This window comes from Rhodococcus sp. 05-339-2 (genome assembly GCF_002258965.1).
Classification (GTDB): Bacteria; Actinomycetota; Actinomycetes; order Mycobacteriales; family Mycobacteriaceae; genus Rhodococcoides.
The window spans coordinates 173,015-230,685 of sequence record NZ_NOYW01000014.1 but is presented as its reverse complement, the minus strand read 5'-3'; the positions used below and the strand labels follow the sequence as shown (position 1 = coordinate 230,685).

General features: G+C 63.9%; 51 protein-coding genes and 2 tRNA genes (1 of these 53 cut by a window edge). 26 read left to right on the top strand and 27 right to left on the bottom strand.

Annotated elements, in window-relative coordinates; all coding sequences use genetic code 11:
• From CH273_RS11905 to CH273_RS11890, 4 genes are all read left to right on the top strand, one after another.
• A protein-coding gene (locus CH273_RS11905; protein ID WP_032396229.1) for a 4-(cytidine 5'-diphospho)-2-C-methyl-D-erythritol kinase crosses the window boundary here: on the top strand, window positions 1-588 show its 3' portion. Its footprint begins 348 nt before the window's first position; 588 of the gene's 936 nt are visible here — the last part of the coding sequence; the start codon falls outside the window, past its left edge; the stop codon is at window positions 586-588.
• Window positions 588-2,384 (top strand): ABC-F family ATP-binding cassette domain-containing protein, encoded by a 1,797-nt coding sequence (locus CH273_RS11900; protein WP_032395716.1) that lies wholly within the window; start codon window positions 588-590, stop codon window positions 2,382-2,384. Before CH273_RS11905 ends, CH273_RS11900 begins: the two co-directional genes overlap by 1 nt.
• Window positions 2,385-2,460: 76 nt before the next feature.
• Window positions 2,461-3,144: a DUF4166 domain-containing protein gene (locus CH273_RS11895; RefSeq protein ID WP_032395715.1), complete on the top strand. Its 684-nt coding sequence runs from the start codon at window positions 2,461-2,463 to the stop codon at window positions 3,142-3,144.
• 45 nt (window positions 3,145-3,189) lie between these two features.
• A complete protein-coding gene (locus CH273_RS11890; protein ID WP_032395714.1) occupies window positions 3,190-4,188 on the top strand; it encodes an enoyl-CoA hydratase/isomerase family protein in 999 nt (332 codons plus the stop codon).
• Between the two features lie 10 nt (window positions 4,189-4,198).
• On the opposite strand, the gene CH273_RS28170 is transcribed toward CH273_RS11890, so the two are convergent.
• Window positions 4,199-4,546 carry a hypothetical protein gene (locus tag CH273_RS28170; protein ID WP_230596808.1) on the bottom strand — a complete coding sequence of 116 codons (348 nt, stop codon included), beginning with the start codon at window positions 4,544-4,546 and terminating at the stop codon, window positions 4,199-4,201.
• Window positions 4,547-4,616: 70 nt separating this feature from the next.
• Here CH273_RS28170 and CH273_RS28165 point away from each other — a divergent pair, with 70 nt between their 5' ends.
• Window positions 4,617-4,841 (top strand): hypothetical protein, encoded by a 225-nt coding sequence (locus tag CH273_RS28165; protein WP_230596806.1) that lies wholly within the window; start codon window positions 4,617-4,619, stop codon window positions 4,839-4,841.
• Window positions 4,842-5,004: 163 nt separating this feature from the next.
• Here CH273_RS28165 and pnuC read toward each other — a convergent pair whose 3' ends face one another.
• Entirely contained in the window at window positions 5,005-5,658 is a 654-nt protein-coding gene (pnuC, locus tag CH273_RS11880) for a nicotinamide riboside transporter PnuC (protein ID WP_032396227.1), read from the bottom strand.
• 7 nt (window positions 5,659-5,665) lie between these two features.
• Window positions 5,666-7,321, bottom strand: coding sequence for a peptide chain release factor 3 (locus CH273_RS11875; protein ID WP_032396226.1), 1,656 nt, complete (start codon window positions 7,319-7,321; stop codon window positions 5,666-5,668).
• Between the two features lie 184 nt (window positions 7,322-7,505).
• Here CH273_RS11875 and CH273_RS11870 point away from each other — a divergent pair, with 184 nt between their 5' ends.
• Window positions 7,506-9,140, top strand: a complete 1,635-nt coding sequence (locus CH273_RS11870) for a fatty acyl-AMP ligase (RefSeq protein WP_032395713.1) — start codon at window positions 7,506-7,508, stop codon at window positions 9,138-9,140.
• A 90-nt stretch (window positions 9,141-9,230) separates the two neighbouring features.
• On the opposite strand, the gene pth is transcribed toward CH273_RS11870, so the two are convergent.
• The 3 genes from pth to CH273_RS11855 all read right to left on the bottom strand — a co-directional run bounded on the left by pth (window position 9,231) and on the right by CH273_RS11855 (window position 11,356).
• A complete protein-coding gene (gene pth / locus CH273_RS11865; RefSeq protein WP_230596804.1) occupies window positions 9,231-9,818 on the bottom strand; it encodes an aminoacyl-tRNA hydrolase in 588 nt (195 codons plus the stop codon).
• An 87-nt stretch (window positions 9,819-9,905) separates the two neighbouring features.
• Window positions 9,906-10,568 carry a 50S ribosomal protein L25/general stress protein Ctc gene (locus CH273_RS11860; RefSeq protein WP_032395711.1) on the bottom strand — a complete coding sequence of 221 codons (663 nt, stop codon included), beginning with the start codon at window positions 10,566-10,568 and terminating at the stop codon, window positions 9,906-9,908.
• 191 nt (window positions 10,569-10,759) lie between these two features.
• A complete protein-coding gene (locus CH273_RS11855; RefSeq protein ID WP_032395710.1) occupies window positions 10,760-11,356 on the bottom strand; it encodes a TetR/AcrR family transcriptional regulator in 597 nt (198 codons plus the stop codon).
• A gap of 73 nt (window positions 11,357-11,429) precedes the next feature.
• Between CH273_RS11855 and CH273_RS11850 the strand changes: the two genes are divergently transcribed.
• The gene (locus tag CH273_RS11850; protein ID WP_052049598.1) at window positions 11,430-12,410 is read left to right on the top strand and encodes a DMT family transporter; all 981 of its coding nucleotides are present in this window, start codon (window positions 11,430-11,432) and stop codon (window positions 12,408-12,410) included.
• On the opposite strand, the gene CH273_RS11845 is transcribed toward CH273_RS11850, so the two are convergent.
• Window positions 12,353-13,522, bottom strand: a complete 1,170-nt coding sequence (locus tag CH273_RS11845; RefSeq protein WP_032395709.1) for an aminotransferase class V-fold PLP-dependent enzyme — start codon at window positions 13,520-13,522, stop codon at window positions 12,353-12,355. The genes CH273_RS11850 and CH273_RS11845 overlap by 58 nt on opposite strands.
• A gap of 147 nt (window positions 13,523-13,669) precedes the next feature.
• Here CH273_RS11845 and egtA point away from each other — a divergent pair, with 147 nt between their 5' ends.
• Genes egtA through egtD form a run of 4 tightly spaced genes read left to right on the top strand, consistent with a single transcriptional unit; the run spans window position 13,670 to window position 17,939 of the window.
• Window positions 13,670-14,926, top strand: coding sequence for an ergothioneine biosynthesis glutamate--cysteine ligase EgtA (gene egtA, locus CH273_RS11840; RefSeq protein ID WP_032395708.1), 1,257 nt, complete (start codon window positions 13,670-13,672; stop codon window positions 14,924-14,926).
• Window positions 14,923-16,227, top strand: coding sequence for an ergothioneine biosynthesis protein EgtB (egtB, locus tag CH273_RS11835; RefSeq protein ID WP_179275460.1), 1,305 nt, complete (start codon window positions 14,923-14,925; stop codon window positions 16,225-16,227). The genes egtA and egtB overlap by 4 nt, the downstream gene beginning before the upstream one ends.
• A complete protein-coding gene (gene egtC / locus CH273_RS11830) occupies window positions 16,228-16,977 on the top strand; it encodes an ergothioneine biosynthesis protein EgtC (protein ID WP_032395706.1) in 750 nt (249 codons plus the stop codon).
• Window positions 16,974-17,939: an L-histidine N(alpha)-methyltransferase gene (gene egtD / locus CH273_RS11825; RefSeq protein WP_032395705.1), complete on the top strand. Its 966-nt coding sequence runs from the start codon at window positions 16,974-16,976 to the stop codon at window positions 17,937-17,939. Before egtC ends, egtD begins: the two co-directional genes overlap by 4 nt.
• Before the next feature lie 12 nt (window positions 17,940-17,951).
• On the opposite strand, the gene CH273_RS11820 is transcribed toward egtD, so the two are convergent.
• Window positions 17,952-18,803, bottom strand: a complete 852-nt coding sequence (locus CH273_RS11820) for a helix-turn-helix transcriptional regulator (protein ID WP_032395704.1) — start codon at window positions 18,801-18,803, stop codon at window positions 17,952-17,954.
• A 102-nt stretch (window positions 18,804-18,905) separates the two neighbouring features.
• On the opposite strand from CH273_RS11820, the gene CH273_RS11815 reads away from it, so the two are divergent.
• A complete protein-coding gene (locus tag CH273_RS11815) occupies window positions 18,906-19,901 on the top strand; it encodes an aldo/keto reductase (protein ID WP_032396224.1) in 996 nt (331 codons plus the stop codon).
• Window positions 19,902-19,974: 73 nt separating this feature from the next.
• Here CH273_RS11815 and CH273_RS11810 read toward each other — a convergent pair whose 3' ends face one another.
• The 8 genes from CH273_RS11810 to CH273_RS11775 form a co-directional block, all read right to left on the bottom strand.
• Window positions 19,975-21,354, bottom strand: coding sequence for an ABC transporter permease (locus tag CH273_RS11810; RefSeq protein WP_032395703.1), 1,380 nt, complete (start codon window positions 21,352-21,354; stop codon window positions 19,975-19,977).
• Entirely contained in the window at window positions 21,351-22,103 is a 753-nt protein-coding gene (locus tag CH273_RS11805; RefSeq protein ID WP_082322503.1) for an ABC transporter ATP-binding protein, read from the bottom strand. The genes CH273_RS11810 and CH273_RS11805 overlap by 4 nt, the downstream gene beginning before the upstream one ends.
• An 81-nt stretch (window positions 22,104-22,184) precedes the next feature.
• Window positions 22,185-22,844, bottom strand: coding sequence for a response regulator (locus tag CH273_RS11800; RefSeq protein WP_032395701.1), 660 nt, complete (start codon window positions 22,842-22,844; stop codon window positions 22,185-22,187).
• Complete coding sequence (locus CH273_RS11795) at window positions 22,844-24,040, bottom strand: sensor histidine kinase (RefSeq protein WP_032395700.1); 1,197 nt, start codon at window positions 24,038-24,040, stop codon at window positions 22,844-22,846. The genes CH273_RS11800 and CH273_RS11795 overlap by 1 nt, the downstream gene beginning before the upstream one ends.
• 18 nt (window positions 24,041-24,058) lie before the next feature.
• Entirely contained in the window at window positions 24,059-24,688 is a 630-nt protein-coding gene (locus CH273_RS11790) for a hypothetical protein (protein WP_230596802.1), read from the bottom strand.
• A gap of 137 nt (window positions 24,689-24,825) precedes the next feature.
• Window positions 24,826-25,809, bottom strand: a complete 984-nt coding sequence (locus tag CH273_RS11785) for a ribose-phosphate diphosphokinase (RefSeq protein WP_032395699.1) — start codon at window positions 25,807-25,809, stop codon at window positions 24,826-24,828.
• On the bottom strand, window positions 25,806-27,278 hold the full coding sequence (gene glmU, locus CH273_RS11780; protein WP_032395698.1) for a bifunctional UDP-N-acetylglucosamine diphosphorylase/glucosamine-1-phosphate N-acetyltransferase GlmU: 1,473 nt from the start codon (window positions 27,276-27,278) through the stop codon (window positions 25,806-25,808). Before glmU ends, CH273_RS11785 begins: the two co-directional genes overlap by 4 nt.
• A 53-nt stretch (window positions 27,279-27,331) precedes the next feature.
• Window positions 27,332-27,402 (bottom strand) — tRNA-Gln (locus CH273_RS11775).
• A 257-nt stretch (window positions 27,403-27,659) separates the two neighbouring features.
• Here CH273_RS11775 and CH273_RS11770 point away from each other — a divergent pair.
• Window positions 27,660-28,298, top strand: a complete 639-nt coding sequence (locus tag CH273_RS11770) for a TetR/AcrR family transcriptional regulator (protein ID WP_082073772.1) — start codon at window positions 27,660-27,662, stop codon at window positions 28,296-28,298.
• Window positions 28,299-28,487: 189 nt separating this feature from the next.
• Window positions 28,488-29,132 carry a ScbR family autoregulator-binding transcription factor gene (locus CH273_RS11765; RefSeq protein WP_032395696.1) on the top strand — a complete coding sequence of 215 codons (645 nt, stop codon included), beginning with the start codon at window positions 28,488-28,490 and terminating at the stop codon, window positions 29,130-29,132.
• Here the strand turns inward: CH273_RS11765 and CH273_RS11760 are convergent, their stop codons facing one another.
• Entirely contained in the window at window positions 29,133-30,113 is a 981-nt protein-coding gene (locus CH273_RS11760) for an alpha/beta fold hydrolase (RefSeq protein WP_032395695.1), read from the bottom strand.
• Between the two features lie 55 nt (window positions 30,114-30,168).
• Between CH273_RS11760 and CH273_RS11755 the strand changes: the two genes are divergently transcribed.
• From CH273_RS11755 to CH273_RS11745, 3 genes are all read left to right on the top strand, one after another.
• Window positions 30,169-30,738: a TetR/AcrR family transcriptional regulator gene (locus CH273_RS11755; protein WP_032395694.1), complete on the top strand. Its 570-nt coding sequence runs from the start codon at window positions 30,169-30,171 to the stop codon at window positions 30,736-30,738.
• A gap of 214 nt (window positions 30,739-30,952) precedes the next feature.
• Window positions 30,953-34,531, top strand: coding sequence for a transcription-repair coupling factor (mfd, locus tag CH273_RS11750; protein ID WP_230596869.1), 3,579 nt, complete (start codon window positions 30,953-30,955; stop codon window positions 34,529-34,531).
• A gap of 2 nt (window positions 34,532-34,533) precedes the next feature.
• Window positions 34,534-35,448, top strand: coding sequence for a nucleoside triphosphate pyrophosphohydrolase (locus tag CH273_RS11745; RefSeq protein ID WP_032395693.1), 915 nt, complete (start codon window positions 34,534-34,536; stop codon window positions 35,446-35,448).
• Window positions 35,449-35,487: 39 nt separating this feature from the next.
• On the opposite strand, the gene CH273_RS11740 is transcribed toward CH273_RS11745, so the two are convergent.
• From CH273_RS11740 to efeU, 4 genes are all read right to left on the bottom strand, one after another.
• Entirely contained in the window at window positions 35,488-36,129 is a 642-nt protein-coding gene (locus CH273_RS11740; protein ID WP_032395692.1) for a dihydrofolate reductase family protein, read from the bottom strand.
• A gap of 205 nt (window positions 36,130-36,334) precedes the next feature.
• The gene (gene efeB, locus CH273_RS11735) at window positions 36,335-37,585 is read right to left on the bottom strand and encodes an iron uptake transporter deferrochelatase/peroxidase subunit (protein WP_032395691.1); all 1,251 of its coding nucleotides are present in this window, start codon (window positions 37,583-37,585) and stop codon (window positions 36,335-36,337) included.
• The gene (gene efeO, locus CH273_RS11730; protein WP_032395690.1) at window positions 37,566-38,705 is read right to left on the bottom strand and encodes an iron uptake system protein EfeO; all 1,140 of its coding nucleotides are present in this window, start codon (window positions 38,703-38,705) and stop codon (window positions 37,566-37,568) included. Before efeO ends, efeB begins: the two co-directional genes overlap by 20 nt.
• A gap of 14 nt (window positions 38,706-38,719) precedes the next feature.
• Window positions 38,720-39,553, bottom strand: a complete 834-nt coding sequence (efeU, locus tag CH273_RS11725; protein WP_052049770.1) for an iron uptake transporter permease EfeU — start codon at window positions 39,551-39,553, stop codon at window positions 38,720-38,722.
• A 228-nt stretch (window positions 39,554-39,781) separates the two neighbouring features.
• Here efeU and CH273_RS11720 point away from each other — a divergent pair, with 228 nt between their 5' ends.
• From CH273_RS11720 to CH273_RS11690, 7 genes are all read left to right on the top strand, one after another.
• Window positions 39,782-40,504 (top strand): lytic transglycosylase domain-containing protein, encoded by a 723-nt coding sequence (locus CH273_RS11720; protein WP_094638007.1) that lies wholly within the window; start codon window positions 39,782-39,784, stop codon window positions 40,502-40,504.
• An 87-nt stretch (window positions 40,505-40,591) separates the two neighbouring features.
• Window positions 40,592-41,878, top strand: a complete 1,287-nt coding sequence (gene eno / locus CH273_RS11715) for a phosphopyruvate hydratase (RefSeq protein ID WP_008718800.1) — start codon at window positions 40,592-40,594, stop codon at window positions 41,876-41,878.
• A 34-nt stretch (window positions 41,879-41,912) separates the two neighbouring features.
• Window positions 41,913-42,626 (top strand): FtsB family cell division protein, encoded by a 714-nt coding sequence (locus CH273_RS11710; RefSeq protein ID WP_230596801.1) that lies wholly within the window; start codon window positions 41,913-41,915, stop codon window positions 42,624-42,626.
• Window positions 42,623-43,153, top strand: a complete 531-nt coding sequence (locus tag CH273_RS11705; protein WP_032395686.1) for a DUF501 domain-containing protein — start codon at window positions 42,623-42,625, stop codon at window positions 43,151-43,153. The genes CH273_RS11710 and CH273_RS11705 overlap by 4 nt, the downstream gene beginning before the upstream one ends.
• Window positions 43,150-44,094 carry a Ppx/GppA phosphatase family protein gene (locus tag CH273_RS11700; protein WP_032395685.1) on the top strand — a complete coding sequence of 315 codons (945 nt, stop codon included), beginning with the start codon at window positions 43,150-43,152 and terminating at the stop codon, window positions 44,092-44,094. The genes CH273_RS11705 and CH273_RS11700 overlap by 4 nt, the downstream gene beginning before the upstream one ends.
• Before the next feature lie 116 nt (window positions 44,095-44,210).
• Window positions 44,211-45,662, top strand: coding sequence for a short-chain fatty acid transporter (locus CH273_RS11695; protein WP_032395684.1), 1,452 nt, complete (start codon window positions 44,211-44,213; stop codon window positions 45,660-45,662).
• A gap of 44 nt (window positions 45,663-45,706) precedes the next feature.
• Window positions 45,707-45,780 (top strand) — tRNA-Leu (locus CH273_RS11690).
• A 1,125-nt stretch (window positions 45,781-46,905) separates the two neighbouring features.
• Here the strand turns inward: CH273_RS11690 and CH273_RS11685 are convergent.
• From CH273_RS11685 to CH273_RS11675, 3 genes are all read right to left on the bottom strand, one after another.
• Window positions 46,906-47,559 (bottom strand): MBL fold metallo-hydrolase, encoded by a 654-nt coding sequence (locus CH273_RS11685; RefSeq protein WP_032395683.1) that lies wholly within the window; start codon window positions 47,557-47,559, stop codon window positions 46,906-46,908.
• Entirely contained in the window at window positions 47,556-48,641 is a 1,086-nt protein-coding gene (locus tag CH273_RS11680; protein ID WP_032395682.1) for an S-(hydroxymethyl)mycothiol dehydrogenase, read from the bottom strand. Before CH273_RS11680 ends, CH273_RS11685 begins: the two co-directional genes overlap by 4 nt.
• 201 nt (window positions 48,642-48,842) lie before the next feature.
• Entirely contained in the window at window positions 48,843-50,294 is a 1,452-nt protein-coding gene (locus CH273_RS11675) for an aldehyde dehydrogenase (protein ID WP_032396221.1), read from the bottom strand.
• A gap of 366 nt (window positions 50,295-50,660) precedes the next feature.
• Between CH273_RS11675 and CH273_RS11670 the strand changes: the two genes are divergently transcribed.
• Window positions 50,661-51,029, top strand: coding sequence for a cupin domain-containing protein (locus tag CH273_RS11670; protein WP_143546212.1), 369 nt, complete (start codon window positions 50,661-50,663; stop codon window positions 51,027-51,029).
• A 235-nt stretch (window positions 51,030-51,264) separates the two neighbouring features.
• Here CH273_RS11670 and CH273_RS11665 read toward each other — a convergent pair whose 3' ends face one another.
• From CH273_RS11665 to CH273_RS11655, 3 genes are all read right to left on the bottom strand, one after another.
• Entirely contained in the window at window positions 51,265-51,630 is a 366-nt protein-coding gene (locus CH273_RS11665) for a cupin domain-containing protein (protein ID WP_052049595.1), read from the bottom strand.
• 63 nt (window positions 51,631-51,693) lie between these two features.
• Complete coding sequence (locus CH273_RS27935; protein WP_032395680.1) at window positions 51,694-52,839, bottom strand: LuxR C-terminal-related transcriptional regulator; 1,146 nt, start codon at window positions 52,837-52,839, stop codon at window positions 51,694-51,696.
• Window positions 52,840-52,894: 55 nt separating this feature from the next.
• On the bottom strand, window positions 52,895-54,169 hold the full coding sequence (locus tag CH273_RS11655) for a flavin monoamine oxidase family protein (RefSeq protein ID WP_032395679.1): 1,275 nt from the start codon (window positions 54,167-54,169) through the stop codon (window positions 52,895-52,897).
• A gap of 608 nt (window positions 54,170-54,777) precedes the next feature.
• On the opposite strand from CH273_RS11655, the gene CH273_RS11650 reads away from it, so the two are divergent.
• Window positions 54,778-56,991 (top strand): ATP-binding protein, encoded by a 2,214-nt coding sequence (locus CH273_RS11650; protein WP_143546211.1) that lies wholly within the window; start codon window positions 54,778-54,780, stop codon window positions 56,989-56,991.
• The last annotated feature ends 680 nt before the right edge of the window (window positions 56,992-57,671 follow it).

Below are 57,671 nucleotides of genomic sequence, written 5' to 3'. Positions count from 1 at the left end.
CTGGTGGCACTGAACGCGATGTGGCATCTCGATCTCTCGCGTGACGAGCTCGACGAGGTGGCGGCTCAACTCGGGAGCGACGTGCCCTTCTCGTTGCACGGCGGGACCGCGGTCGGAACCGGTCGCGGGGAGAAGCTGCTTCCGGTGCTCTCGCGCAACAGTTTTCACTGGGTGCTGGCGTTGGCGAAGGGCGGTCTGCAAACGCCTGCCGTGTACAACGAACTCGACGAGTTGCGGGCCAAGGGCGATCCGCCTCGCCTCGGCGGCACCGAGGATCTGATGCATGCGCTGGCGTCCGGCGATGCGCGTGCACTCGCGCCGTTGCTCGGCAACGACCTGCAGGCCGCTGCGGTCTCGCTGATGCCGCAGTTGCGTCGCACACTGCGTGCGGGAGTCACCGCCGGGGCATTGGCGGGCATCGTGTCCGGCTCGGGCCCCACCTGCGCGTTCCTGTGCGCCGACGCCGACGCGGCGGTGTCGGTGAGCGCTGAATTGTCCGGTGCCGGTGTGTGCCGCACCGTCCGTGTTGCGAGTGGACCGGTTCCCGGTGCTCGTGTTGTCACTAGTGAATCGATTGGTTTTTCCTGATGGTCAATCTCGTCAATCTCGAAAACGTCAGCAAGTCCTTCGGCGTCAAGCCACTGCTCGACGGCGTCTCGCTCGGCGTGCAGGAGGGCGAACGCATCGGCATGGTCGGTCTCAACGGCGGCGGTAAGACCACCACCCTCGAGGTTCTCGCCGGCATCGAACCGCCCGATTCGGGACGTGTCAGCCGGGTCAACGGCCTGCGCATGGCCGTCGTCACCCAGCGCGGCGTGTTGCCTCCGGGGTCGACCGTCGGCCAGGTGGTCCTCGACCCACTCGGAATGGCCGAGCACGAGTGGGCGGGTGACTCTCGGGTGCGAAACATCTTGACCGGCATCGGTATTGCCGACCTCGGGCCTGCGGGGAGTTCGGGACTCGACGCGTCGATCGACAACCTCTCGGGCGGCGAGCGTCGACGAGTTGCGTTGGCAGCGGCCCTGGTTCAGGATCTCGATCTGCTGGTGCTCGACGAGCCGACCAACCACCTCGACGTCGAGGGCGTGCAGTGGTTGGCCGCGCACCTGGTCAGCCGTCGCAGTGCGCTGGTGGTCGTCACCCACGATCGCTGGTTCCTCGACACGGTCGCCAATCGCACGTGGGAAGTGGTCGGCGGCGGCGTCGAGGCCTACGAGGGCGGCTACAACGACTGGGTGTTCGCGCGCGCCGAGCGGTCCCGTCAGGCCGACGCGTCCGAGGAGCGTCGACGCAACCTCGCGCGCAAGGAGTTGGCGTGGCTGCGCCGCGGTGCCCCGGCTCGTACCTCCAAGCCGAAGTACCGCATCGAGGCGGCCGAGGCTCTGATCGCCGACGTTCCGGCTCCGCGTGACTCCGTCGCGTTGTCCTCGTTCGCTCAGCGTCGTCTCGGCAAGGTCGTCATCGAACTCGAGGACGCGCGCCTGGAGACTCCCGACGGCCGAGAACTGGTGAAGGACTTCACCTGGCGTCTGGCTCCCGGTGAGCGCGTCGGCCTGGTCGGCGTCAACGGTTCGGGCAAGACCACGATGCTCCGCACGCTCGCCGGTGAACTGCAGCCTGCTGCGGGTAAGCGCATCCAGGGCCAGACGGTCAAGATCGGTTGGCTCAAGCAGGAATTGGACGACCTACCCAAGAAGCTGCGTGTTCTCGATGCGGTCAAGGAAGTGGCCGAGCGGATCACGTTGGGTGACCGCGAGATCTCGGCCGGGCAGCTCGCGGAGCGGCTCGGCTTCACCCCGGCGCGTCAGCGCACCCCCGTCGGAGATCTCTCCGGCGGTGAGCGTCGTCGGCTCCAGCTGACGCGCGTGTTGATGGCCGAGCCGAACGTGCTGTTGCTCGACGAGCCCACCAACGATCTCGACATCGACACCCTGCAGCAGCTCGAGGACATCCTCGACGGCTGGGCGGGCACCCTCGTCGTCATCAGTCACGATCGGTACCTGATCGAGCGCATCTGTGATTCCACCTGGGCACTGTTCGGCGACGGCAAGCTCACCAATCTGCCCGGCGGGATCGACGAGTACCTGCGTCGCCGGTCGGTTCTCGCGGCCGAGGCCACTCCGGATTCGTTGACCACCGGCGCGGTGCCGAAGAAGGCGACCCGGGATGCGGCGTCCGAGCGCGCGGCCCGTAAGGAACTGAGCAAGCTCGAAAAGCTCGTCCTTCGGCTCTCCAAGCGTGAGGTCGAGTTGCATGCCGAACTCGTCGACGCGTCCACCGAGCAGGGCAAGCTCGTCGCCCTCGACACCGAGCTCAAGCAGGTCCTCGCGGACAAGGATGTCGCCGAGGAACGCTGGATGGAACTGGCTGCCGAGCTGGAGTAGAGCCTGCGGCACGTGAACGGTAATTCGTAATCTGCTACGAAGTTTCGCTCACCTGCGCGCAGCGCATACTGGAGTCATGACATCGGTCGTCGCGGAAGTACTCGGTTCGGACTTCGCCCTTCTGCATCCCAAGGTTCAGTGGCGCTTCGGATTGCAGTCCTCGGACCATCTCGCCCAGTTCGGGGTGGGCGTGATGGAGGAGATGACGCACTCTCGGCTCGTGCCGCCGCCGTTGCTGTGGGCCGGCCGCAAGCGTGGACTCTTTCCCGCGGGTGTGGGCAAGGACGTGCCGTTCACCATCGCCAACTATGCGTATGTCGACGAACTGGGCCGCGAGACAATGTCTTTCGTGCGGCGTTTCGCTTTCGCCGGTCGACCGCAGGGAATGAACTCGGTGATGGTGTCCTCCGCCGAGTCCGACGCGTATGCCTTGGACTACCTGGGCTTCTCGTCGGACATGGTGGTGCACACCAGGTGTGAGGTCGACGCCGATGGTGGACTGGTGCTCGAGAGCGAGGTTCCGCGATTCCTGCTCGGCCCTCTTGCGCCGAAGTTGCCGAAGCCGGCGTCGGCGGTGACGATCGGTCGCGAGTGGTGGGATGCGGCCGAGGAACGGCATCGCATCGAGATCGAGGTGAAGAGCCCGGTGCTCGGGCAGCTGTTTCTCTATCGTGGATGGTTCACTGCCGAGGAGCGGCCGTGTCCTCCCGCCGACATTCCCGCTGACGCGCGTCCACGGTCGGTCGAGTCTCGCGAATAGCGCTACTGTTACGCGTCGAACGAGGTGCGTGTGAAGGAGTCAACAGTGGCCGTTGTCGAAGCCGAGACCGTGGGCGGAGTGGGGCATATCGTCCTGAACCGGCCGGAGGCTCTGAACTCGTTGAACGGTGCGATGATCGACGGGATCCGCGCCGCACTCGATGCGTGGCGAGACGACGATGAGGTCACTTCTGTTCTGGTGACGAGCAGTTCACCTCGGGCGTTCTGCGCCGGCGGTGACATCAAGGCGATTCGGCAGGCCGTCGTCGACGGTGACCACGAGGCGGGCCCGGCGTACTTCGCGGCGGAGTACGACCTCGACGAGGTGATTGCCGGCTACCCCAAGCCGTACGTCGCCGTCATCGAAGCGGCGGCTTTCGGTGGTGGCCTGGGAATTTCGATTCACGGCAGCGTCCGCATCGTCACCGAGAACGCCGTGTTGGCGATGCCGGAGACGGCGATCGGTTTCGTGCCGGATGTGGGGTCGAGCTACTTTCTCTCGCGCCTGCCGGGCCATGCCGGACGGTACCTGGCGCTGACGGGAACCCGTATCACCGGAACCGATGCGCTCGCACTGGGATTGGCGACGCATTTCTGCCCGAGCGAGGTCGTGTCCGATCTGAAGGCGGACATCCTCGCAGGCATGGATCTGGACGAGGTGTTGGACCGATACACCACTGCGCCGTCGACCACCGAACTGTCGTTCGACGCGGAGGCGGTGGCTGCAGTGTTCGAGAGGAGCTCGCTCGTCGACATCATCGATGCGCTGGTGTGCGACACGCCCTGGTCGCGGACGACGAAGACTCAGTTGGCGACGCTGTCGCCCACGTCCCTGATGGCAACCGACGCGCTGATCACACGCGGGGCCGACAGCACGTTGCGTGAATGCCTCGATCGGGAGTTGCGGATGGCGACGTGGATCATCACCGAACCGGACTTCGCCGAGGGTGTTCGTGCAGTGCTGGTCGACAAGGACCGAGCGCCGCAATGGAAGCCTCTGGTACTCGAGATGGTGCGACCAGAGGCATTCCAGCAGCTGTTGTGACCGGTAGGGGTCAGCGGTAGCCCTTGGCGGGGTTCTGCAGGTCCAGCACGATGGTCTGGCCGTTGGAGCGAACGTGGATCTCGGGGTTCTGCAGGCCACCCGAGACGAGGTATTCGCCGAGGAGCTGGAGCAGCTCGTCGGGACCGACGGAGGTGTCGGGGGTGCGGATGTCGCCGGTGCGGCTGCCGAGCTCGTTCTGGGTCAGGCGGCCTGCGATGCGTACCGAGGCGACGCCCATGGCGGTACGACGGTCCGGTCCCTGGCCGCGACCGAGCGACGGCGAGGAGCTGGAGCCGTGAGACGTGGAGCGGCCGTTGGTGGGCAGGCCGTGTTCTGAGATCTGATCGCTTGTAGTCACTTCAACCTCGTTCGATTCCGTGGCGGGCTTCTCTGGACGACGTCGATCCGCGCGGGGGGTCGTTGAATCCGTGACGGACGACGTTGCTGGTGCAGGCGTTGTTGCGGACGCCTTATCGGTGGACGTGGCCACTGCCTCCGAATTCTCGGTGGTAGAGGTCTCGGCCGCCTTCTCGGCGGGCGCTGCCGCCGAAGAATCGGTGCGGCCACCGGCGGGTGAAGTGGAGTCGGACTTCGGCGGCGTCGCCAAACGATGCGCAGGAACGCCACCGACCTTGATCCCGGCCAATGGGTAGTTCGATCCCTTAGTCATGTCGTTTTCCACTTCATCGTGATCCCAGGTGGTTCCGCGCCGAGATGTCACGATCGGGCATCGATCAGGACGGGCTACTCGGCGTCGAGCACGCAGAAACGTACTCGAAGTTTGTTCGGACACGCTGAGAGTATCATCACGATTGTTTACGACGCCATTTTTTGACCGAAGTTCTTGTTCTGAACTCTGAACCACACGGCAAAACCCCAGGCCACGAACGCGGCATACACCAGGTAGAGAACCGCGGAGGGATAGAACCCGGCGACGATCAGCAGCGGAACGCCTACGATGTCCACCGCGATCCAGATCAGCCAGAACTCGGTGAGTCCACGCGCCATTCCGAAGGTCGCCAGCATGGATCCGGTGAAGATCCACGCGTCGGCCCACTTGCCGAACGAGCCGAGGTAGCCGAACAGTTGCGCGAACAGCACCGTGCCGACGATCGCGACGACGATCATCGCGGTCCGCTCCCGCGCCGTGCCCCACCGCGGTAGAACCGCTGCCCCCGACCGTTTGGAGTCCCGCAGCCAACGCATCAACCCGTAGACGCTCACCGCGATGAACATCAGTTGTCGCCCGGCCTGGCCGTACAGATCGAGAGCCTGCGGAGTGTGGAACACGCCGCCGAGGAAGACAGTGAACAGCAGCGCATTGCCGATGATCCCCACCGGCCACGCCCATACGACGCGCCGCATCCCGCCGATCGCCGAGAGCAAGCCGAAACCGTTGCCGACCACCTCACGCCACAGAATCGGGTGCCCCAGTACGGAGAACTCTGCGTCGAGCAGATCGATCAGCACGCCGGTGCTACTGATCACCCGCGGCGACGAGTGGTTCGAGAGTCAGCTCGGGCATCTCCTTCTGGATGTACTGCAGACGCCACTTGTCGCTCACCAGTGCCAGCAGCGCACCGTCGGTGCGGGTGAAGACCTCGACTCCGCGCTGGCGACCCAACTCGACTGCCGAGGCCGCGTCGGTGCGTCGGGCAAGGGAGTATCCGAGCGGTTCCATTCGGGCGTCGACGCCGAACTCGGTCTTCATTCGTGCGGTGACCACCTCGAACTGCATGGGTCCGACGGCGGCGAGCACGGGGGAGGCGTCGCCGCGAATGTCGTTGCGCAGCACCTGAACCACGCCTTCGGAGTCGAGTTGCTCGACGGCCCGGCGGAACTTCTTGTACTTGTCGGCGCTGTCGACCCGCAGTGCCGAGAAGTGCTCGGGCGCGAACGACGGAATGGGCGGGAACTCGACCTTCTTGTCGGTGTAGAGCGTGTGCCCGGGGGCGAGTGCGGTCGCGTTGACGAGGCCGACGATGTCTCCCGGATAGGCGTTCTCGACGGTCGTACGATCGCGACCGAACACCGTCAACGCGTACTTGGTGGTGAACGGCTTCTTGGTTTGCGAGTGGGTGACGACCATGCCGCGCTCGAACACTCCGGAGACCACGCGCATGAACGCCAGGCGGTCGCGGTGCGCGGTGTCCATGCCTGCCTGCACCTTGAACACGACGGCGCTGAACGGGTCGGTGACCTCGCGTACCCCGCCCGAGACGTCGTCGCGCGCGCCGGGGGCGGGTGCCAGAGCGACGAGGGTGTCGAGAATCTGCCGGACGCCGAAGTTGAGCATCGCGGAGCCGAAGATCACCGGCGACGTCTGACCGGCCAGGAACATCTCCTGATCGTGCTGCTGACCGCTCGAGATCAGCAGATCACTTTCCTCGACGGCGGTGTCCCAGTCGACGCCCTCACGTTCGGCGGCGGCCTCGGCCGTCATGAATTCCTCGGGCGCGATGGTGGCACCGCCGGCGGTACGGGTGAACCGGATGTAGCTGCCGTCCTGTACGTCGAGCAGGCCGCGGAAGTCGCCGGCGATTCCGACGGGCCAGTAGAGAGGCGTCGGAGTCAGGCCGATCCGCGACTCGATCTCGTCGAGCAGCTCGAGCGGCGACTGGCCCGGGCGGTCCCACTTGTTGATGACGGTGATGACCGGGATGCCGAACTGGCGGCACACCTGGAACAGCTTGAGGGTCTGCGGCTCCAGACCCTTGGCGGCGTCGATCAGCATCACGGCCGCGTCGACGGCGGTGAGCACGCGGTAGGTGTCCTCGGAGAAGTCGGCGTGGCCGGGGGTGTCGACGAGGTTGATGACGTTGGTGATCTCCGCGTCGGGGGAGGTCTGGTAATTGAACTGCAGCGCAGTCGAACTCACCGAGATGCCACGGGCCTTCTCCATCTCCATCCAGTCGGAGACGGTGGAGCGGCGGCCGGCTTTGCCGTGGATGGCTCCGGCCTCGGAGATGACGCGCGCATGCAGGGCGAGGGCCTCGGTGAGCGTCGACTTGCCGGCGTCGGGGTGCGAGATCACCGCGAATGTTCGACGCCTCGCGACCTCGGTCTCGAGCTCTTTGGCTCGGCTGCGGGTGGTTCCGGACTCGTCGAGCGCTGCCGGTCCGGACCCGTCGATCGTGGCGTCGACGTCGGGGGTACTGGACGGGGTGCTCACGAAAACCTCATTCTTCTAGCAAGGGCGGCACCGAATCGGGCGCCGGGGCAGAAATCAAGGATACGCGGCCTGTTGCACCCTTCGGTCGGGGCGGGACTGCCTACTGTGGACGGTGGGCCGGGATTCCCTCACGAGGAGACGCGCGTTGAGCAAGTTCACCGAAGAGATGTTCGAGACCGCGAGCACCAGCAAGCACGGTCTGATCACCGGCGAGCCCGACGAGGCATTGCGACAGTCCTGGGGTGAAATCCACGAGCAGGCGCGTCGGATGGCCGGTGCGTTGGCCGACGCAGGCGTCGAACACGGAGACGCGATCGGCATCCTGGCCGGTCAGCCGGTCGACATCGCTCCGGCGTGCCAGGCGACCTGGATGCGCGGGGGATCGGTGACGATGCTGCATCAGCCGACACCGCGGACCGACCTCGCCGTCTGGGGTGAGGACACCGAGACCGTCGTGCGGATGATCGAGGCCAAGGCCGTGATCCTCGGGGCTCCGTTCGACATCGCCGCACCCGTGCTCGAGGAGCGCGGCATCACCGTGCTGAAGATCGAGGACATGAAGACCGGTCGCGACATCGATCCGGTGCCCACGTCCGAGTCCGATATCGCGTTGCAGCAGCTCACCTCCGGATCGACCGGTTCGCCGAAGGCCGTACGGATCACGCACGAGAACTTCTACGTCAATGCCTACGCGATGATCGACCGCATCGAATTCGATGTCGAAACCGATGTGATGGTCAGTTGGCTGCCGCTGTTCCACGACATGGGCATGGTGGGCTTCCTGTCGGTGCCCATGCAGGTCGGTGCCGAGGTCGTCAGTATCACTCCGCTGGACTTCCTGCGCTCGCCGCTGTTGTGGGCCAAGCTGATTCACAAGTACCGCGGAACCGTCACGGCAGCACCCAATTTCGCCTACTCGCTGCTGGCGCGGCGGCTCGGTCAGGCGGAGGACGACCCGGACCTCGACCTGTCGACTCTGCGCTACGCCTGGAACGGAGCCGAGCCGGTCGATCCGGACACCATGATCGCGCTCGCCGAGGCCGGAGCCCCGTACAAGCTGAACCCGCTCGCTCTGGCTCCGGTCTACGGAATGGCGGAAACGACTCTGGCAGTGTCGATTCCGAACCCCGATCAGGGGCAGGTGATCGACGTGGTCGACGCGGATCTGCTCGAGACCCTCGGTCGTGCCGTCCCGTCCACTCGCGGTAACACCCGCTCGCTGGCAACGCTCGGCAAATTCGTTCCCGGGTTGGAGGGCCGTGTCGTGGACAAGGAAGGGCAGGTGCTCACCGCACGGGGCGTCGGCATCATCGAGGTGCGAGGCAAGGCCGTCACGCCCGGATACATCACCGTCGACGGCCCGGTGTCGACGCTCGACGCGGACGGCTGGCTCGACACCGGCGACGTCGGCTACATCACCGAGGACGAACTGGTGGTCGTCTGCGGGCGAATCAAGGACGTCATCATCATGGGTGGCCGCAACATCTATCCCACCGACATCGAACGGGCCGCGGGCACCGTCGCCGGTGTGCGGCCGGGCAACGCCGTCGCCATTCGGCTCGATGCCGGTGACAAACGCGAAAGTTTCGCGGTGGCTGTGGAAACCAACGACATCGACAAGCCGGACGAGGTCAGGCGCATCGAACGTGAAGTGATCCATGCCGTGCATTCGGAGGTCGGAGTGCGGCCGCGAACCGTCGCGGTGTTGGGGCCGGGCAGCATCCCGAAGACGTCGAGCGGCAAACTGCGGCGGGCGAATTCGGCGTCGCTGCTGAACTGAACCTGCAGAGACCTCACGCCGTTCTTGCGGGGTGCGCGCGTGCGTCAGGAAGCGAGAACAGGCGCGCACCTCAGAACAGGGGTGTGAGGATCAGCGCGGGTGCACCGTGTTCTGTGCGGCCTCTAGTCCGGCCGAGAGCAGGAGCTCGGCGGCGTCGGCTGCTTCCTCGACCACGACGCCGAGGTCCTTGCGCTCGGCAGCGGAGAACGGCTTGAGCACGAACGACGCCGGATCCATCCGTCCCGGTGGTCGCCCGACGCCGACGCGCACCCGCAGATAGTCCTTGGTGCTCAGGTGCTGCGAGATCGAGCGGAGGCCGTTGTGGCCGCCTTCGCCGCCGCCGAGTTTGAGTCGTAGAGCACCGAAGTCGATGTCCAACTCGTCGTGCACCACGACGATGTTCGCAGGTTCGATCGAGAAGAAGCGCGCCAACGCAGCCACTGGTTGGCCCGAGAGATTCATGAAGGTGCGCGGCTTGGCGATGACCACCGAGCGACTGCCGAGACGGGCCTGCACGATGTCGGAGTTGGACTTCTTGTGCGAGGAGAACGCGGAACCGATGCGTCCGGCCAGGGCGTCGGCCACCATGAATCCCACGTTGTGACGGGTCTTTTCGTACTGCGGGCCGGGATTGCCGAGGCCGACGATCAGGGCCGGCGCTGCGGGATCAACACTCACGGTCGTCATTGTCTCATCAGGCCTTCGAAACGAACGACGCGCTGCTCCCGAGGGAAGCAGCGCGCCGTCGAGCGTGCAGGTGGAGAATCAGCTCTCGTCGGAGCTGTCCTCGTCCGAGGACTCGGCTTCTTCCTGAGTCTCGGCTTCGCCCTCTTCGGAGATGGGCTCGGTGCCTTCGCCGTCGGCCTCGAGGTCTTCCTCGGACGGAGCCTCGACAACGTTCACGAGCAGCGTCTCGCCGTCGGACACCAGCGTGACGCCGGACGGAAGGTCGAGGTCGGCTGCGGTGATCTGAGTGCCGATCTGAGCCTCTTCGACGGAGACGACGAAGTTCTCCGGGATCTCCAGTGCGTCGGCCTCGATCTCGACCGCGGTCGAGTCGGTGGTGACCAGGGTGCCCGGTGCGGCGTCGCCCTCGACGATGATGTTGACCTCGACGGTGACGCGCTCGCCCTTCTTCAGGACGAGGAGGTCGGCGTGCTCGATGCTGCGACGGATGGGGTGGACGACGATCGACTTGGTCAGCGCCAGCTGCGACTTGCCGTCGATGTCGAGGGTCAGCACGGCGTTGGTGCCGTCGTTACGCAGCACGGCTGCGAACGCGCGAGCGTCGAGCGCGAGGTGCTGGGGGTCGGTGGCGTGGCCGTACAGAACGGCGGGAACGAGGCCGTCACGACGGGTGCGGCGGGCGGCACCCTTGCCGAATTCGGTGCGGACGAGTGCGGTGAGATTGTTGGTCTTCGATGCCATGGTGCTAGGTGCTCCTGATAACTGTGGTTCGTGCGGCGTACTTCGTCGGGCGGTCAAGCTCGTCGGGGCGGACACGATCGAGCGCGGCCAACGGGGCCGAGCCGCGTCGATAACGGTGGATCCTGTGAATCTGGATCTACCCTCGCCGAGACAACCTGGGAAACAATACACGATGCCGCGCAGTGGCTTGGTTATGCGCCCCCTGGGGCACCTGTCCGCACCACTGCGAGCGCAGCGAGCAGATCGAACGCGATGCCCCGCGCGACCACGATTGCGTCATCGCGAGCTCCCGCTGTGCCCATCACCACCGCGCCCTCGTGCAGGACCGACAGTCGGGTTCCGAGCTGCTCGGCATCGGGGTAACCGGCTTCGGTGGCCAATCGCGCGAACAACGATCTCGTCCATTCCTTCTCGGACTCGATGATCGCGAGCACCGGGCTGCCGGTTCCGCCGAACTCCGCGAAGGCGTTGACGAATCCGCAGCCGCGATGGTTGTCGCGCATCCACAGATCGAGGGCGTCGAACACCCCGAGGATGCGCGCGTCGCCGGATTCGAGGGATTCGACGTACCGGGTCACGTGATCGCACCACAGGCCGTATCGGCGGGTGAGGTACCGCTGCACCAGGCCGTCCTTGGAGCCGAATCGGTCGTACAGCGTCTTCTTCGTGGTGCCGGCCTCCTCCGCGATGAGGTCGACTCCGACGGCGCGAATCCCGCGGGCGTAGAACAGGTCGCTGGCGACGGTCAGGATGCGTTCTCCGGCGGGGGTGAGCGGCTTGTCGAGCATGGTTGCCTTTCGAAAGCGCTGGTGAGCGGCAGGTGCACTGCGAGTATACAGACCTGTATGTTTACATCGCTTCATGAGATCGAGAGTCGACGTCATTGCAGGTACAGCACTGGTGGTGCTGTGGAGTTCGGGCTTCATCGGAGCAGAGCTCGGAACCGCCGAAGCGCCGGCCCACACGCTTCTGGCCTGGCGGTATCTCGCCGCGGCGGCGTTGCTGATCGCGTGGTGCCGGTTCCGGAAACTGACCCCCACCTGGCATGCCATCCGAATCCATGCCGTCCTGGGCCTGTTCTGCCAGTTCCTCTACCTCGGTGCGACCATCACCGGCATCGGGATGGGCGTGCCACCCGGCGTCGCCGCCTTGATCGCCGCGTTGCAGCCACTGGTGGTCGCGATGGCGTCGAGCAGGATCTTCGGCGAACGCGTGGGAGGACGGCAGATTCTGGGACTCGTCGTCGGGATCGCGGGTGTCTCGCTGGTGGTGGTCGGAGACCTGTCCGGTGCCGACCTCTTCTGGCCGGTCTACCTGCTACCGGCTGCCGGAATGCTGGCACTGTCGGTGGGCACGATCGGCCAACGCTTGCTGGCACCGAAGGAGCCGATCGCGCTGGCGATGGCGATTCAATGTTCCATCAGCGCAGTCGGATTCATGACGTGGAGTGCTCTGGCCGGGGATGTCGCGCCGCCGATGACGACCGGCTTTGTCGCCGCCGTGGCCTGGACGGTGGTGCTCTCCACCTTCGGGGCATACGGCGCGTACCTGTTCGTGGTGCGTCGCAACGGTCCGACGCGCGCCAGCGTGCTGCTCTACCTGACACCGCCGACGACCATGCTGTGGGCCTTGCTGATGTTCGGCGACGAGATCACCTGGCTCGGGCTCGGCGGACTCGTGGTCTCCGCAATCGGCGTGGCTGCCTACCTCCGCGGAACCCATGTGAGCGACGGTTCGACGGGTCGTTCCGCCGGCTCCACTCCTGCCGACCCTGCTACGAAGTGTCACTCACCTGCGAGCGCAGCGAGCATCGTGTCCAGTTCGGCGAACGCGACGAAATAGTGCGGGGATGCACGCACGACGGCGTCGAGTCCCCGGCCCGTCATGTCCAGACGCGTGGAACCGCGATGGCTGACGGTGACCGTCACGTTTCGTTCGGCCAGTCGGTCACGCACTGCCACGGGATCCTCGCCGTCGACGGTGAAGGATACGATGCCGCTGTTACGGTCGCCGAGGTCGCGCACGGTCACGCCGGGGACCTTCCGAAGCCCCGAGCGGAGGTAGTCGGCACGTTCGACGACGGCGTCTTCGACTCGGTCGATACCGAGTTCGAGCAGGTAGTCGACGGCCGCACCGAGCGCGAGCCTGGCCGCGACGTCGCATTCCCAGAATTCGAAACGCGTGGCGTCGTCCGCCATCCGGTACGTCCGTCCATCGGTCCACTCTGCGCTGTGCAGGTCCAGGGCCGGCGGATGCAGCGTCGACGCCAATCCTGGACGCAGGTAGAGGAAGCCCGTTCCGCGTGGGCCGCGTAACCATTTGCGGCCGGTGGCCGAGAGGGCGTCGACTCCCAACTCCTCGACGTCCAGGCGGAGCTGCCCGATGGACTGGCAGGCGTCGAGCAGGACCAGTGCACCGTGCCGGTGGGCGAGATCGGCCACGGCACGGGCGGGATTGATCAGGCCGCTGTTCGTGGGGGCGTGCACCACCGAGATCAGTTTCACGCGGTCGTCGAGCATCGATTCCAGTGCGTCCAGGTCGATGCGTCCCGATGCGTCGCTCGGCATGACCTCGACGGTCGCTCCGGTGACTTCGGCGCGGTGGAGGGCGGAGATGGCATTGCTGGCGTACTCGGCCTGGCATAGCAGGATTCGGTCGCCGGCCGAGAGCGGCACCGAGTAGAAGAAGTCCGTCCAGGCCCGCGTCGCGGAATCGCTCAGTGCAATGCTCGACGCCTGCGCGCCGATCAATGTTGCAATCGAGGTCTTGACCGCGGCGAGGTCGTCGAGTCGTTCGTTCGCGGCCCGGTAGCCGCCGACCTCCGCTTCGCGGCGTAGATGCGCGATGGCGGTGTCGAGGACGACGGTCGGGGGCAACGAGGATCCGGCGCTGTCGAGAAACACGCGGCCCGACGCACCTGGGGTGTCGCGTCGAATGCGGTCGTGATCGAGCATCGGTCGTCCTTTCGGTTGCGAACTCTCGGGCACCAGAGTTCCACAATCGGTAGCCTCGACCGGACGAGGGATCGCGGCGTTTTCGATCCTCGCAGCTGGGTACGTTCTCCGAGCGGAGAACGTGTTGAGTGCGGAAAGAAGGAATGAGTGTCGTCCAACGAGAAGTCTCTCGGGCTGAGCTCGCGCCCGGCAGCAGAGGCATACGTGTCGAAGGTGTGTTTCAAGCTGGGGCCACCGGCACTCGTCGGTGCCGAACTCGAGTGGCTCACCGCCCTCGACGACGGAACCCGTCCGACCCTCTCGGCTCTGGCCGATGCGCTCGGTGTTCACTCCCCGCGCAGTATCGATCCCGAATCACCCGCCCTGTCGTTGCCGGGCGGAAGCATCGTTACCGTCGAACCCGGCGGTCAGGTCGAATTGTCCAGTTCGCCTTATGTATCCGTTTCTCGACTCGCACCGATGCTCGACGCCGATGCTCGGCGGCTGCGGAACATTCTCGGTGATGCCGGCATCGACATGGCGTCCGTTCCGGCCGATACCGCTCGGGCACCGGAACGCCTCCTCGTCCTCCCGCGGTACTGCGCGATGGAGAATCGGTTCACCACCATCGGCCCCTTCGGGAAGTTGATGATGTGCAACACCGCTGCGGCTCAGGTGAGCGTCGACGCCGGACGTGATCGCGCCGAGGTCGCCGCGCGCTGGCACATGCTCCACGTCATCGGTCCTGCCTTCGTGTCCGCGTTCGCCCGCTCTCCTGAACTCGCCGGAGCACCTGCCGGGGACTGGGCATCGCAGCGGATGCGAACCTGGCTCGAACTCGACTCCAGCAGAACCGATTCCTGCAGAACTGCGGCTCCGAACACCGGTGACCCGATTGCCGACTACGCACGCTGGGCACTCGACGTTCCATTGCTCTGCATCCAGGGCGTCACGCAGAACTGGGAAGCGCCTACCGGCACCACGTTCGCTCAGTGGATGGACGATCCCGGCATCGTCGGACGCGCGCCGACCTACAGTGACCTCGATTATCACCTGACCACCCTGTTCCCGAAGGTGCGCGCCTGTGGGCACTTCGAGATTCGCTATCTCGATGCGCAGCCGGACGGTCAGTGGGTGGTTCCGGCCGCTGCGTTCGAGGCGCTGTTGTCCACACCCGAACTGGTGGCTCGCGCCACCGAGATCGGCGGCGGAACGGCGGGACGGTGGCTCGACGCGGCCCGCTTCGGGTTGGCCGACGACGACCTCCGCACGGCGGCAACCGAATTGCTCCAACTCGCCGCGGAGGTCGGCGGCGAGTACTCCGAGTTGCTGTCGGCGGCATCTCGCCGATGCGGTGCGGGCGAGCCCCCCAGTGAATTCGACACGGCGACACGGGAATTTCGGACTCGAAAGGAATCGGTGTGAGCGCCGAACAACTCAGGAACAGAATCGAAACGGTCCTCACTCGCAGTCGTGCCCGCAGCGGCGCACTCACCGACTGTGTGGACGAGACCGAACTGATGGCGCAGCATTCGCCGTTGATGAGCCCGCTGGTGTGGGATCTCGCGCACATCGGCAGTCAAGAGGAGCTCTGGCTCGTACGCGACGTCGGTGGCCGCGATCCCGTCCGTCCGGACATCGACGAGCTGTACGACGCGTTCAAGCACTCGCGGTCTTCGCGTACGTCGCTTCCCTTGCTCACCCCGGACGAGGCGCGCGTCTACGTCCGGACCGTGCGCGACAAGGCCTGGGATGTGCTCGATCACAGCACTTTCGAGGGTCGACCGGTCGAGAAGCACGGTTTCGCGTTCGGCATGATCGCCCAGCACGAACAGCAGCACGACGAGACCATGCTCGCGACCCATCAATTGCGTTCGGGGCCCGCGGTTCTCACGGCTCCTGCGCCACCGGCCTCGGTGGTGCCGGTGTCGGGTGAGGCCGTCATCGCGGGTGGTCCGTTCTCGATGGGGACCTCGCTCGACCCGTGGGCACTGGACAACGAGCGACCGGCTCATTCGGTGCACGTACCCACCTTCGCCATCGACCGGGCACCGATCACCAACGCGCAGTTCATGGACTTCATCGCCGACGGCGGTTACCGACGCCGCGAACTGTGGACCGAGAAGGGTTGGCAGCATCGCGTCGACGCGAACCTGACCGCGCCACAGTTCTGGGAGTCCGACTCCGACGGAACGTGGTGGCGTCGCAGTTTCGGGGTGTCCAAGAAGGTTCGCCCACAGCAGCCCGTGGTGCACGTGTGCTGGTTCGAGGCCGACGCCTACGCCCGCTGGGCAGGCAAGCGACTGCCGACGGAGGCCGAGTGGGAGAAGGCCGCGCGTTTCGACGCCGACACTCGGACCAGTAACGCGTACCCGTGGGGCGATGCCGAACCCACTGCAGCACATGCCAATCTGAATCAGCGGCATCTGGAACCGGCGGACGTCGGCGCGTATCCCGACGGCGCCTCCTCGGCAGGTGTGCATCACCTCATCGGTGACGTATGGGAGTGGACTTCCTCGGATTTCGAGCCGTACCCCGGATTCGAGGCGTTTCCGTACGCCGAGTACTCCGAGGTGTTTCTTCGTGGCGACTACAAGGTGTTGCGCGGCGGCTCGTTCGGCACCGACGAGGTGGCATGTCGGGGCACGTTCCGCAACTGGGATCACCCGATCCGACGCCAGATCTTCAGCGGATTCCGGTTGGCCCGCGACGTCGAGCCCAGCTGAATGTGCCGACATCTCGGGTATCTCGGCCCTCTCACGTCGGTCGGGGGAGTGCTCACCGGCGGCGATCACAGTTTGCGGGTGCAGTCGTATGCCCCCGACGACATGCGCGGCGGGGGGACCATCAATGCCGACGGCTTCGGGGTCGCATGGTGGCAGGCCGGTTCGGTTCGCAGCTACCGCAACGCCATGCCGATCTGGACCGACCCCGCGGTCGACGATGTTCTGCCGCAGCTCGATTCGACGTCGGTGATCGCCGCCGTGCGATCGGCAACGGTGGGAATGCCGGTGGAGCGATCGGCCTGCGCACCGTTCACCGACGGCCGGTGGGCATTCAGTCACAACGGAGTGGTCCGCGGCTGGCCCCACTCACTGACCGACCTGTGGTCCGAGGTGCCGCCCGAAGATGCACTCACGTTGCCGGCTCCGACCGACGCGGCCGCAGTCTGGATCGTTCTGCGGCAGTTGCTCGCAACCCTCGAACCGCCGGCAGCGCTTGCCGCATTGGTTCGGCGTATCGAGGCGCGCGCACCGGGGTCCAGGCTCAACTTTCTCCTCGGCGACGGGGAGAATTTGTACGCCACCGCAGTGCATCACGCACTGTCCGTCCGCAGTTCCGGTGACGCCGTCACGATCGCGTCCGAACCCACCGACGACAATTCCGACTGGACGCCCGTCGACGACCGCAGTCTCGTCGTTGCCACGGCGTCCGAGTTCACCGTTTCCCGTCTCGACGAAGAGGAGCACACATGAGCACTGTCGAGGTACACCTCGCCGACACGGCACTGGTGGACGAATTGCGCAGGGACGTGCGAGACGGGTTGACGTCCACGCCGAAGTGGCTCTCGCCCAAATACTTCTACGACGCCGTGGGCAGCGAGCTGTTCGAGCGGATCACCGAGCTGCCCGAGTACTTTCCGACCCGCACCGAACGTGCCCTGCTCGAAGAGCATGCCCTCGACATCGCCGAGGCGACCGAATCCACCATGTTGATCGAGCTCGGGTCGGGCTCGTCGGAGAAGACGAAGATCCTGCTCGCTGCAGGGGCCAAGCACGGTTCGTTGAACACCTATGTGCCGCAGGATGTGTCGGTCACAGCGCTCGAGGGAGCCATCGAGCAGATCGCCCAGGAGTTTCCCGCTCTCGAGGTGCACGGCATCGTCAGCGACTTCACCGATACTCTGCACAATCTGCCCGGCGGGGGCGCGCGCACCATCGCGTTTCTCGGTGGCACCCTGGGCAACCTCATCCCCGAGGAGCGCGAGGACTTTCTGAAGGCGATCGCAGGCGCGCTCGATCCAGGGGAGCACCTGCTCCTCGGCGTCGGACTGGTCATCGACCCGGACGTACTGGTTCCGGCGTACGACGACGCGGCGGGGGTGACGGCGCAGTTCAATCGAAACGTGCTGTCGGTGATCAACTCTCGCCTGGGTGGCACTTTCGATCCCGATGCGTTCGAGCACGTCGCGCTGTGGAACGCCGAGCAGGAGTGGATCGAGATGCGACTGCGGGCGACATCGACGCAGGAGGTGTATATCGCCGATCTCGATCTGCACGTGCATTTCGAGGCGGGCGAGGAACTGCGCACCGAGATCTCGGCGAAGTTCCGACCGGACGGCATCACCGAAGAACTGGCTGCAGCGGGATTCGGCGTCGAGCATCTGTGGTCCGACTCCGATTCCCGGTTCGCGCTCATTCTAGCGGGTCGAGTGTGAACGAGCCCTCGACTACTCGGAGGCAGTGACGCCCAGGTGCTGAGTACCGATGACCCCGAGCAGATTCAATTTCTCGCGGGCGTCGGTTCCCGGCTGCGGCGAATAGACCAGGAGATGCTGGCCCTCTCTCTGGGTCACGAGGGTCTCGCAGTGAACGGCGATCACGCCGAGTTCGGGATGCACGAAGCGTTTGGACGCCGACGTCTTGTATGCGACTCGGTGCTCGCTCCATATCGTCTTGAACTCGGAGCTGGCGGCGCGTAGACGCTCGACCAGTACAGCGACCTCGGGATCGCCCGCTCGCCTGGCCGACACTGCTCGGAGATCGGCTACGTGTTTGTGGCCCATCCGATCCCAGTCCTCGCGAACGAAGTTGCGGCGCGTGCCGGGATCGGTGAACCACCGCCACACCACGTACCTGTCGAGCCCGGTGTACGTGCGCGGGTCCTCGGCCAGCGCGAGGTACATCGCGTTGTGCGCCAGGATCTCGCCGAGGTCTGTCACGACGCAGGCCGGCGTGTCGTCGAGCTTGGTCAGCAGGTGCATCAGGCCGGGCCCGACGTGCTTGTCCGCGCCGACACGGGTGGGCGGTGCCTGGCCGGCGAGGATGTAGAGATGGTCGCGCTCGTCGTCGTCCAATCTCAGCGCGCGGGCGAGCGAACCGAGAATCTGCGTGGACGGATGCGGCCCACGACGCTGTTCGAGGCGGGTGTAGTAATCGGTGGACATCCCGGCCAGCAGTGCCACTTCGTCGCGGCGCAGCCCCGGCGTGCGGCGGCGCGGTCCGGGTGACACACCGACGTCCTCGGGCGTCAGCAGCGCCCGTCGTCGTCGGAGAAAGTCGGCCAGTTCGTCACGTTCCACTCGCTCAGTGTTCACCGAATCGTCGAGCCGAACCAGGGACGGGCAGTCCCCTGACAACCGCTCTCTGGCGCGACAATCGCCACAGAGCACACAGTGGACGGCATGAACAGAACACGATTGGGAAATACCGGACCCACGGTGTCGCGCATCGGTCTCGGTGCCATGGGTATGTCCGGCGCATACGGCGATTCCAGCGACGGCGAATCGATCCGCACCATCCACGCTGCGCTCGACGCCGGCGTCGACCTGGTCGACACAGGCGACTTCTACGGTGCCGGCCACAACGAGATGCTCATCGGTCGGGCACTGAGCGAGCGCAACCGCGACGAGGTCGTGCTGTCGGTGAAGTTCGGGGCACTACGTGGACCCGACGGAAGCTGGCTCGGATTCGACGGCAGGCCGAACGCCGTCAAGAGCGCGCTGGGCTACACACTCGCACGGCTCGGCGTCGATCACATCGACATCTACCGACCCGCCCGACTGGATCCGCAGGTGCCGATCGAAGACACCGTCGGTGCCATAGCCGAGATGGTGGACGCGGGATACGTGCGACACATCGGCTTGTCCGAGATCGGGAGTGCGACGCTGCGTCGTGCCGCGGCGGTACACCCGATCAGCGACCTGCAGATCGAATACTCCATCGTCTCGCGTGGAATCGAGGACGACATTCTCGACACGGCCCGCGAGCTCGGTGTCGGTACCACCGCGTACGGCGTGCTTTCACGTGGGTTGCTGAGCGACACGTTCCGCACGTCCACTGTGTTGGCCGACAACGACTTCCGTGCGCACAGCCCCCGATTCCAAGGGGAGAACCTGACGAGGAATCGCGAACTCGTGGAGTTGCTGGCCGAGATCGCGGAGGAGCGCAACGTCTCGGTCGCGCAACTGGCCATTGCCTGGGTCCTCTCTCGGGGTGACGACATCGTGCCCGTCGTCGGCGCACGAACCGTCGAGCGTTTGGCGGAAACCGTTGCTGCATCGGAGATCTCGTTGACCTCCGAGGAGGTGGCGCGGATCGAGAGTACCGTCCCGAAAGATGCGGTAGCGGGCGAGCGCTACGCCGAGGCGCAGATGGCGCAACTCGACAGCGAAGCCTGAGCAGAGGCGTCGGACGGCGCGATGGTCTGTACCGCCGGGCCCTGGCAATCGCCGAGCGGTACAGACCTCGAGGTCAGACGTCCGCCAATGCAAGCACCGGTGAGATCTGATTGGCACGTCGCGCCGGAGTCAGTGACGCACCGAGGGCGAGGAGTCCACCGCACAGCACGGTTCCGGCGATGACGACCCACGGCAGAGTGGGGGCGGTGAGTCCACGCGAATCCAGCGAGCCCAGCAGCGATTGTGCTGCGGCCCAGCCGTAACCGATGCCGAGAATCAGACCGAAGCCCATCGACGCGACCACCATCTGACTGCTCTCCGAGACGATCATCGTCCGAATCTGCTTGCGGGTGAATCCGAGTGCCCGCAGCAGACCGATCTCTCGGGTGCGCTGCAGAATGCTCAGCAGCAGATTGTTCACCATCCCGACTGCCGCGATCACAGCCGAGAACCCGATCAGTCCGGTCATGATTCCCACCGTCACGGTGAGTACCTGGTCGACGGAGGCCTCGTCGTATTCGTCGACGAGCATCGACCGGTAGCTGTACATCGCGACGGCGAACGTGGTCACCAGCGTCACGCCGATCAGCAGTCCCACAGCGGTACGGGTACTGCGATCAGGGTAGCGAACTGCGTTGGCCGCAGCCAATCTTGCCGCGGGCCCCCGGCCGAACAGTCTCCCGACAAGCCTCAGCGTCGCGGGCAGTATTCGATAGGCACCGACCATGATTCCGGTGAACGACGCAACACCGCCGAGGAACGCCACCAGAACACCGGCCGGGTTCACCATCCCGACCAGGATCCCCAGCCCCAGCAGCGCCACTCCGCCTGCGATCAGCACGATCGACAGTGCCGTCCTGATACGGCGCGACCGCGGAGCCTCCACTCCCGTGTCGACGGCACCGCCGGTCGCCTGAACAGGTGTCACCTCCAGCACCTTTCGTGACCCGACATACGACGCGAGGGTCGTCGTCAGTACCACGATGACCACCGGCAGGATCACCAGCGGTTGAACGGACGTGTACTCCACATCGGGCAGCTGACCGGCCGAGACGGCGACCGCACGGGCCAGATGGCTGGCACCGACTCCGAGAACCGAACCGACCGCACCGCCGAACAATCCGACGAGGAAGCCTTCCCTGGCCACCGATCGACGCAGGTCACGGGCCGGGGCACCCAGGAGTCGCAGAAGAGCAATGGTGCGCGTGCGTCCCGCGACGATCGTTGCGAACGTGTTCGAGGTGACCACCGCCGCGACATACAGCGCGAGACCGATGAACACCAGCGCCACGCTGTAGAGCGCGGTGACGGCGGCACCTTCCATGTCCCCGAAGATGTCGACCAGGAACGCCGTCGCCTGAATCAACACCACACCGAAGAACGACGCCAGCGACGTCACCAGAAGACTGGCGCCGTGCTCCTTCGACGCCCGAGCAGAAGTCACACCGTTCATGATGCGTGCTCCATTCCCAGCATGTAGCTCGAGATCTGCTCCGGCGTCGACCGTGGCAGTTCGTCGGCGATGCGGCCGTCGGCGAGGAAGACGATGCGATCGGCGTAGCTGGCCGCGATGGGGTCGTGGGTGACCATGACGATCGACTGACCGTACTCGCGCACCGCTGCGGCGAGTAGGCCGAGAACCTCACGGCCGGTTCGGGAATCGAGGTTGCCGGTGGGTTCGTCGGCGAAGATGAGGTGCGGCCGCGTACCGAGTGCGCGGGCGATCGCGACGCGCTGCTGCTGTCCACCCGAGAGCTGATGCGGGCGGTGGTTCACTCGCCCTCGCAATCCCAGAGTGTCGATGAGCTGCTCTGTCCATGCCGCCTCCTCGGCGGTGGGGGCGCGGCCGTCGAGCTCGAACGGCAGCAGGATGTTGCCCCGAACATCGAGGGTGGGAACGAGATTGAACGACTGGAAGATGAACCCGACCTGCGTGCGGCGCAACGTCGTCAGTGCGTCGTCGTTCGCGTCGGTGATGTCGGCACCGGCCAACATCAGATGCCCGGTGCTGGCGTTGTCCAAGCCCGCCATCACATGCATCAGAGTCGACTTGCCGGAACCGGACGGTCCCATGATGGCGGTGAACTGGCCGCCGTGAATGTCGAGAGAGACGTTGTCGAGGGCGCTGACCGGGTTGGACGAGTCACCGAAATACTTGCTGACCTGGAATGCCCGGGCGACCGGGGGGAGTGTTGTTGTCATGCCCACAACGCTATGAAGTGGGCGGACAGGAGTAATCAGGCGCGAGTCTTCGCCTCGTACATCGAGAGGATGACTTCGGTGTCAGTCTCCGGTGAGTCCGTGCTCGAATGCGTAGACCACCAACTGCACTCGGTCGCGCAACGCGAGTTTGGCGAAGATTCGACTGATGTGTGTCTTCACCGTCGCCTCGCTCAAGAATTCCATCGCGGCGATCTCGGAATTGCTCAGCCCACGGGCGGTGAGTCGAAACAGTTCCTTCTCCCGTGCGGTGAGGGTGGCGAACTCGGCGGGAACCTTCGGTACCTCCGGCGTAGGTGTGAAGTGCGCCAGCAGCCCCGTCGTGGCCGACGCGGCGATCACAGAGTTACCCGCATGGACCGTCCGGATCGCGGCGAGCAGAAATTCCGGGTCGGCGTCCTTGAGCACGAAACCGCTTGCTCCGGAGCGGATCGCTCGCGCGGCGCTCTCGTCGAGATCGAAAGTGGTGAGCACCAGAATCCGCGGTGGAGTATCGGACGCGGCCACGATCTGCTCGGTGGCGGCGATACCGTCGAGCACCGGCATCCGGACGTCCATGAGCATCACATCGGGCTTCGCCGACGCGGCGAGCTCCACGGCCTCTCGCCCGTTGCCCGCTTCCCCGACGAACTCCAGGTCCGGCTGCGAGGAGATGAGCATACGAATACCTGCTCGGAACAGCTGCTGGTCGTCGACCAGAGCCACCTCGATTCGATCTGCCATCAGTCGATTCCCTTCGTGGACGAGCCGGCAGCAGGAAGCCAGGCAGTCACGGTCCACGACGAGCCGTCGCCGGACGCGGTGCACATGCCGCCGGCGAGGCTGGCGCGTTCCTTCATACCGGCGATTCCGTGCCCGCCCGATTCCGATGCCGAACGCACCGATCGCACCGTGTTGCGCACCGTCAATTCGATGCCCGCCGAGTCGGATTCGATCGTGACGCTGACGGGCTTGTCGGGATCACCGTGACGTAGGGCATTGGTCAGCGATTCCTGCGCGATGCGATAGAGCGCGAGGTGCGCACCGGCACCCAACGACACCGACGTGGTGTCGATCGAGGAGTCGATGGTCAGTCCGGTCGCGCGCACCTGGTCGAAGAGACGCTCGAGATCGTCGGGTGTCGGGTTCGGTAGATCGCCCTGACTGTGCCGAAGCTGTCCGAGCAACACCCGAACGTCGGTCAGTGCATCGCGCGCGGTGTCGGAGATGGTCGTCAGCGCGGTGTCGACGGCTGCGGGATCGATGGCGCGTACGTAGCGTGCACCGTCGGCCTGCGCGATCACCACGGCGAGCGAATGCGCCACGATGTCGTGCATGTCGCGAGCAATTCTGTTGCGCTCCTGCTCGATTGCCACTTCGTGTTCGGCGCGGGCCTGATGTACCTCGGCGAGCTCGCGTGCGTGTGCGGATTCGATGGCAGTGCGCCGGGCGTAGGCGAGACGGCCCAGTGCCCAGGACAATCCGAGCATGGCCCACAGGCCGGCGAGGAGCAGGGCGAACTGCGCGATTCGGGGTTCTTGGTAGCCCTCCTCCGTGGGCGGGCCGAAGGGATTGCCGTCCACGTACGCCAGGTACAGCGCGGCGATCACTCCGCCGCCCACGGCCGACGCGAGCCCGAAGCGTCGAACGACGCTGTCGCCGTACGCGGCCGAGCAGTACAGAATCGCGAAGATTGCGGTGTCCGCGGAGAGGGGGAGCACCCCGCCGACCATCTGCACGACGGCCAGCAGCCAGGCCAGTGCCAGCGACAGTCGCGGTGAGCGGCGCCTGATGGCCAGCGCTACGCCGAAACCGACCAGCACACCCGCGCCGGAAGAACCGTACGGTCCGCTCAGCGTCGACGGCAGCAGGAGCAGAACGAAGACGACGGCGTAGGTGGCATCGAGCACCTGCCGTGATATCGAACGCTTGCGCAGCACTCGATCAGACTACGTGGATCAGTTGGTGCGGCGACGAGCCTTCTCGAGCGCGGCCAGCGTCGACAGGACTGTGGTGCGTTGCCGTTCGAGATCCTTCATGCGTGCACGTGCCGGCAGGCCCTGCACGCCGTCGAGTGCGCTGATCTGCTCGTCGACGGAGGTGAGCTGGCCGAGCAGCTTCTGCACACGTGACTGCAGTTCGATCGCGTCGATTCCGGTGACACCGGCCTGCGACTTCTTCGTCGGTGCCTTCGCAGGCGCTCCGGACGTCGTCGAGGCCGGTGTGTTTCCCGCAGCAGCGGCCCTGGGACGCAACGCTTTGCGGACGGCAGCCGGATCGGGCAGCTTCTCGAGCCGAATACGGTTGAGCACCTCACGGGCATCCCGAGCCGTGACGCGGTACTCGCGCTCCTCCTCGTCCTCGGACGCCAGCGTGCCGCCCAGGGGCCGCAGACCGTACATCCCGATGAAGTGCTTGGCCTCGTCGATGACCGCTTCCTTCTCGCGGCACAGCCCGCAGCGCGGCTCGTTTCGGAAGTCCTCGACGCTGTCGGTACTACCGCACCAGACGCAGCCGCCCGGCGTCCATCGGGCAATTCTGACCGTAGTAGTTCCAGCCGGGCCGTGGGGAGAGTCTGCGTCGATCACGACGAGTCATCTTAGGTGACAACGAAACCCGCCCCGCACACCCCCGCCTCGCGAGCTGCATGTTCCGGTCACGGACGTGACGTAGTTCATGCGGCGCGGACGGAGAGTGGGCGGGGCGGGGTGAAACAGACTGACTGTTATGCGCTGCCGTTGAAAAGGCTGGTGACGGAACCGTTTTCGAAGACCTCGCGAATGGTGCGGGCCAGCAGCGGCGCGATCGAGAGCTCGGTCAGCGTTGCGAAGCGCTTCTCGTCGCTGATCGGCAGCGTGTTGGTGACGACCACTTCCTTGGCACCGCAGTTCGCGAGGCGCTCGGCGGCGGGGTTGGACAGAACGCCGTGGGTGGCGGCGATGACGACGTCACCGGCTCCGGCCTCCTTGAGCACCTTCACGGCGCCGGCGATGGTGCCGCCGGTGTCGATCATGTCGTCGATGAGGATGCAGGTGCGGCCTTCGACGTCACCGACGACGCGATTGGACTTGACCTGGTTGGGCACCAACGGGTCACGCGTCTTGTGGATGAACGCCAGCGGCGCGCCGTCGAACGAGTCGGCCCACTTCTCGGCGACGCGCACACGGCCGGAGTCGGGGGAGACCACGGTGATGTGCTCGAGGCTGTAGGTCGCCCGAATGTGATCGGCGAGCTGGCTGTGTGCGTGCATGTGATCGACGGGGCCGTCGAAGAAGCCCTGGATCTGATCGGTGTGCAGGTCGACGGTGATGATGCGGTCGGCACCGGCGGTCTTGAGCAGATCCGCGACCAGACGAGCGGAGATGGGCTCGCGTCCCCGGTGCTTCTTGTCCTGGCGGGCGTACGGGTAGAACGGCAGGATCGCGGTGATGCGCTTGGCCGATCCGCGCTTGAGCGCGTCGATCATGATGAGCTGTTCCATCAGCCACGTGTTGAGCGGGAACGGATGCGACTGCAGCACGAAGGCGTCCGACCCGCGGACCGACTCCTCGAAGCGCACGAAGATCTCGCCGTTGGCGAAATCACGCGCGGTCTGCGGGGTGACGTCGATTCCGAGTTCCTTGGCGACCTGCTCGGCCAACTCCGGATGTGCTCGACCAGAAAACAACATCAGGTTCTTCTGGTTGTCGATCCAATTAGGGGTGGTCACTGCTCTTCGCCGTCCTTTTGTTCTTGCCGATCACGATCTGCGAGCGCCGCTGCTTTCGCAGCTTCGGTTCCGGGCCTGTTGTCCATGACCCAGCCTTCGATATTGCGTTGCTTGCCACCGGAGACGGCCAGTGCGCCGGGAGGAACATCGTCCCGAACCACTGTTCCTGCACCGGTGTAAGCGCCGTCGCCCACATGTACGGGAGCGACGAACGTCGAGTCGGAACCGGTCCGTACGTGGGATCCGATTTCCGTGCGGCTCTTGTTGACGCCGTCGTAGTTGGCGAAGACGTTGGAGCAACCGATGTTGCTGTGGTCACCGATCGTGGCATCGCCGACGTAGGTGAGGTGCGGGACCTTGGTGTTGCGGCCGATCGTCGCGTTCTTGGTCTCCACGTAGGCACCGAGTTTGCCGCCTGCGCCCAGCACCGTGCCCGGACGCAGATAGGTGAACGGTCCGACGGTGGCATCCGGTCCGATCACGGCCTGCTCGGCGTGGGTCCGCACGACCGATGCGCGCTCGCCGATCTCGACGTCCCGCAGCGTCGAGTCCGGCCCGACGATGGCGTCGTCGGCGATGTGAGTCTTGCCGTGGAGTTGGACGCCGGGTTCGATGCGGACGTCCGCGCCGAGGGTGACGTCGATGTCGATCCAGGTGGTCGACGGGTCGACGACGGTGACGCCGGCCCGCATGTGCCGTTCGATGATGTGGCGGTTGAGCACGGACGTGACGTGCGCCAGCTGGACGCGGTCGTTGACGCCCACCACCAGATCGGGATCGGCGAGCTGAGTGCCGTACACGGCTTTGCCGTCCGCCTTGCTGATCTTGACGACGTCGGTCAGGTACAGCTCGTGCTGAGCGTTGGCGGTGCTGAGCTTGCCCAGGGCGGTACGAAGCGCAACGGCGTCGAACGCGTAGACGCCGGAGTTGACCTCACCGATGAGGACCTGAGCGGGCGTGGCGTCGGCATGCTCGACGATCTCGGCCACCTCGCCGTCGTCGGTGCGGACGATGCGGCCGTATCCGTTGGCGTCGTCGGGCAGGAATGTCAGAACCGTGGCCGCGGCGGGCCGGGGGGCGCTCAGATGCTCGTCGAGCAGAGCTTTGAGAGTGTGGCCGTCGAGCAGCGGGACGTCGGCTGCGGTGACGAGGATCGTGCCCTCGAAGTCGTCCGGGAGTGCAGCGAGGCCGCACTGGACGGCGTGCCCGGTGCCGAGCTGGCGATCCTGGACGGCAGTGTGAATCGTGCGACCGAAGGTGGCTGCCAGGTCCTGGACGGCGTCCGTGACTCGTTCGCGATCGTGTCCGACGACCGTCACCAGATGGTCGGGGCCCAGGTCGGCGGCTGCGTGGAGGGCGTGCGCAAGCATGGTGCGACCGGCCAGCGGGTGCAGAACTTTCGGAGTCTTCGATCGCATTCGGGTACCTGCACCCGCAGCGAGAACGACCACGGCGGTCTGCACAGGCATTGAGCTCCTCAGGCGGTAACGCGAATGACGGCATGCGTGAATGATGTTGCTCGCTCCGCCGCCAGGACTCGAACCTGAACTATCTGAACCAAAATCAGAGGTGCTGCCATTACACCACGGCGGATAAACGGCCAGCGGTTTCATCAGTGGCCGACGAATCGAACGACGCCTTCGTCTGCCGCTGCGCTCCCACTGAGCGCAACGATCCTCGCACGCGAGGTAGTGGTGAGTCGAACCGCGGCGCACATGAGACCGTTCGAGTTGTTCTTGTCCCTGCACTCGCGACGTTCGAAACCGGATGGTTCGGACATGGTTAGGGTGAGGGAGACGTCGAGGGTGGCGTCTGACAATGCACACGGTCGGTGACGGAAGCGGTTTTCCATGACAGGCGCAGCCTCCGAGCAGGAACGCTCACCTCGGGTCCGGATGACGGGGACGCAACGGCGCGAGCAGTTGATCGAGGTGGGTCGGACGCTGTTCGCCGAACGCGGGTACGAGGCCGCGTCCGTCGAGGAGATCGCGGGACGCGCGAACGTGTCCAAGCCGGTCGTCTACGAGCACTTCGGCGGTAAGGAAGGTCTCTACGCCGTCATCGTCGACCGCGAGATGTCGACTCTGCTGGGAATGATCACCAGTTCCCTCGATCTCAACAGGTCGCGGATCCGTGTCGAGCGCGTTGCGCTGGCGCTGCTCACCTACATCGAGGACCGCACCGACGGCTTCCGCATCCTCGTTCGTGACTCTCCGGTCTCCGCCGAGGACGGCAAGTACTCGTCGCTGCTCAACGAGGCCGTCGGTCGCGTCGGGCACATGCTGGCCGGAGATTTCTCGCGCCGAGGCCTCGATCCCGAGTTCGCGCCGATGTACGCCCAGGCCCTCGTCGGAATGGTGTCGATGACCGCGCAATGGTGGCTCGATGTGCGTACCCCGTCGAAGGAAGTGGTGGCGGCGCACGTGGTCAACCTGTGCTGGAACGGGCTGACGAATCTGGAAGCGGACCCTCGATTGACCGAGGAATGAGTACACGGTTCGGTCTCTCCGCGGCGTATGAGGGGGTATCGTCCCCTTTGTCGGCCATGAGAGCTGTGTCACCTACGGCACAGTGCTTCAATCGGACCGATGCATGTTGGCACGAGACGTAAAGCCACTCAGTGGTACCGTTCGGGCGTAATTTGCGCAGTGGCAGTTCTTATTGCGAAGGCGGATCCCATGGTCAGGCAGGCCCGCGCTGAAATCACTCGCGACACCGTGCTGGCTGGCGCAGCGAACGTATTTCTGCGCCTCGGGTACGCGAACGCGAGCCTCAGCGAGATCATTTCTCAGTCCCAGGTCACCAAGGGCGCTCTGTACTTCCATTTCGGCTCCAAGGAAGAACTGGCACGTGCGGTCATCGACGAGGGCAACGCTCGTCTGACGACGGCCTGCTCGCAGTTCAACGACGGTCGAATCCCCGCACTCGAAGCGGCGATCGGTATTTCCTACATCGTCGTCGACCTCTCGGTCAGCGACCCCATGGTCTCGGCCATGCTTCGGCTGAGCCATCAGATCGGCGATTACCGCGGCACCGAGGGCAACGTCATGGCCGGGTGGAGCGAGTCGTTCGACAGGCTCGCCGCCAAGGCCATCGCGCAGGGGGACATCGACCCCAACTCGGATTCGCGCACCATCGGATCTCTGGTCCTGGAAATCCTCACCGGCGTACACATGGTGGCAGTTGCCACCTCCACCACCGAGGAATTGCCGTCGCGCATGGAGCGCCTCTGGTACTACCTTCTCCCGGCGCTGGTTCCCGCCAACAAGCTCGACTACTTCCGCGAATTCGCAGCGCGTCGCGTCATCCGCTTCGGCCCGTAACTAGCGATGCCGGGCCACGAAGTCGGCGATGTCGTCGCGCAATCGTTCCGGATACTCGCCGTTGACGGCATGTGAGGCGTCCGGATAGAGCCGGACGGTCCCGTCGGGCAGTGTCCGCTCTGCCGTCGCGACTGCTTCCTGGGCGTCGTGCATCACCGACCTGCCCGCGATGATCGCCAGAACGGGCACGTCGAGCGTCGCGAGTTGCTTTTCGGTGAAGCTCGTGGGCTGTGGCAGCTTCAGCGAATAGCCCTGCATCCCGGCTTCGATCATGTCGGCGACGGGGACGTCCTGTACCACTGCGCCTCCCGCGGTATGGGAATTGAGGCTGTCCCGCCAGGATTTCGGAAGCCACGGCACGGCGGCGGGGAGGGCCCGAATCGCGGTGCGCCAGGGAATATCGGCGAAAGTCTGGGCCGGGTCTATCAGAGTGAGAGTGGCGAGGTGCGTGCTGTCGTGCAGCGCCAGGTTCGCTGCGGTCCACCCACCGATCGACAGTCCGACGAGATGGACCTTGTCGGTCGGCAGAGCGGCGAGTGTCTGATCGAGCCACGTGGCCTGGTCCTCGTCGCTGGTGATCGGCCGTTCCTGAATGCTGCGACCCGGCTCGCCGAGCAGGTCGACGGTGTAGACGTCGCCGATCGTCAGCAGTCCGGGCAGGTTGGCTGCCCACACCGGTGTGGCCGAGGAACGGCCGGGGAGCAGGAGCAGAGGGTGGGTCGAGGTTATGGTGCCCGCAAATCGATACACGCGCACGACGCCGTAGTCGGTTCTGATGTCGAGCGTCTCCGCCGGATCGGGCAGATCCTCGAATGCGCGGTCGTAGGCGGCGAGAAACCGGTCCTCGCTCGATGCGCTGTTCCAGTGGCCCACCGGTGACGGAGACCGGAGCGCGAACGCGAGGGCGAGCACGCCGACGGTCGACGTCCCAGCGGCGATCTTCAGGTATCGACGCCACTTGTTCGGTGCTCGGTCGTCCATCGTGAATTTCCTAACCGATCGGTAAGTAATTCAACCGTACGGTAGGCTGGCGATCGTGGCAACGAGAGAACCGAGCTTCGTCGAGCGCGCGCGACGCGCTCAGCTGATCGACGTCACGATCGACTCGGTCGCCCAACACGGGTATGCGAAGGTCTCGTTAGCCCGCATAGCGGACAGTGCCGGAATCACCAAAGCTGCTGTGCTGTATCACTTCCGAACCAAGGACGCAGTGATCGACGCCGCGTATCGATTCGTTCTCGCGGCACTGGTGGAGGACGTGGCGGCCGCGGTCGAGGCCGTCGACGCCCGGGAGGGTCCACAGGCGTACGTGCGTGCGATGGTCGGCCATCTTCGCGACCACCCGACGCACACCCGCATGTTGGTCGAGGCGCTCGGCAACTCGGCTCTGGGCCACAGCCCGGAGGATCGATGGCGTCCGTTGGCGGACATCATCGACGCATCCGTTCGGGCTCGCGGGACTACAGGCGTCGATTCACGCACCCTGGCCGTCATCACCGGGGGTGGGATCGACGCGATCGTCACCGAGCGCCTGCACGACCCGGAGTACGACTCGGTTGCTGCTGCCGAGTCTCTCTCGACGATGCTCGACGCTGCTCTGACGTAGCCCGTCGTCTCCCGCTCGCCGGGCTGTCGGTGTGCTCCCATAGACTCGGTCGTGACTGTGTGTGAGCAGCCATCGCCTCGACTCGCTTGTAGGAGCATTGCTGTTGTCTTCCGATTCTCTGCCTGCCATTTCTTCATCCGGGCCGGCCCCGATCGTTCCCGACGCGGCGCTGCAACTCTCGGGTCTGGCCAGCGTCGCGCTGACCGATTCGGCCATGGTGGCCGTCGCCGACGCCATCGGAACCGCCGAACACACACTCATCGGACCGCACTCGGTTCGCCCGTTCGTCGCCGCCGCGATCGCGCAGCACACCCAACTGTTGATCGTCACCGCCACCGGGCGTGAAGCGGACGATCTCACCGACGAACTCCGCCAGATCCTCGGCGGCGGCGTGGTCATGTTCCCGTCGTGGGAGACGCTTCCGCACGAGCGACTCTCGCCGAGCGCCGATACCGTCGGCAAGCGCCTGGACGTGCTCCGACGGCTCGCTCGCCCCGGCGGCACCGATTACGGCGATCCTCTGCGCGTCATCGTCACCACCGTCCGCTCGCTGGTGCAACCGATGGCACCCGGTCTCGGCGAGATCGAACCCGTGACCCTCAAGGTCGGCCTCGACATCGACTTCGACGGCTTGATCCACCGACTCGTCGAGTTCGGCTACCTGCGCGTGGACATGGTCGGCAAGCGCGGCGAGTTCGCCGTCCGCGGCGGCATCCTCGACCTCTTCTCGCCGACGGCAGATCACCCGGTCCGCGTGGAATTCTGGGGCGACGAGATCACCGAGCTCCGCGCGTTCGCCGTCTCCGATCAGCGTTCGTTGCCCGATCACGAGGTCGATCTGGTCATCGCTCCGCCGTGCCGCGAACTGCTTCTCACCCAGGAGGTCCGCGACCGCGCCGCGGTCCTCGCAGCCGACAACGCCGGCGACACCGCGTTGGTCGAGATGCTCGACAAGCTGTCCGCAGGCGTCCCGGTGGAGGGCATGGAGGCGCTGCTGCCGCTGCTGCAACCGGGCGAGTTGCAGTTGCTCGCGGACACCCTCCCCGCGGGAACACACGTATTGCTCTGCGATCCCGAGCGAATCCGAACGCGCGCAACAGATCTGGTCCGCACCGGGCAGGAGTTCCTCGAAGCATCCTGGACGGCGGCGTCGATCGGAGGAGCTGCGCCGCTCGATACCTCCACTCTCGATACGTCCAGCCTCGAAGGTGCGTCTCTCGATCTCGGTGCCTCGGCCTACCGTTCACTTCGACAGGTTCGCGAATCGGCGCAGGTGCACGGTCGTCCGTGGTGGACCATCAGTCCGTTGGCATCCGGCAACGGTGAAGAAGTCGAACTCGCCGTCGATTCGGTCCCGGAGGTGCGGGGATCCGAGGAGGCGCTGACGGCCCTGTTCGCAACGTTGCGGGCGCACATCGCCACCGGTGGTCGTGCGGTCATCTCCGTCGCGGGTGCAGGTACCGCCTCCCGCATCATCGAACGCCTCGCCGAGGCCGAAGTGCCTGCGGCACATCTCGATTCCGGTGCGGTCCCCGTCGCCGACGTCGTGAACGTCCTGTGCGGATCGTTGCACGACGGCCTGGTCTTTCCCGATGCGAAACTCGTGGTCGTCACCGAGAGCGATCTGACCGGCAACCGCGTGGCCGCAGCGGGCGAGGGGCGCAAGCTCCCGGCGAAGCGTCGCAACCAGGTCGATCCGCTCGCCCTCGTCGCCGGCGACAGCGTCGTGCACGATCAGCACGGCATCGGTCGATTCGTCGAGATGGTCGAACGCACCATCGGCGGCGCCCGACGCGAATACCTCGTGGTCGAATATGCACCGAGCAAGCGGGGCCATCCAGGCGACCGACTCTTCGTCCCGATGGACTCGCTCGATCAGCTCTCGCGTTACGTCGGCGGCGAGCTGCCGGCTCTGAGCAAGCTCGGCGGGTCCGATTGGGCCAACACCAAACGCAAGGCGCGCAAGGCAGTTCGCGAGATCGCCGGCGAACTCGTGCAGCTGTACGCCGCTCGTCAGGCAGCGCCCGGGCACGCTTTCGGGCCCGACACTCCGTGGCAGCTCGAAATGGAAGATGCGTTCGGGTTCACCGAGACCGTCGACCAGATGACCGCCATCACCGACGTCAAGGCCGACATGGAGAAGGCGGTGCCGATGGACCGCGTCATCCTCGGTGACGTCGGCTACGGCAAGACCGAGATCGCGGTTCGCGCCGCGTTCAAGGCGGTGCAGGACGGCAAGCAGGTGGCCGTGCTGGTTCCGACAACGCTTCTGGCACAACAACATCTGCAGACCTTCACTGCTCGGATGGCGTCGTTCCCGGTGACGGTGAAGGGGCTCTCCCGCTTCACTCACGGCTCCGAATCCAAAGAGGTCATGGCCGGGCTGGCCGACGGAACGGTCGACATCGTCGTCGGTACGCACCGCCTGCTGCAGACCGGTGTGGCCTGGAAGGACCTCGGTCTGGTCATCGTCGACGAGGAGCAGCGCTTCGGCGTCGAGCACAAGGAGCACATCAAGTCGCTCCGAACCCACGTAGACGTGCTGACGATGTCTGCGACGCCGATTCCGCGAACGCTCGAGATGAGCCTGGCCGGAATCCGGGAGATGTCGACCATCCTCACACCGCCGGAGGAGCGGCACCCGGTGCTCACGTACGTGGGTGCGTACAACGACAAGCAGGTGGCCGCGGCCATCAGGCGTGAGCTGCTGCGCGACGGCCAGGTGTTCTTCGTGCACAACCGAGTCAGCTCGATCGACAAGGCCGCCAAGAAGATTCGTGATCTGGTCCCCGAGGCGCGGGTGGCGACGGCACACGGTCAGATGAACGAGGAAACACTCGAACGCACCGTGCAGGGCTTCTGGCAGCGCGAGACCGACGTGCTGGTGTGTACCACCATCATCGAGACCGGTCTCGACATCTCCAATGCCAACACGCTGATCGTCGAGCGATCCGATTCGCTGGGCCTCTCTCAGTTGCACCAGCTGCGAGGCCGAGTGGGCCGTAGTCGCGAGCGCGGTTACGCATATTTCCTGTATCCGCCGGAGAAGCCGCTCACCGAGACCGCATACGACCGGCTGGCGACCATCTCTCAGAACTCCGATCTCGGTGCCGGTATGGCCGTGGCGATGAAGGACCTCGAAATCCGTGGTGCCGGAAACGTTCTGGGCGCGGAGCAGTCCGGTCACGTCGCAGGCGTCGGATTCGACCTGTACGTGCGGCTCGTCGGTGAAGCGGTCGAGGCGTACCGCGCGGCCGCCGACGGCAAGCCCATCACCACCGACGAGGCACCCAAGGAAGTGCGCATCGACCTGCCCGTCGACGCCAACATCCCACCCGACTACGTCACCAGCGATCGATTGCGGCTCGAGGGCTATCGAAAGCTCGCTGCGGCAGCCGATTCCGAGGGCATCGACGCCGTCATCGACGAGCTCGTCGACCGGTACGGTCCGCTGCCCGAGGAGGTCGGCCGCCTGGTCTCCATCGCCAAGCTGCGCCTGATCGCCAAGGAATACGGTCTGACCGACGTCAACGTCGCCGGAACGCAGGTGAAGCTGGCCCCCATGGATCTGCCCGATTCCAAGCAGATCCGCCTCAAGCGGCTGTACCCGAGTGCTGCGTACCGGGCCACCACCGGTGTGGTGCAGTTGCCGCTGCCGCGCGTCGAGGGCGGCGGCGTGGGGGCGGCGCGCGTACGCGACGTCGAATTGGTCCAGTTCATCGCCGATCTCATCCTATCCTTGGACGGGAAACCATCTCGGTCGGTGTTGCTGGAGCAAACAGTGGGGGTGTAGCGGTGACGGTAGTTCTGCTCGACCCGGTCCGTCCCACGCAGGTCCCGGTGGACGCCGTCGAATTTCTGGGCGAGCCCGTGCAATTCACCGAGGAAGTACCGGTGCGAGTGCGGTGGCTGTTCTCCGGAACCGCTGCGCCCGACGCCGTCGACGCTGTTCTGGTGAGCACCGACCCGGCCAACCCCGACGTTCAGGAACGGATCGGGCTCGGCGAACGGATCATCGCCGCCGAGAAGCTCCCCGGTGACGACCTGATCGCGGCGGTCCGGTTGATGGATCGGCTGCGCACTCTCGGCGGCTGGGAAGCGCAGCAGACCCACGAGTCGTTGCGCGGGTACCTGCTGGAAGAAACGTACGAGCTGCTCGACGCCATCGCCGCGGGCAACTTGGTGGACCTGCGCGAAGAACTCGGAGACCTGTTGCTGCAGGTGCTCTTTCATTCCAGAATTGCTCAGGATGCCGCCGAGAACGCATTCGACGTCGACGACGTCGCCGCGGGACTCGTCGCCAAACTCACCCACCGCAGCCCGCACCTCGGTCGAACGGGCAACGGCCCCATCGACATCGCCGAACAAGAGCGAGCCTGGGAAGAGCAGAAGGCATCGGAGAAGGCGCGCGGATCCTGCGTCGACGGAATCGCCCTGTCTCAGCCGTCACTGGCACTGACACAGAAGGTGATCGGCCGCGCCACCAAGGCAGGCCTGCCCGACGAACTGATTCCCGACGGCCTTCGCGTCGTACACATCGGAGTCGATCACTCGCACGGCGGAGACAGTGCCGAGGACCTGCTTCGGCGTCGGGTACTGGATTTTGCATCCCTGATTCGCAACGCCGAAGCCTCGGCCCGCAACGCCGGCATCGCGCCCGGCGAGATGTCTGCACTCGACTGGATCGAGCACTGGGGTCTGCGGGGCTGAGGGTTCCCCACCCACCCCTCGTACCTCGATCCGGACCGGCTACCTGCGCCAGAACAAATGATGCGTGACGCCGCTGCCGCTGGGGATCACCTCGTGTTCGAATCTGTCGTTCAATTCGTCGGGTGAATCCCACAGCTTCAGGCCCGAGCCGAATTCGATGGGCGAGACGGCGATGTGCATGGTGTCGACGAGGTCGGCGTCGAGGAATTCTCGGATGCTGGTGACGCCACCGCCGAGCCGCACGTCCTTGCCGCCCGCGGCCGCCTTTGCCTGTGTCAGTACCTCGGCGGGCTCGCCGTCGACGAAGTGAAACGTGGTGTCGGACAGTGTGATCGATGGTCGCGCGTGGTGGGTGAGGACGAAGACGGGGGTGTGGAACGGTGGTTCCTCGCCCCACCAGCCCTGCCATTCGTGGTCGGTCCACGGTCCGCGTTGGGGCCCGAACTTGTTCCGGCCCATGATCTCGGCACCGATGTTGTTGGAGAAGTCGCGGGCGAGGTAATCGTCGAGTCCGCGACTGCCGCCCGAACCGGCGTTTCCAGGAAAGCTGGCGGTGGCGAAGTACCACCTCATCAGTGCCAGATGGTCGAGACCGAACGGGTTCTCGAAGCTTTGGTCCGGCCCCGCAGCAATTCCGTCGCTCGAAATGGTGAAGTTCTGTACCCGAACCAGCTGTCCCATGTGTGCTCCCGAAGTCGATGACGATGATGTACGACGTATGGACCGAGCCGACCGTACTAACTCACCGCTCGCCTGTGTCAATGGACCCTTGCAGCGGTCAGACGTGTGCAATGCGCCATCGACGCAGGCCGGGGTCGTGCGTGAATGGACCATTGCAGCGGCCAGACGCATGCAAGGGTCCATTGACGCCGACGCGGGGACCGGTCTACTCGAACAGCGTCGAACCCCAGTATTCGGATTCTCCGACGCCGGGAGGGCAGGCGAATACCGCGGACCCCACGTGTTGGATGTATTCGTTCAGGGCGTCCTTGCGGGAGAGGGCCAGTTGCATCGGGACGAATTGGGTCAGTGGGTCGCGGCAGTAGGCGATGAAGAACAGTCCGGCGTCGAGGTGGCCGAAGCCGTCGGATCCGTCGGTGAAGTTGTATCCACGACGCAGCAGTTGCACACCGCCGAGGTTTTCCTTCGACGCCAGGCGCACGTGGGCGGTCTTGTCGATGAAGGTGCCCTCTGGCCCCTGGGACTCGAAGTCGAGTGCGTCGAATTCGTCCTTCTGGCCGAGCGGCGCACCGGTTCCTTTACTGCGCCCGATCACTCGCTCTTGTTCCTTGAGCGTGGTGCGGTCCCAGGATTCGATCAGCATGCGGATTCGACGCGCCACGAGGTACGAGCCGCCTGCCATCCATTCCTGATCGTCATCGGATGCAACCCACACGTTGTCGTTCAGCAGCGTCGGGTCCTCGGCTTTGAGGTTAGCCGTTCCGTCCTTGAAGCCGAACAGGTTTCGCGGGGTGGACTGGGTGGTCGAGGTGGACGAGGTGCGACCGAACCCGAGTTGCGACCACTTGACCGACACGGTCCCGAAGCCGACACGGGCGAGGTTGCGGATGGCGTGGACGGCAACCTGCGGGTCGTCGGCGCAGGCCTGGATGCACAGGTCTCCGCCGGAGCGTGCGGGATCGAGATTGTCAGCAGGGAAGTGCTGCAGATCGGCAAGTGACGCAGGCCTTTTCGAGGCCAGGTCGAAGCGATCGAACATGCTCGGTCCGAAACCGATCGTCAACGTGAGCGACGACGCGCTCAGGCCGAGGGCCTCGCCGGTATCCGCGGGAGGGTTGTACTGGCCGCCGTCGACAGCGCCGCCGTCGAACGTCTCCTCACCCTTGGTGAGGCGTTCGGCCATCAGGGTCCACTTTTTCAGCAGCGCAACGAATTCGTCGCGAGAATCGGTGGTGATGTCGAAGGCGACGAAGTGCATACGATCCTGTGCCGGGGTGACGATTCCGGCCTGGTGGTCTCCACGAAATTCGACGACATCCGAGGTGGGCACCTCGGCACCCGACGCCGTCGCATGTCCTGCGATCGCGCCGACTCCGACGAGCGCAGCACCGGTCCCGACGGCACCGAAGAGGCGCCGCCGGGAGAACTGTCCGGTCTTACTGTCCGGCAACGACACCCTGCACCTGGCTCACTTCGGCGGACAATGCGTCGATCTTGTTGGACAGTTCCTGGCGCTGCGGTTCGGTCACGGTGTCGTAGAAGACGAAGCCGTCTCCGCTGCGGTACTTGGCGAGTTCGGCATCGAGTTCTTCGAAGCGGGCATCGATGGCGGTGCCCAGTTCGGCGTTGCGCTCGTCGAGGATCGGACGGACGGCGGCGATGGCGGCCTGCGAGCCGTCGACGTTGGCCTGGAAGTCCCACAGGTCGGTGTGCGAGAAGAAGTCCTCTTCACCGCTGATCTTGGTCTTGGCGACCTCGTCGAGCAATCCCTGTGCGCCGCCTGCCACCTGGATCGGGTCGATGGTGAAGTCGTCGGCCTTGATCTTGTCGGCGAGTTCGGTGATGTCGGCCTCGAGCTGATCGGCCATCGCGTTCGTGTCGGGCTGCAGGCCCTGCGTCCACAGGTCCTTCTCGATGCGGTGGAAGCCGGTCCACTCCGCACCGGGCTCCACGTCGGGTTCGCGCAGGTCGATGCGCGGGTCGAGGTCGTCCGGGAAGCTCTCGGCTACGGGCTCGATGCGCTCGTAATAGCTACGCGCAATGGCGAATTGAGCCTTGGCTGCGTCGACGTCCCCGCTCTTGACGGCGGTGACGAACGAGGCCGTAGTGTCCTGCAGTGCGTCGATCTGGCTGACGACGTAGCGCTTGTAGCCGGATGCGGCCTCGGCAAGGAGTCCGTCATCGTCCGCGGTGCGGACCGAGTCGCCGGTGACGACGTAGTCGGCGCGGATACCGTCGCCCACCATGCCTGCCTTGCAGGCGGTTTGGTACGTGCCGGGGTCGGGCAGGGCGACGATGAGCTGACGCGTCAGGCCGGGTCCGATGTTCTCCACCTCACCCATGACGCGGTCACCTTCGCCGTAGACGTAGAACTCGGTGACCTTGCTGCCGTTGTTGGTGATCTGGAACGTCGAGTTGCCCGTGGTGCCCTCGGATGCGCCGACGTCGCAGGAGGAATCGGTTGCGGTGACGGTGATGTCGCCCGACGCGGCCTCGGTGGAGGACTTCTCGGTGCATCCGGCCAGAGCCATCGGCAGAACCGCGACGGCGGCCAGAGCGTAGGTGGTACGACGCATTGTGGTGGTGCCTTTCAGGAGGATTGCAGAGCAGGCTCGGGAGTCGCGGGAACGCGGACCGGGCGGAGGAAGAGGTAGAGGACGATCACGATGTAGAGCACCCACGCGATCGCTTGGAACACAGTGGGTTCGGGCCGGAAATTGAAGATGCCGGCGAGCACGGTGCCGTACCAGCTCGAGGTGTCGAAGTGTGCGGTGATGTCGAAGGCGACTGCGCTGCCGCCGGGCAGAATGCCGCCGATCTGCAGTGCGCGGATGCCGTAGGCGAGAATTCCGGCGGCGACCACGATCAGGAATATGCCGGTGTACTTGAAGAACACGGCGAAGTTGATGCGGACGGCACCGAAGTACAGGAACACCGTCAGCACGGCGGCGACGACGATGCCGAGCAGCAGTCCGAGCAGTGGCCACAGGCTGCCGTTGGTGTTCTCGGCGTAGCCGACCATGAGCAGTGCCGTTTCGACGCCTTCGCGGCCGACGGCGAAGAACGCCAAAGCCAATACCGCGGCGGGCCCGACGGTGAGCGCCTTCTCCATGTTCGCCCGTAGTTCGCCGGAGATGTTCTTCGCGGCGGTGCGCATCCACAGCACCATCGCGGTCACGATGACGACGGCCACGAGCGATGCTGCTCCGGCGATGATCTCGGCGGTCAGTCCGGTGACGGTGGACGTGCCGTAATGGATCACGAAGAAGATGGCGGCGACCATGGCGACGGCCAGGCCGACTCCGAGCCAGACCCACTTGAGCGCGTCGCGTCGTTCGGCTTTGACGAGGAACGCGACGAGGATCATCACGACGATGCCGGTCTCGAGCCCTTCGCGCAGGCCGATCAAGCCACTGCCGAACATCTGGGTGGCGATCGACGGCGCAGAACCGGCGGCGAGAACGACTGTGGACACGGATGGTGCTCCTGTGGTGCGTCGAACATTGGTACGCCTGCCCTCTCCAAGGGTAGGCGACCCTCATGTGTGAAGGCTGACCAAAACATACACCCTGCAACCCTGCCCGAATGCGCGTTGACCAGGGGTTATCTCGGCCTTTAGCTTTCTATTACCTTGCGTGTGCAGGATGGAGTGGTGATCTCCCGTATCTGCGTGCTCGCCACAGCGTCGGTCCTGCTCGCGTTGACGGCGTGCGGCACCGGCGAACCGAAGCGCGAGATTCCCGAGGGCATCCCGCCCGGACCCGGCACCGAAGTGCCGGCCATCGACTTCAACGCACCGGGACGCACGGCCGATCTGTTGCTCGCCTGGGCCGAACCCCAGACCGACGCGCTGGGCATCTCGGTGACCGCCCTGGCGTCGTACGGGCACGCTGCGGCGATCATGACCGAGACGGATGCCGACTGCGGAATCGCATGGACGACGCTCGCCGGCATCGGATACATCGAGAGTCGGCACGGCACCTACCAGGGTTCGTCGGTGGCCCCCGACGGCCTCGTTGCGCCGCCGATTCGCGGAATCCCACTCGACGGCGGACCGGGCGTCGCCGAGATTCCGGACACCGACGGCGGCGTGATGGACGGTGATACCGAGTTCGATCGGGCGATGGGCCCGATGCAGTTCATTCCCGAGACGTGGAGGAAATGGGGCGTCGACGCCAACGGCGATGGCGTCGCAGATCCCGACAACATCGACGACGCAGCGCTGACCGCGGCGCGATACCTGTGTGCGCGCGGCGGTGATCTGCGGACGGCGCAGGGCTGGGAGAGCGCGCTGATGGCGTACAACCTGTCGGGTCAGTATCTGCGGGACGTGCGCGATCGAGCGGCCGCGTACTCGGTGGGCACCAGGCCGTAGATCTCCGTGCATCGCGGGAGGCACCGGGAAGCGGCTAGTCTTGCACCCGGCACAGTCCGCCGGTCCCCGTTACTAGGAGAAGCATTCGTGGCCATCATTGAGCAGGTCGGAGCTCGCGAGATCCTCGATTCCCGTGGCAACCCCACGGTTGAGGTCGAGGTCGCATTGGACGACGGGACGTTGACCCGTGCAGCCGTTCCCTCCGGCGCATCCACCGGTGAGCACGAGGCCGTCGAGCTTCGTGACGGCGGAGACCGCTACGGCGGCAAGGGCGTCGAGAAGGCAGTCAACGCGGTCCTCGACGAGATCGCACCGGCGGTCATCGGCCTCGACGCCATCGAGCAGCGCACCGTCGACCAGGCCCTGCTCGATCTGGACGGCACGCCCGACAAGTCTCGCCTCGGCGCGAACTCCCTGCTGGGTGTCTCGCTCGCCGTCGCCAAGGCCGCGGCCGAGTCCACCGGCCTCGAGCTCTTCCGCTACCTCGGTGGCCCGAACGCCCACATCCTGCCGGTCCCGATGATGAACATCATCAATGGTGGCGCACACGCAGACAGTGGCGTCGACGTGCAGGAATTCATGATCGCGCCGATCGGTGCGCCCACGTTCAAGGAATCGCTGCGCTGGGGTGCCGAGGTCTACCACGCACTCAAGTCCGTACTCAAGGCCAAGGGTCTGTCCACCGGCCTCGGTGACGAGGGTGGCTTCGCTCCCGACCTCGCCGGCACCAAGGCTGCCCTCGACCTGATCCTCGAGGCGATCGGCAAGACCGGTCTCAAGCCCGGACAGGACGTCGCCCTCGCGCTCGACGTGGCGGCCACCGAGTTCTACACCGCGGGCACCGGCTACGCCTTCGAGCGCGAGACCAAGTCCGCCGAGCAGATGTCGGCCTTTTACGGCGAGCTCGTCGACGCTTACCCGCTGGTCTCCATCGAGGATCCGCTCGACGAGAACGACTGGGACGGCTGGGTTGCCCTCACCGAGTCGATCGGCGACAAGGTTCAGCTCGTCGGCGACGATCTGTTTGTCACCAACCCCGAGCGTCTCGAAGACGGGATCGTCAAGGGTGCGGCCAACGCGCTGCTGGTCAAGGTCAACCAGATCGGCACGCTCACCGAGACCCTCGACGCCGTCGATCTGGCGCACCGCAACGGCTACAAGACGATGATGAGCCACCGGTCGGGTGAGACCGAGGACACCACCATCGCTGACCTGGCAGTTGCCGTCGGCAGCGGCCAGATCAAGACCGGTGCTCCGGCTCGAAGCGAGCGCGTGGCCAAGTACAACCAGTTGCTGCGTATCGAAGAAGCTCTGGGCGACGCGGCGCGTTACGCCGGCGAGTTGTCTTTCCCCCGGTTCAATTACGAGGGATAGCGAACAGGCACGTATGGCACGAAGTGGAGAGTGAATGATGGCACGGCGCGGCAGGTCCGGGACCAGTCCAGGTGGACGTGATCCCCGACCCCGCGGCCGGTCCTCCACATCGAGTCGGTCCAAGGCCGGGGGCGTCTCTCGTGAGGAGAACGCCTCCGGCCGGCAGGCCACCCCACCGGAACCCTCGGATCAGGCGCGCGACGCCGTGGTCGGCGGCAAGGCCGCGCCCCGGCGCGTCGGTGTTCGTCGACCCAAGATGCCCGAGCGGACGTTCTTCGGACTGTCCACCGGCCGAGCCGTCATCCTCGGTGTCGTGGTGTGCGCGCTGGCGTTGACGCTGGCCGTGCCGCTGCGCACGTATTTCTCGCAACGCAGTGAGCTCGAGTCCGTGTTGGCCGAGCGTCAGACCCTGCAGGACGAGGTGGACGCGCTCCAGACACAGAAGTCGCAGCTCGACGAGCCGTCCCGCATTGCGGCCGACGCTCGCGAACGGCTGCGTTTCGTCATGCCGGGGGAGACGCCGTATCAGGTGCAGTTGCCCGGCGATTATTCGCCGAGCTCCGCGGACCTCGCCGTGGACAACACGCCGACGGGACCGTGGTTCACCGAACTGTGGAACACCGCCGTCCAGCCGCAGGGATCGAACGAACCCCCGGAGCCGACGTCCGCACCCATGCCACTCGTACAGCCAGAACCTGCACCGGCCGCGCCGGCGGTGCCAGAACCAGAAGGAGGACCGGTCGGGTGAATTCCTCGGCAGTCTCGCAGGAAGATCTCGATGCGGTCGCAGCGCAGCTCGGACGTGAACCGCGTGGCGTACTCGAGATCGCGTACCGATCTCCGGACGGCAGGCCGGGTGTGGTGAAAACCGCCCCGAAGTTGCCCGACGGGACGCCTTTTCCCACTCTGTTCTATCTGACGGATCCGCGGCTGACGGCCGAGGCCAGTCGACAGGAATCGGCCGGGGTGATGCGGGAGATGACCGAGCGTCTCGGTACCGATCCCGAACTGGCCGCGGCATACTTGCGCGCACATCAGTCGTATCTGGCCGAGCGTGACGAGATCGAATCTCTCGGAACGGATTTCACTGGCGGCGGTATGCCCGATCGCGTCAAGTGCCTGCACGTGCTCATCGCGCATTCGTTGGCCAAGGGTCCGGGCGTCAACCCGCTGGGTGACGAGTCGGTTGCGTTGGCAGCGGAGAACTCGTTGCGCGGCAAGGCAATTCCGGCCGATTGGCCGACCATCGAAGAACTACGTGCGGAGAAGCAATGACCAGGGTTGCAGCAATCGATTGCGGCACCAACTCGATCCGCCTGCTCGTCGCAGACAACAACGGTAAGTCCCTCGCCGACGTCGCTCGCGAGATGCGAGTGGTACGGCTCGGGCAAGGCGTCGACGCCACCGGAGCATTCGTACCCGAGGCGATCGAGCGCACCCGCGTGGCATTGGTCGAGTACGCGGAGATCATTCGCAAGACCGGTGCCACAGCGGTGCGGATGGTCGCCACCTCGGCCACTCGGGATGCGTCCAATCGAGAGGACTTCTTCTCGATGGTGCGTGAGGTGCTCGGCAAGGTCATCCCCGGTGCCGAGGCCGAAGTGATCACCGGCGACGAGGAAGCACGACTGTCGTTCGCCGGTGCAGTCGGTGAACTCGACGCTGCGGCAGGGCCTTTCCTGGTGGTCGATCTGGGTGGTGGTTCCACCGAGCTCGTGCTGGGCGACGCCAAGGGCGTCAAGTCCGCGTTCTCGGCCAACATTGGCTGCGTACGCCTCACCGAACGGTTCCTGCACAGTGACCCACCCACTGTCGGCGAGATCAACGGTGCGCGTGAGTACGCGCGCGAGAAGTTGGCGGAGGCGTTCGAGGAAGTGTCGATCGGTGACGCGTCGAGCTGGGTGGGGGTGGCCGGCACGATGACGACCATCGCGGCCATCGCCAAGGAACTACCCGAGTACGACGCGGACGCCGTGCATCTTTCGCGAGTGCCGTTCGATCAGCTCTTCGAGGTGTGCGAGCGACTGATCGGCATGACGCATACGCAGCGAAGCGCGTTGGGCCCCATGCACCCCGGACGGGTCGACGTCATCGGCGGCGGTGCAATTGTGTGCAGCGTATTGGCCGAGGAGTTCGAGCGACGCGGTGCCGTGAGCTCGTTGACGGTCAGTGAGCACGACATCCTCGACGGTATCGCGATGTCCATCAAGATCTGATCTGCATTTCTGCAGAGGCGGTCTGCGGCGATGTCGGTTGCATCGCTGCGTCATTCGGTGAAGCCTTACAGGTGCTGTGGCCCACGTCACGGCTCCCTTCGAGGTGAGGACCACCGATGACGTCACCCGCCGAACAGGCTGCGGCCGACCAGGCACCGGCCGAGAAAGGGCTGGCCCGCGTAGCGCAAGCGCTCGCCAAGGGGACCGAGAAGTGGTTTCCCGACGCGTACATCTTCGCTCTGGTCGGTGTGGTGGTCGTGGCTGTCGCTGCGTTCGCGAACGGGTCGTCTCCGCAGAATGTGGTCGACGCGTTCGGAAACGGCTTCTGGGACCTGACCGCCTTCACCCTGCAGATGGCGATGGTCGTTCTAACCGGCTACGTCGTGGCCACCTCTCCACCGGTCGCCAGATTGATCACACGGTTGGCGCAAGTGCCCAAGAGTTCAACCAGCGCAGTCAGTTTCGTGGCACTGCTGTCCTGCTCGGTGTCGTTCCTGAACTGGGGTCTGAGCTTGGTGTTCGCCGGTCTGCTCGCCCGAGCCATCGCGCGGCGGGACGATCTGAGGACGGACTACCGAGCACTGGGGGCTGCGGCGTTCATGGGACTCGGGGCCGTGTGGGCGCTGGGAATGTCTTCCTCGGCCGCGCAGTTGCAGGCGACGGCAAGTTCGCTTCCGGCGACGCTGCTTTCGGTCACCGGTGTACTCGACTTCGGAACCACCATCTTCACGTGGCAGTCGTTGCTGATGTGCGTGATCATCATCGTTCTGACGGTCGTCATCGCGCACGTGTCCGCCCCCAAGGGTGCCGCGATCAAGACTGCCGCAGACATGAAGGTCGATCTCGACGACACCGTCGCCGAGCCTGCTCCGCGCAGCAGGCCGGGTGAGTGGCTCGAGTACAGTCGCATTCTTCCGCTCTTCGTCGGCGCAATGACCCTGGGATGGCTTGTCTCCCAACTGTTGACGCTGCCAGTGCTGTCGGTGGTCAGCAGCCTCAACGGATATTTGTTGGTGTTCCTGATGCTCGGGCTCGTGCTGCACGGCACCCCGCGCCGCTTCCTCGATTCGGTGAGCAAGGCTGTCCCTGCGACCGCAGGCATCCTGGTGCAGTTCCCGCTGTACGCCGCGATGGCCGCCATGTTGACCAAGGCGGAGGGCCGGGGAGGCGTCACGATCTCCGAGCATCTCGCGAACTTCTTCACCGACATCGGCAGCGGCGGCGGCTTCGCGGTGGTCATCGCGATCTACACCGTCGTACTCGGGCTCTTCGTCCCCTCGGGCGGCGGCAAGTGGCTGGTCGAAGCGCCGTACGTGATGCAGTCGGCGACGGACGTGCAGATGAATCTGGGCTGGACCGTCCAGATCTACAACGTGGCCGAGGCGTTGCCGAATCTGATCAACCCGTTCTTCATGCTGCCGCTGCTGGCCGTCCTGGGCCTGCGAGCGCGAGATCTGATCGGATTCACGTTCCTGCAGTTCATCTTCCACTTCCCTGTGGTCCTGCTGCTCGTGTGGCTTCTCGGTATGACCTTCGACTTCGTGCCGCCGGTCATCCCGGCCCAATAGCAGCCCGATATGATCGTCACCGCTGGAGCGAGAGTTCAGCGGTGGCCCCTATAGCCCAATTGGCAGAGGCAGCGGACTTAAAATCCGCACAGTGTCGGTTCGAGTCCGACTGGGGGCACAGAACAGGAGCAGCTCAGGTTTGGAGCAGACATGGTGCTTGATTGCTCGTGACTGTGCGACAGGTCGAGCATCTCGGAGAAACTGTTGCGCGAGCCTGCCTTACCGTTTGGGTGAGTCCCACCAGACCGCTCAGTGCCCTGATGTTATTAGGTCAACCACGCACTCGAGCCCACTACGTCTGACCGTGAACGTGGTTGCTCGGCGGTATCCGTATTAGTACGGATTTTCGACCGAAGGTCTGCGGTGGAGTTGAGGGGCCGTGGATGCTGAGTCGAGCGAACGGAGAGGGGAGAACCGTGTGGTTTCGACGGAAGCAACCGATAGACGACACAGCTGGCCCAGAGGTGGCATCGACCGGCGACCGGGATCCGCTGACTCCGTTCCCTGCCAATTTGGCTCATGCAATCGCGTGGGGAGCGTCGCTCGAGTCGGTGGGGTACGAGTGGCCGTCCAAAGATGACAGTCCTATGGACGGTGACACGGTCGAGGAAACCACGACGGAACTCTAAGGGTTGGTTGGCTGCCCATGGGTTCGCTGACGTGGGCCGCATGCATTCTCTTACTCAGAGGTGAACACTTTCTGAGCTGGACGGACAGACTGGCTCGGTCTCGTGTTGAGCGCCGAGACAAGTTGTGACGCTGGAGGATTGCTCGATCGCGAAGCTCGGGATGAGCGGAAGCGGCCTTCGTGCAGCGCTGCCAACGGGTCGAATGTCAAGGCTGCGAATCTGCCGGCTTTCAAAGGGATTTGGTTGGTGTCATTCGTCGTCGCGATCGAGGTCAACAGGTTGCCGGAGCGCACGATCAGTCCTTTGGACTGATGTATCTCAGCCTGAATATGTCGACGGTCGGGCATTGGTTCTTGTCGTGACGTGATGGGATCATTGCCCGTGTTTGGAGTCCTTACGAGGAGCGAAATGCACACACTCACCGGCCCGCACGTAAATCGCAGCCGGGACGGTTTCGCATCTGGGAACGGAGCTGGCCGAGGCGCGGCACGAGCGGTCGGAGCCCAGGCAGCTCGCGCGTGATGTCGATGACGACCTCTGCGTCTCGAAATTTGTTTGGCGGTCAGCACTTTGCTTGTGAGACCTACGGTGGTGCCGAATGGTTGACTTCGGTGTCATGTGCCGCGTGCGATCCACTCGGCGAGGTGGGGTACTTCGGTGCCGATTGTGGTGCCATCGCCATGTCCGGTCAGCACAATTGTTTCTTCGGGGAGGGCGAAGAGCCGGTCGCGGATGGATCCGATGATGGTGGGGAAATCGGAGTACGACCGCCCCGTGGCACCGGGACCTCCGGAGAACAGCGTGTCCCCGGAGAACAGGACACCGGCCTCGGGGAGATACAAGCACACAGATCCGGGGGAGTGTCCGGGGGTATGGATAACCTGAATCTCGGTGCCGGAGAGAGCGATTCGTTGGTGGTCGTCGAGGGTCCAGTGGGTGGTGTCGGGGTGGGTCTGTTTCCACAGGACGTCGTCGCCGGGGTGCAGCAGGATCGGGGCGTGGAGTTCTTGTCCGAGTTCGGGGGCAACGGTGACGTGGTCGTTGTGGCCGTGGGTGCACAGGACGGCGTTGACGTGACGTCCGGCGACGGCGTCGATGATCGGGGCGGCGGTGTGGGCGGCGTCGATGACCACGACGTCGGTGGCGTCGCCGATGAGGTAGATGTTGTTCTCCACCTCCCAGGTTCCTCCGTCGAGAGCGAACACGCCCGAGGTGACGACCCGCTCGATCCGTACTCCGCCTGTGCTGACGAGGGTTTCGACAGTCATAGGACAACGACGGATCGCAGGACCTCGCCAGCGTGCATGCGGTGGAAGGCTTTTTCGACATCATCGAGACCGATTCGTTCGGTGACAAATTTTTCGAGCGGCAGCCTGCCCTGGGTGTAGAGGTCGACCAGAGTAGGGAAGTCTCGTTCGGGGAGGCAGTCGCCGTACCACGAAGACTTCAACGATCCGCCGTGGGAGAAGAAATCGATCATCGGCATTTCGACGCGCATGTCCGGAGTGGGCACGCCGACGAGAACGACTGTGCCGGCGAGGTCACGACTGTAGAAGGCTTGCTTCCAGGTTTCGGGGCGTCCGACGGCGTCGATGACGACGTCGGCTCCGTGTCCGCCGGTGAGGTCTTTGACGGCGTCGATAGGGTCGACAGTCGAGGCGTTGACGGTGTGGGTGGCGCCAAGTTCTTTCGCCCAGGCGAGTTTGGTGTCGTCGCGGTCGATGGCGATGATGATCGATGCGCCGGCCAGTGCCGCTCCGGCGATCGCGGCGTCTCCGACTCCGCCGCAGCCGATGACGGCGACGGAGTCTCCGCGGCTGACGTTGCCGGTGTTGACCGCGGCTCCGAGTCCGGCCATGACGCCACAGCCGAGGAGCCCGACAACAGCAGGGTCGGCGGTGGGATCGACCTTGGTGCACTGTCCTTCGTGGACGAGGGTTTTGTCTGCGAAGGATCCGATGCCGAGAGCGGGGGTGAGTTCGGTCCCGTCTGTGAGGGTCATTTTCTGTGAGGCGTTGTGGGTGTCGAAGCAGTACCAGGGGCGGCCGCGTTTGCAGGCGCGACATTCTCCACAGACTGCTCGCCAGTTGAGGACGACGAAGTCGCCTGGGGTGACGTGGGTGACGGCGTCGCCTACGGTCTCGACGATGCCGGCGGCTTCGTGGCCCAGCAGAAATGGAAATTCGTCGTTGATGCCGCCGTCGCGGTAGGTGAGGTCGGTGTGGCAGACCCCGCAGGCCTGGACGTTGACGATGACGTCGTGGGGGCCGGGGTCGGGTATCACGATGTCGACGAGTTCGACGACGGCGTCCTTGGATCGAGCGATGACACCACGCACAGTTTCAGACATGAGCTACTTTCGAGGTCGAGTGAAATGGATTGAAAAGTGTTGTCAACCAACCTGTCCGATGAACAGGTATGAACCGAGAATACGAGGGGCGCAGTCACTCGGACACGCCGAGCAACTGCTCGAGCAGACGTTTGCGAGGATATCGGAGCGACCTGAACGCCGCGTACGTCGGTCTCCGATCGTAATTCCCTCGACTTCAGGTCATTCGAAGGAAAAGACAGTCTTGAACGCTTGGTAGGTGCCGAGAGCTTCAGGACCCAACTCATGGCCGAGCCCGCTTGCGCCGCGACCGGCGAAAGGCGAACCAGGATCAGGCAAGAAGCCGTTGATACCGATTGTGCCTGTGTTGACACGCTTCGCGAATGCGCGAGCTCGGTCGGGATCAGAGGTCCAGATCGACCCCCCAAGGCCGTAAGACGATTCGTTGGCAATACGTATCGCGTCGTCGTCGGACGAGTACGGAATTACCGAGAGGACGGGGCCGAATATCTCTTCCTGAGCAATCACCGCTTGATTGTCCACATCAGCGAAGAGTGTGGGTTCGACAAACCATCCCCTGTCGATCCCCGCAGGACGGCGACCGCCGGTCACCAGTCGGGCCTCCGATTTTCCTGTATCGATGTAGCCTTCGACGCGTTTACGGTGTTGTTCCGAGACCATGGGGCCGATCATGGTATCGGAATCCATTGGGTCACCGATGCGTAGATTCGACATGAAGGTCTCGAAGAATTCGACTACTTCTTCATATCGTGATCGGGGTGCCAGGATGCGGGTGCCGAGGTAGCACACCTGCCCGGAATGCAGAAGTGTCGACTGAAAGAGGCGTTCTCCCATACGACCGAGGTCGAGGTCCACGTCATCCATCACAATTGCTGCCGACTTACCGCCCAGCTCCAAACTCACCGGACGTAGGAGGGAGCCGCATACTTCGGCAATACGGCGTCCTACTGCCGTCGACCCGGTGAATGCGACGCGGTCGACCCCGGGATGACGGACCAAGTATTCACTGACATCGCTGCCACCCGGGATCACATTGACCACACCAGGAGGCAGCTGGGCGGCCTCGACAGCCTCAGCAAACAGGAAGGCGTCCAAAATGGTGTCGGGGGAGGGCTTGAGAACTACGGTACAACCTGCAGCCAGAGCAGGGGCAACCTTCATCGATGACAGAATCTGCGGGAAATTGAAGGGTACGATCGCCGCGACGACACCGAGCGGCTCCTTGTGTACCGTGGTCGACCCTCCGAGCAAGTGTGCATGTGTGTCGGCGATCTCGTCGCTTTCGGCCACATCCGCGTAGTAGCGAAAGACGGTCTGCGGGAAGCCGGCTTCAAGCGGTACAGCTATGGAGATCGGCATTCCGTTCTGCATGCTTACTCGTTGAGCCATATCGGCCGACCTGCGATCGAGCTCGTCTGCCAATCGTCGTATCGCCGCGGCTCGCTGTGAGGGCTGCCAGGTGGCCCAGCCCGCCGTGTCGTCGAACCCGCGACGGGCAGCGGCGACAGCAGCGTCCACATCTACCAAGCCGGCTCGAGGAACGCTGCCGATCTGCTCTTCAGTACTCGCGGATGTCAAGGTAATGGATCCGGCCGAGGAGTGACCGGGCACCCATTCACCACCGATGAAAAAACGATCGTACTGAATAGTCATGATGTGTCCTTTCGAGTTCGAGCTGACGGAACCTCGGGTTGCGTACACGTGAACGAACGTCACATATTGAGGTGCAAGCAACTTCAGTGAGCAAAACCATAGCTTCTGCGGTCGCTCTTCACTGTTCCCCATTTGGGTCAGTCTCGAGCGTGGTGTGGAGCCGGGTGGGAGATTGCTGAATGCGCTTGTCAGTCGGGGATCGCAGACATCAAAGACCAAAAAATGTTAGTACCCGTTTGGGTGACATTATGGTCTGGCCCGCGGACTTAGTCTTGGTGTTGTCGTAGTAACGCAGATGGTGCAACAACTCGGAATAAAGAAGCCGAAAAAGTGGTCTGGCTTCGTTCCGATACACAAGGAGAGCACATGGCCAAGGTAGTAAATCCCGTCGACCGCAGTTGGATCCATGAAGATGTCGTAGGGCATGCAATCGATAGATGCAAACTCTGGTACGACGGTCACGGTGTATCTTTTTCGCTGGTGAATATGCCGGCCGACCACCGACTGTCACTGCACCGGCACGATTCGTGGGTCAGTGTTTTCGTCGTCGAGGGTTCGATGAAGGTCGAATCGGCGGATAGCACACAGCATGTCGACAAAGGCGGTTACTACTTTGTCGAACCCGGCGAGGAACACGTCGAGACCTCCATCGATCCGACAACGGTCTTGATCATCAAGGCTGAGCCGAACATTCAGTACCCAATCGACTCGCCGGGAGCACCGCGCGCCGTGTGATGTCGGCATCGTGACGGCCGATTGTCGTCCAGAGCGCCCATCGGCAACTTTCCACAGTTGCCGATGGGTGCCTTGTTGTCGGCGGGTGCACATGTTTTCGGTTCCCAGTACCGATCTGTCGTCGGTTCCCTACAGAACCCACGTTTCACCAATGCGATCAGGCACTACCTCCTCGACTCGTTCGAGGAAGTAGTGCCCGAAAATTGGACGGCCGAACCGGCAGGTCGGCGACGACCTAGCTCGATCGAATCAGACCTACTTCGACCGAGTATTTACGGAAGGGTCCTGTGAAAGTGCACCGGCATGTATCGCCCTTCGGGAAAAAGCAAGTGTCACCTGGATTCAGGACCATCTTGTTGCCATCCGGTGTCGAGATCTCCAGTCGGCCCTCGATGATCCACATGTACTCATCCGACTCGAACTCGTAGTCGATCTCCACTCCCTCGGGAAACTCACCGCGTTCGAGGCGGTAAACGCCCGCGCGCACGTCCGAAGCGCCGCGGATCTCGGACAAGGACCCAGCAACTTCGTTCTCGACGTAGAAGTTCTGGTAACCCGACTCGAGGTCCTCCGCAGACGCGTAGGTGTAAGACTTCTCCATGTTTCGTATCTACTTTCCGTTGTTTTCTGCTGAAATTACCCAAAATCCGGTTTGGTTTTGGTTTTACTCGGCACCATCGAACGACGCGCACATGACAGCGTTGGTAAGTTCGGCACGGCTGTGGACTCCGAGCTTGACGAACGTTCTCTTGAGATGCTGCCGCACGGTGTTGTCCGAAATGTAAGTCTGCTCGGCTATTTGCCTATTGGTCAAACCTTGCGCAACCAATTCTGCAATCTCTCTTTCGCGTTCCGAGATCGGTAATGACCGAGGGGAGCAATGCTGCGAAATTCGCCTCACGTACAAAGTCGAGAAAACGCCGTTGGATGTGTCCGGTAACCGCTGAGACCGCACAATGAGGCAGTCCTTGTCTTCTCCCTGGCGGCGGGAGGGCAAGGGAAGTACACTCTGAATCCTCCGCCGTCCGTTCGCATTCAGATCCCTGGCATGCTGGAGTTGGGTAGATGTCACCACCGAACGCATATCGGGGTGAACCTCGAACAAGCGTCGGGCCATGTCGTTCTCGTGTAGTACTTCCTCGGCAATTGTCGCGATCGCGGCATTCTCGAGATTGTCGAGTAGCTTTTCGAAGAGTTGACCGCGTTTCTCCACACGCGAAAGCAACTCGAACCTGCCGACGGCTGCGGTCAAGTGGTTCTGCACCGTACGCATAGCTGTGTGGTCGGTCTTGCTGAACGCTCTGTCGTCTCGACGGGCCAGGTGCAACACCCCGTAGTCCCGCGTTTCGCTGACCAGCGGCACCACCATCGTCTGGCGGAAGTCGTACTGTTTGAGGATGGCGTGTGCGGTGCACGTTTCCCAGGTCGGGGTCGGGATCGCGGCATTGTCGCTCGGCCAGCCCTCGGAGAACGCCCTGGCAAAGACGGGGTCACTCTCATAACCCATGTCGCTGTAATCCTGCACCAGCCCGGCAGGCGCTCCGTATGTCGCGACTGCCCCGCTGTTCGGAGTCCCTGCTGCACCGGGCCACACGGTCAGTCCATAGGCATCCGCTGTGACAACCCCTCGAAGAGTTTTCAAAGTCGACATGCTTATGTGCTCGAAAGCCGTGGCCATTTGCAGCGCGAGTGTGAACTCGGCAAGGCAATGGTCGACGGATGCCCGCGACTCGTCTATAACGCCGTACATCATGCTCCTGTCGAGACAGGTACTGCTATCGGATGGCCGGTCGATGTTGCCCTCGATCACTTTATCGGGGTGTCGTTCGCAACGATAGCGAGCGCTGGAGTGGGGCGGCTCGCCATTATTTACAAGCAATTCTATTGGAAACGCGATATGCGCTTTCGATCGCGCCGTCGATGAATCCTTGCCAACCAGTTGCGTAGTCGGACCCGGCAAAGTGGACGTTGTCCACGCTGTTCTGAAGGTCCGCCAAGACTGCAAGTTGGTGCGTCTTGAGCATGGGCCACGTCTGCGCGGAGTACCGATCATCGACCCAGTCGTGTCCGCTGACTGCGAGGACGTCGAGATCTGGTCTGAATCGCTTCATTTGACCTCGCATTCCCTCCAGATCGTTGGGATTCAACGTCGCTGCCGATGGCCCCATGGCAGTGATGAGTGTGTCTCCTTCGTGACTGTATTCGACCTGCGCATAGTTGAGGAGGTCATTCGGTCCGCCTACGAGAACGAACGGCGTAACTTCGCCGCGTACGCGTATCCAGGTCTTCATTCCCCGTGACATCTGACCGCTTCGGGCGAGCCGAACTTTGGATTCGACTCTGTGAGAACCGAATTCGATAGTCGACAAGGCACCCCACGGTACGGTCACGACTACCTCGTCTGCGACGAGTACGTTCCCCTCCTCATCCGTGACCTCGACCTGTCCGCTATTTGTCGGCGCGACCCGGGTGACCTCAGTGTTCAATCGTAGGCTGGCTTTGGTGTCGGCCAGTATTGCGCGCGCGAGTGCTATCGTGCCGCCCGCGATTTTGTAGGTGCCGCACGCCTCGAACATCAACTCCCAGCTTCCCGATGCTGCGCTGCACCACCGCATCGCTTGCGTCAATGCCCCGGAATCCAATGGCGCGTTGAAGCACACGGACCAAAATCCGGCCAGCGCTTCGCGTTCGTCCTCGGACACTGCCGGCAGTTCCTCGATCGCGCGCCCGATGTCCATCGCGTCGAGTTCAGATGACGCACCGAAGGGCTCGTACGGCCGCGGGAAGTGCAGTCGGCTGTCACGCAGAAGTTCTGTATTTCCCTTGTCGAGGCTTTGAATGAGGTCGCCGGCGCTACCGCGGACCACTGTCCCTCCAGCTGTCCAACAGGCGTCTTCGGGAACAGGGCTCTCAGTCATCCCCAATCCGTAGCGCGTCATCTCGGCCCATATGTGGGGTTGAAGCCAGTGAATCCACGTTCCCCCGAGATCGAGGTCTCTCCCCAAACGCTCATCCGTCCATGTTCGACCTCCGATGCGGTCGCGAGCTTCGGTAACTGTGACCTCGTAACCGCGCTGGCTCAGTTCTCGGGCAGCGACGAGCCCTGCGAAACCAGCTCCGATGACTACAACGTGCGGCATATTTCCTTCATTTCATTGGTCTCGGGCGACCGACCTAGTCGCCTGGCTTCTGATCGGGTTCCACTACATTGGGGAAGTGGGCGCCTACGTCGGTGGCGGCAGGGCGGCCCGGCCCATTTCGGACCACTGCGTGAATCGGCCCGCCGGACAACGATGTGATGGCGGTCATACGCATGGGATCATCATTGTCAGGGTCCCGGTAGTGAGCAATCCGTAGATATACGGAGTGCTCGAAGGCTGATCCCGATCGGATGCAATCCCTGGTGGGGCTGTGTGACCGATTTGGGACCAGGCGGTTTGACGATCGGCACCATCGAACTCCGTCGAAGGGCAGGGCCGGTCGGTTTCAGGGCCGTCGAAGCTGCTGCGTGGGGTGCATACTCGGAACAGATTGCCGAGTGGACGCCGTGCAGACCGGACATGCGGATGCGTCCAGCCTGACGCTGTTGTAACTTTTCGGCGAAAGACAGCTCCGCTGGCCCTGATTCAGGCTTCTCCAGCACGGAGAGGTTGACGAGTCGAACAGCAGAGTGGAGGAACAGGTGTGTAGTCAGCAAACGGGCACCCTCCCTCGTCCCAACTCGAGGTACATAGGCCAGGAGCAAACGATGAAGCTCGTGGATGCCAGTCGACGATCGAGCCGGTTCACTTGTCTTACCGGGCCGGGCGGGGTCGGAAAAACTCGCCTGGCGGTCGAGGCCGCCAAGGCGTGCGAAGGTGACTACAGGGATGGGGTTGTTTACGTCGACGTGAGCTCGGTCGCGGATGCCGATGCGCTGGTCGATTCCCTCGCCAGCGTGCTCGACTTGCGAGTCGGCCCGGCTACGAAATTGCCGCTTCTGCTCGACAATTCGAGTGATCTGCAGCTTTTACTTCTTCTCGACTCATGCGAGCGGCTCGACGAACGATGTCAGAGTGTCTTGCAGACTGTGGTGTCGCAGACGTCCATCACAATCGTTGCAACGAGCCGACGATCCCTCAATGTCGACGGCGGCCAGATCATTACGGTTCCTCCACTATCGCTACCACCTCGTTCCGTCTCCATGACCATAGAACAGTTGCAGGGTAGCGAAGCCGTCGAGCTGTTCCTCGATCGAGCTCGTCTTGTTCGGCCGGGTTACGAAATTGCACCGTCTCAGGCTTATTCTGTCGCCACTTTGTGTGAACGTGTCGATGGTGTGCCATTGGCGTTGGAGATGGCCGCGTCGTGGATTCGTGCGCTATCGGTCGACCAAATCATAGATCGTATGGATGCGAACTCCGACTTTCCGCGTGGTCGACCGGGCGCAGATCCGCACCATCGGACGCTCGAGGCGCTCACAGCCGGAAGTTTCGAGCTGTGCAATCTTCGTGAGCAACGATTGTGGACGCGCTTGACCGTCTTCGACGGTTCATTCGATCTCCCCGCCGTGGAAGAAATATGCGCAGACGACTATCTCGAGCGGTCTGACCTGCTCGACTTGATTGCATCACTTGTCGACCAGTCGGTAGTAGTCGTCGATGACGCCGGCGCTCATTCGCGCTATCGTTTGCTTCACATGATTCGAGACTTTGGGAGCAGGCGGTTTTCGGGGGCCGATTCAGCCCGCGTAAGAGAAGCTCATCTCGCCTATTTCGATCAGCTTTTGTCTCGTACCAATCGGGATCTCAGTGCCGTCAGTGACGATGCCAGACTTCAATCGCTCGAGTCGAATTATGCAAATTTTACGAGCGCTATCAGATTCTCATGTTCGAGTCCCCGCACAGCGGGTACAGGGCTGGGGATGGCGGTCGAGCTCCTCTATTTCTGGTACGCGAGCGGACGGCTCACGGAAGGGCGCACGTTACTGCGCTACATTACAACTGCAAAATACTCGGCTGCCGCACCGATAGAGCAACGACAGGCGCTTTGTGTGTACGCCTATGTGGCTGTGCTTCAGAGTGAGAATCGGCTGGCCGCGAAATTGCTGCAGACGGCGGCCACTATAACTTCCGTTTCGGTCGACCCCTTCGGTCAGGCGTTGTACAGTCAAGTTCTTGCGATGTCGACGCTAGGCACGGTTCCCTTGACGGAAACAATCGACTTGCTCGACCAAACGATAGCGCTTTATGAGCGTCAGAATGATGCACGCGCAGCTATTTATCTGATGGACACGTTGGGTGTTGCCGTACTCGTCGCTGCCATCAATGGCAATTCTGAGCATGCACAGAAGCTCGGAAACCGCGGACTCGAGTTGTGCGAGTCCGTCGGTGACCTCCGTTGGCTAGGGTACATTCGTTTTTCGCTTGCTGTCGATCATTGGATGTGCGAGGACCATGCCGCTGCATCGAAAATTGTCGAGCACATTGTCGGGTATACACGAGATCGTCTTTTGTCGACCCATTGCATCGAGTTGCTCGCTTGGTGTGCGGAGCGTCGGAATAATCATGAGAAAGCGGCCACGCTCTTCGGCATCGCTGATCGATCATGGCAACTTCTAGGCGGTCAGTTTTCTGGATTTTCAATATTGCGGGTAAATCGGCTCGAGCAATACAAGCTGTGCCGTGCGGCGCTCGGTGAGATCGATTTTCAATCCGCTTACCGACGCGGCACAGAAACTTCTTGGGCCGATGTGGTTTCATTTGTTCAGTCATCGGGCTCGCGGGACGACGCCCTCGAGCAGTTGACCCGTCGCGAACGAGAGGTAGCGGAATTGATAGCCCACGGGTTGGGTAACCGTCAGATCGCGTCCCGACTGGCGATTTCGCAACGGACAGTGGAAACTCACGTCGAACACATTCTGCTCAAACTTGGTTTGAGCAACCGAACTCTGGTCGCACGCTTATGGATTCGACGTGGATAGGGGTCTGGTCGTCGGCAGATCAGCGGTGACTCTGTACAAATAAGAGAACCGAAACCAGGGCAGTCTGCGTCAGGAGCGGCTTCACGAGTCTGGAAGATCGCCGAGACCTCGAGTCGTCGATTACCCGCTGAAGGCGGGTGTACCCCTCAACATGGGGCCAGTGTGCGATAGGAAAACGGCTGTTGCTCAGGTGATGTGTAGTGCTGTGTCGACCACTGGATCGATGTCGAGCAAGTCGTCCTCGGCTTGGCCGCATCAACTACCCACTCGACACGGCATCATCGGGATCTGCGGGACAATCGAATGGGTGGCGGTGAAGAGTAGCGGTAGTCGACTGCCCGTTGTCTGCCGCGACCCAGGTTTGCGTGTTCGGATCATTCCTGCGGTGCGTTACTGTTCGGCAGATCGTATCCGATTGCAGTGCAGGTAATTTGGAGTAATCTCCCGTCGTCGACGCGCCGAATGACCTGACCTGGGTCGCGCTCTCTGGCGCAGACAAGTGCTTCAAGAGATTCATGAGAAGTATTGCATGCAATCATAATTCGGAGCTTACTTGTCTTGTTCTGTCTGCGCCCGAAATTGCTGTATGCAGTATCGAACTGGTAGGCAAAGGCTTTCAGTAAGAAGAAGGCGAATGTTGCGCCCGGTTCCGCGCGGGACCGGACGATCGTACGGGACGC

Excerpts from the sequence above, each read along its gene's own strand:
- CH273_RS11900 (WP_032395716.1), top strand. The coding sequence starts at position 588 with ATGGTCAATCTCGTCAATCTCGAAAACGTCAGCAAGTCCTTCGGCGTC.
- CH273_RS11895 (WP_032395715.1), top strand. The coding sequence starts at position 2,461 with ATGACATCGGTCGTCGCGGAAGTACTCGGTTCGGACTTCGCCCTTCTG.
- CH273_RS11860 (WP_032395711.1), bottom strand. The coding sequence starts at position 10,568 with ATGGCATCGAAGACCAACAATCTCACCGCACTCGTCCGCACCGAATTC.
- CH273_RS11855 (WP_032395710.1), bottom strand. The coding sequence starts at position 11,356 with ATGCTCGACAAGCCGCTCACCCCCGCCGGAGAACGCATCCTGACCGTC.
- CH273_RS11850 (WP_052049598.1), top strand. The coding sequence starts at position 11,430 with ATGAGATCGAGAGTCGACGTCATTGCAGGTACAGCACTGGTGGTGCTG.
- CH273_RS11845 (WP_032395709.1), bottom strand. The coding sequence starts at position 13,522 with ATGCTCGATCACGACCGCATTCGACGCGACACCCCAGGTGCGTCGGGC.
- egtC (WP_032395706.1), top strand. The coding sequence starts at position 16,228 with ATGTGCCGACATCTCGGGTATCTCGGCCCTCTCACGTCGGTCGGGGGA.
- egtD (WP_032395705.1), top strand. The coding sequence starts at position 16,974 with ATGAGCACTGTCGAGGTACACCTCGCCGACACGGCACTGGTGGACGAA.
- CH273_RS11815 (WP_032396224.1), top strand. The coding sequence starts at position 18,906 with ATGAACAGAACACGATTGGGAAATACCGGACCCACGGTGTCGCGCATC.
- CH273_RS11810 (WP_032395703.1), bottom strand. The coding sequence starts at position 21,354 with ATGAACGGTGTGACTTCTGCTCGGGCGTCGAAGGAGCACGGCGCCAGT.
- CH273_RS11805 (WP_082322503.1), bottom strand. The coding sequence starts at position 22,103 with ATGACAACAACACTCCCCCCGGTCGCCCGGGCATTCCAGGTCAGCAAG.
- CH273_RS11800 (WP_032395701.1), bottom strand. The coding sequence starts at position 22,844 with ATGGCAGATCGAATCGAGGTGGCTCTGGTCGACGACCAGCAGCTGTTC.
- glmU (WP_032395698.1), bottom strand. The coding sequence starts at position 27,278 with ATGCCTGTGCAGACCGCCGTGGTCGTTCTCGCTGCGGGTGCAGGTACC.
- CH273_RS11770 (WP_082073772.1), top strand. The coding sequence starts at position 27,660 with ATGACAGGCGCAGCCTCCGAGCAGGAACGCTCACCTCGGGTCCGGATG.
- CH273_RS11765 (WP_032395696.1), top strand. The coding sequence starts at position 28,488 with ATGGTCAGGCAGGCCCGCGCTGAAATCACTCGCGACACCGTGCTGGCT.
- CH273_RS11760 (WP_032395695.1), bottom strand. The coding sequence starts at position 30,113 with ATGGACGACCGAGCACCGAACAAGTGGCGTCGATACCTGAAGATCGCC.
- mfd (WP_230596869.1), top strand. The coding sequence starts at position 30,953 with ATGGTGGCCGTCGCCGACGCCATCGGAACCGCCGAACACACACTCATC.
- CH273_RS11740 (WP_032395692.1), bottom strand. The coding sequence starts at position 36,129 with ATGGGACAGCTGGTTCGGGTACAGAACTTCACCATTTCGAGCGACGGA.
- efeO (WP_032395690.1), bottom strand. The coding sequence starts at position 38,705 with ATGCGTCGTACCACCTACGCTCTGGCCGCCGTCGCGGTTCTGCCGATG.
- efeU (WP_052049770.1), bottom strand. The coding sequence starts at position 39,553 with ATGTTCGGCAGTGGCTTGATCGGCCTGCGCGAAGGGCTCGAGACCGGC.
- CH273_RS11710 (WP_230596801.1), top strand. The coding sequence starts at position 41,913 with ATGATGGCACGGCGCGGCAGGTCCGGGACCAGTCCAGGTGGACGTGAT.
- CH273_RS11700 (WP_032395685.1), top strand. The coding sequence starts at position 43,150 with ATGACCAGGGTTGCAGCAATCGATTGCGGCACCAACTCGATCCGCCTG.
- CH273_RS11695 (WP_032395684.1), top strand. The coding sequence starts at position 44,211 with ATGACGTCACCCGCCGAACAGGCTGCGGCCGACCAGGCACCGGCCGAG.
- CH273_RS11685 (WP_032395683.1), bottom strand. The coding sequence starts at position 47,559 with ATGACTGTCGAAACCCTCGTCAGCACAGGCGGAGTACGGATCGAGCGG.
- CH273_RS11680 (WP_032395682.1), bottom strand. The coding sequence starts at position 48,641 with ATGTCTGAAACTGTGCGTGGTGTCATCGCTCGATCCAAGGACGCCGTC.
- CH273_RS11675 (WP_032396221.1), bottom strand. The coding sequence starts at position 50,294 with ATGACTATTCAGTACGATCGTTTTTTCATCGGTGGTGAATGGGTGCCC.
- CH273_RS11670 (WP_143546212.1), top strand. The coding sequence starts at position 50,661 with ATGGCCAAGGTAGTAAATCCCGTCGACCGCAGTTGGATCCATGAAGAT.
- CH273_RS11665 (WP_052049595.1), bottom strand. The coding sequence starts at position 51,630 with ATGGAGAAGTCTTACACCTACGCGTCTGCGGAGGACCTCGAGTCGGGT.
- CH273_RS11655 (WP_032395679.1), bottom strand. The coding sequence starts at position 54,169 with ATGCCGCACGTTGTAGTCATCGGAGCTGGTTTCGCAGGGCTCGTCGCT.
- CH273_RS11650 (WP_143546211.1), top strand. The coding sequence starts at position 54,778 with ATGAAGCTCGTGGATGCCAGTCGACGATCGAGCCGGTTCACTTGTCTT.